The sequence below is a fragment of the Burkholderia arboris genome (assembly GCF_038723655.1).
Classification (GTDB): domain Bacteria; phylum Pseudomonadota; class Gammaproteobacteria; order Burkholderiales; family Burkholderiaceae; genus Burkholderia; species Burkholderia arboris.
On the sequence record NZ_CP109821.1, the window covers coordinates 3289416 to 3346031 of the forward strand.

Genomic DNA, 56616 nt, shown 5'->3' on the forward strand with positions numbered 1-56616 from the left:
TCGCGGCCATCATGCTCGTGCGATCGCCCGCACGCACCGGCACCGGCTGCGTCAGGTCACCCTGCGCGATGCGCGCCGCGAGCGCGGCCGCTTCGTCGGGCTCGCCGCCGAGGCTGCCGCGCACGTTGCGGATGATCACCAGCATCGCCGCGCTAATCACGAAGCCGATCACGAACACCACCGCGAGGTGGCCGAGCAGCGTCCGGTAGTAGATGGTGTCGATGTCCTTCAGGAACACGCCGCTCGAGATGTTCCAGTCCCACGGCGCGAACCGCGTGACGTAGCCGATCTTCGGCACGGCCGTCTCACTGTGCGGCAGCCGCCCGCGATATTCGGCGAAGCCGCTGCCGGTCGCCTTCGCCGCGTTCAGGATCGTCACGAACAGCGGCTTGCCGTCCGGATCGAGATAGTCGCCGACCTGCGTGTTGACGAGCTTCGGCAGCGTCGGGTGCATCAGCACGACCGGCTTCGAGTCCATCACGAACACGTAGCCCGAATCGCCGTAGCGCATCGCGGCGAGACTCGCGAGCGCGTCGCGCTTCGCGTCGGCCTCGGGCAGCGTGCCGCTCTGCGCGAGCGCGTGATACGCCTTCACGATGCCGGCCGCCGAGTCGACGAGATTGGCGATGCCCGCCTTGCGTTCGTCCAGCATCGTCGCGCGCGTCTCGTACGCGCTCCATGCGCCGACGCCCAGGAGACCGATCCATACCAGCGCAAGCGCGAGCCACAGCTTGCGGTTCAAACTCATTCTGCTCATCTGCGTGCCTCTGTCGATGTCGTTGCGCCGATGCGCGCGAACGGCCTGTCCCGCGCAAACGGTTGCCCTTTTATTTACGGCATCGAGGCTTACAACTTGAATACGCGACGGTGCGACGAACGGGCGGCCGGCGGGCCGTGCCGGCGCGACAGCCCCGATCCGCTGTGCTACAAAGACCGGCTGACCGGCGCGCCACGCGCCGGCGTCATTCCAGGGCCATCCATGTACGTCATCGACATCCACTACACCGCGTCGCTCGAGCGCATCGACGACGCGCTCGAACGCCACCGCGCGTATCTGCAGCCGCAGTTCGACAAGGGCATCTTCATCGCCGCGGGGCCGAAAGTGCCGCGCGAAGGCGGCGTGATCCTCGCGGCCCGCATCGATCGCGACGCACTCGACGCGATCCTCGAGACCGACCCGTTCGTCACCGAAGGGCTCGCCACGTACCGCGTGACCGAATTCCGGATCACGCGCGCCGCGTCCGGCTTCAACGTGCCGGCGCTGCCGTAACGCGACAGCTGCGCATCACGCGCGCAGGCAGACGCGCCGCCCGGCGGGCCGCGCATGCAGACAACGGTAAGGGGGAAAGCGTGACGGCGCAGATTGGCCGTCACGTGAAACGCCGGGCCGGGCGCCCGGCGGCGGCCGGTCAGTCGACCAGCAGCTTCAGGTCGTGGACCCACGGGGCGGGGCCCTGGCCGTCGCGCACGAACAGGCGCAGCTTGCCGTCGCGGTCGAACACGTAGCTCGCGGCCGTGTGGTCCATCGTGTAGCTGCCGGGCGTCTTGCCGGGCACCTTCGCGTAGTACACGCGGAAATCCTTCGTGACCTTCTTCAGCGCCGCTTCGTCGGCCGGCCGCAGGCCGATGAACGACGGGTCGAACGCGGGCACGTACTGGCCGAGCAGCGCCGGCGTGTCACGCTCCGGATCGACGGTGACGAACAGCACCTGCACGCGCTTCGCCGCGTCGGGCCCAAGCTGCTTCAGCGCTTCGGACAGCTCGGCCATCGTGGTCGGGCACACGTCCGGGCAGTGCGTATAGCCGAAGAACATCACGACGGCCTTGCCCTTGAAGTCGCCGAGCGTACGGACCTTGCCGGTCGTGTCGGGCAGCGAGAAGTCGCTGCCGAACTGCGTGTTGCCGGTGATGTCGAGATTCTGGAATTTCGGCGCGTTGTCGCATCCGGCGAGCAGCAGCGCTGCCGTGAATGCGCACGCGAGCATCCAGCCTTGGCGCGCGCGGCGCCCGAACCTTGATTGGAGCATTGCGTTCAAACCGTGCGGTTATACGCCGAGCAGCGGGCGTGCATAGTGATCGACGAGCAGCGCGGCGAACAGCAGCGACAGGTAGACGATCGAGTAGCGGAAGGCCTTGCGGGCGAGTTCATCCGAATAGTCGCGGTAGATCTTCCACGCATACGCGAAGAACACCGCGCCGAGCAGCACCGCACTCGTCAGGTAGACGGCCCCGCTCATCCCGGAGATGAACGGCATCATCGTGACCGCGAACAGGATCACCGTATACAGCAGGATGTGCAGCCGCGTGAATTTCTCGCCGTGCGTGACGGGCAGCATCGGCAGCCCCGCGTTCTCGTAATCCTTGCGGCGATACAGCGCGAGCACCCAGAAATGCGGCGGCGTCCACACGAAGATGATCAGCACGAGGATCCACGCATCGCCCGGCACCGCGCCGGTGACCGCGGCCCAGCCGAGCGCCGGCGGCATCGCGCCCGACGCGCCGCCGATCACGATGTTCTGCGGCGTCATCGGCTTCAGCAGCAGCGTATAGATCACCGCGTAGCCGACGAACGTCGCGATCGTCAGCCACATCGTCAGCGGGTTCGTGAACGTATAGAGCGTCCATGCGCCGACACTGCCGAGCACGGCCGAGAACAGCAGGATCTGCGGCGTCGTGATCTCGCCGCGCGCGGACGGACGCCACGCGGTGCGGCGCATCATCGCGTCGATCTTCTGTTCGACGAGGCAGTTGATCGCGAACGCGGCGCCGGCCAGCAGCCAGATGCCGACCGTGCCGCCGATCAGCACATGCCACGGCACCATGCCCGGCGTCGCGAGGAACATGCCGATCACCGCGCAGAACACGGCGAGCTGCGTGACACGCGGCTTCGTCAGCGCCATGTACTGGGAGAAGCGGCTACCGGGCGATTGGGAGAGGGTGCTTTGCATGGGGACGGTCACGCCGGGGCGGCGTCGCGCGCAGGCTGCGCGACACGGCCGGGGCGGCTTGAAAGGATGCGAAAGTTTAACATGACGACGAGCAGCAGCAGGATCGCGGCCCCGCCGTTGTGCGCGACGGCGACCGGCAGCGGCCACTGCAGCACGATGTTGGTCAGGCCCGTCACGAACTGCAGCAGCACGACCAGCAGCACGCCGTTCGCGGGCCGCCGCAGCGACTCGAAGCGGCGCATCTTGAGCGCGAACGCGACCAGGTACGCGACCACGACGAACGCGAACGTGCGGTGCGTCCAGTGGATCGCGACCAGCGCATCCTGCGTGATCGCGTCGCCGTCCTTCGTCATCCCGAGCGCGCGCCACAGGTGGAAGCCGTGCTGGAAGTCCATCGGCGGGATCCACTGGCCGTTGCAGGTCGGGAAGTCGGTACACGCGAGCACCGCGTAGTTGGTGCTCACCCAGCCGCCGAGCGCGATCTGCACGACCAGCAGCACGAGCGCCGCGAGCGCGGCCGCCCGGAAGCGCCCCGCCTCCGGGTCATACGACGGCAGCGGCGTCTGCCGCGCCGCGAGCCAGCCGAGCGTACCGAGCAGCGTGAGGCCGAGCAGCAGGTGGATCGTGACGATCACCGGCTGCAGCTTCATCGTGACCGTCCATGCGCCGAATGCGCCCTGCACGAGGATCAGCAGCAGCAAACTCGTCGGCCACCACGGCGACACGTGCAGCGGGCGGCGGCGCAGCCGCGCGGCCCATGCGATCACGACCTGCGCGATGATCAGCACGCCGATCGCCATCGCGAAATAGCGGTGGATCATTTCGATCCACGCCTTCGTCATGCTGACGGGCCCTGTCGGCATCGCCTGGTGCGCGGCCGAGATCGCGGCATGCGCGATGAACGGCGACGACGTGCCGTAGCAGCCGGGCCAGTCCGGGCAGCCGAGCCCCGAATCGGTCAGCCGCGTGAAACCGCCGAACATCACGAGGTCGAGCGTCAGGAACGTGGTGATCCACACGAGCTTGCGGAACTTGTCGTCGTCGGCCTTCACCCACACGTACGACAGCGGCAGCAGCGCGATGCAGAAGCCGATCAGGCCGAGTTGCAGTAGATACGACATCGGAATGGTGCCTCGTTCTCTCGCCTTAACCGATGCTCGACCACTTCAGCAGCTTCGTCACGTCCGACTTGATCTTGCTGGGATTCGGGTCTTTCGGAAAACGCATCATCAGGTTGCCGTTCGGGTCGACCATGTAGATGTGGTCGCTGTCCTTCGTGCCGGCGTCGGCCGGCAGCCATGCGGCCACGGCGGCCGGATCGGCGACGAGCCGACGCGTGTCCGGATACGCGTCGAGCACCTTCTGAGGCGTCGCGCCCGCATCGCTGCGCAGCCACACCATCGTGATCCGGTGCCGCTCGCCGGCCTGCGTGACGCGGATCTGGCGCATGAAATAGAGCTTCTGCGCGCATGCGTCGTCGCACGCGCTGCGATCGGTCATCACGAACAGCCATACGCCGCGCAGCGACGACAGCGGCACGGTCTTGCCGGTCTCGTCGGTCACCTGCAGACCGGCCGGGATCGGGCGCTGCGGCTCGATCAGCGTGCCGTAGTTGGTCGACCCGCCCTTCGGCTTGATCACGTAATAGGTGAAGTACGACGCGATCATCGGCGCGGCGCACACGAGACCCAGCAGCACGAGCATCCAGCGGCCGCGCTTGCGGGCCGCCGGCGAGATCGGCGCAGCGGCCGGACCCTGACGGGAAGATTGCATGGACAAATCAGACCTCTCGAAACGAACCCGCGGCGCCGGCGCCGCGTCCTGGCATGGCACTCACGCGCCGGCCGACTTCTTCGCCGCACGCCGCGCGGCGTACAGGCCGAAGCCGAGCGCGGCCGCGGCCATCGCCCACCACTGAAACATGTAACCGTAATTGCGCTCGACGCCGGTCGTTGCCGCCGGCCAGTCGCGCACGAGCTTGTCGCCGTCGTCGCTGGTCTGCTGGATCACGAACGGCTGCAGCGGCAGCCCCGTTTCCTTCGCATACTCGGCGACGTCCAGGTTCTGCCGGATCTTCTGATGCGCGGCCGACCCGCCCTCGCCCAGCTCGAACGCACGCGATGCATCGGCGCGCGCGATGCCGACGATCTCGACGTCACCCGCCGGCGTCGCGAACGGCTCGATCGCCGTGCGATCGGAAATATTGCGCGGCAGCCAGCCTCGATTCACGAGCACGACGCCGCCGCCCGTGAGTTTAAACGGCATCACGACGTAAAAACCCGGCTGGTCGTTATACGGCCGATTGTCGAGGAACACCGCCTGCTCGGGCAGGAATCGGCCCTTGGCCCGCACGCGATGAAACTCGATCGACGCGAGCGGCATCGGCTGCGCGCCGACGTCGACAGGCACCGCCTGCTCGTAGCGCGCGATGCTCGCCTGCAGCGCTTCCTTCTGGTGCGCGCGGTCGCGCTGCCAGAACCCGAGCCTGATCGTAACGGCGACGACGACGAGGATCAGGAGCGCGGGCAGCCAGCGGATCTTCATCATGCGGCCCGCCCGGCACATGCGCGAAAGCGAAGTGCGATAATTATCCTCTTCCTTCCGAATTGCCGTCGTCCGGTTCGTGTCATGCACATACTCGTTCCCATCGCCTTCGTCCTCATCATTGCCAGCATGGGCTCGGCGCTCTACTTCATGATGCACGACCGCGGCCACACGAAACGCATGGTCTGGTCGCTCGCCACCCGCGTCGGGCTGTCGGTGTCGCTGTTCCTGCTCATCCTGATCGCGAACTGGATGGGCTGGATCCATTCGACCGGCCTGCCGATCGGGCGTTGATGCCTCTCCCGCATCCGCCGCTGTGACATTTCGCCGCACGGCCGCGCCACCAAGCAAAAGCGCCGCCTGACTGAGTCGCGGCGGCGCCAGGGTGGTGTCGCTCGCAGCCTCGCTGCCGCGCCCACGACACCAATGAAAACGGCCCGCGCATTGCTGCGCGGGCCGTTTTTCCATTTACAGCCAGTAGACGACGACGTACAGGCCGAGCCAGACGACGTCGACGAAGTGCCAGTACCACGCGGCGCCTTCGAATGCGAAGTGATGATCGGGCTTGAAGTGGCCGCGGATCATCCGCACCAGCACCACCGCGAGCATCGTGCCGCCGAGGAACACGTGGAAACCGTGGAAGCCCGTCAGCAGGAAGAACGTCGAACCGTACACGCCCGAGTTCAGCGTCAGGTTCAGTTCGTTGTACGCGTGGTAGTACTCGAAGCCCTGCAGGAACAGGAAGCAGATACCGAACGCGAGCGTCGCGGCCAGCCAGGCGATCGCCTTCTTGCGATGATCGTCGCGCAGCGCATGGTGCGAGATCGTCAGCGTCACGCCCGACGACAGCAGGAACGCGGTGTTCAGCGTCGGGATCGGCCACGGACCCATCGTCTTGAAGTGACCGGCGAGCGCAGCGGGACCTTCGTTCGGCCACACGGCGGAGAAGTCCGGCCAGATCAGCTTGTAGTCGAGGCTGCCGAGCTGGTGCAGCGCGATTTCACGCGCATAGAACAGCGCGCCGAAGAACGCGCCGAAGAACATCACTTCCGAGAAGATGAACCAGCTCATGCTCCAGCGGTACGACTTGTCGACGTTCTTGCCGTAATGACCGCCTTCCGATTCGGCGATCGCGTCGCCGAACCAGTGATACAGCGTGAAGAGCAACCACAGCAGGCCGAGCAGCGCCGTAAACGGCGCCCAGTCGTGACCGTTGATCCACAGCGCCGCCGATCCGAGCATGACCAGCAGGCCGATGGCTGCACTGATCGGATGGTGCGACGGATGCGGCACGAAATAGTACGGGGTCTGGTTTTGACCGCTCATGCTTGATTCTCCACTTCTGTCCAATTTGTGTACCGGAAACCGCTCCGGCTTTATTTCTTGCGCGGCACGACTGCACCCGCTCTTTCCTGCACGCAGCGCCGTGGCGCTGCGCACTGCATTCTTTCGTGGCCGCGGGCCTCAACCCACGACGGCACGCACGATCAGGATCAGCACGCCGATGAACACGCCGGCCGCGAGCAACGCGACGATCAGCACGTGCAGCGGATTCAGCTGCGTCGCGTCGGCCTCCAGGTCGCGCCGCTTGCGCACCCCGAAGAACGACCACAGCACGGCTTTCAGCGCCTGGCCGAACGATCCGCCCCGCTTGACCTCCGTCATCGCCCCGCCTCCGTCGTCATGCGTCCGGCTTCGCCGCGCCCTGCGCCGCGGTACTCCGCTGCGCCGGCGCCGGTGTGGCCGGCGCATTCAGCTCGAAGAACGTGTACGACAGCGTGATCGTCTTCACATCCTTCGGCAGTTTCGGATCGATCACGAACACCACCGGCATCTTGCGCGACTCGTTCGCGGCCAGCGTCTGCTGCGTGAAGCAAAAACACTCGATCTTCTTGAAAAACTCCGTCGCCTGCTTCGGCGCGTAGCTCGGAATCGCCTGCGCCACGACCGGCCGGCCCTGCCCGTTCGTCACGTCGTACACGATCGTCGTCAGTTCGCCCGGATGCACGTCGAGGCTGTTGTGCTCCGGCTTGAAGCCGAGCGGCCCGCGCGCGTTCGCATCGAACTCGACCGACACCGTTCGGCTGGTGTCGACCTGCGAGTTCTTCACCTCGCGCTCGCTGACGTCGCGCTGCACCAGGTTGTTGATGCCGGTGATCTGGCAGATCGCCCGATACATCGGGATCAGCGCGAAGCCGAAACCGAACATCAGCCCGGCCACGACGAAGAGCTTCACCAGCATCGAACGATTGAATGCGCGATCGACGGCGCCCTCTTCCGGCTTCGACATACGACTACTTCCTCGCTACTGCGTCAGTTACTGCATCAGTGAGTGGACAGCCACCACTGCTTGATCACGACACCCACAAAGAAAACGGCGGCGATGACGAGCAGGATGAGGCCGAGCCGCTTGTTGCCCGCGCGAATCTGCTCGGGCGTTCGTCTTTCTTGTGGATTCCGGTTCATCTGAAACTTCGCTGAAATCTCGATTCCGCGCCCGCCGCTGCCTGCCTGCACGGCAGGCAGCGGCGGAACGCTGGGTGAAACTTACTCGACGTGCGGCGGTTGCTCGAACGTGTGGAAGGGAGCCGGGCTCGGCACCGTCCACTCGAGACCCGTCGCGCCATCCCACGGCTTGTCCGACGCCTTTTCCAGCTCGCCGCCGCCACGGTAGGCCGGCAGCGCAACTGCGAACAGGAAGTACACCTGTGCGAGGCCGAAGCCGAATGCACCGATCGTCGCGACCTGGTTGAAGTCCGTGAACTGCGCCGGGTAGTCCGCATAGCGGCGCGGCATGCCCGCGAGACCGACGAAGTGCATCGGGAAGAACGTCAGGTTGAAGAAGATCATCGACGCCCAGAAGTGGATCTTGCCGCGCGTCTCGTTGTACATCCAGCCCGTCCATTTCGGTGCCCAGTAGTACCAGCCCGAGAACAGCGCAAACAATGACCCGGCCACCAGCACGTAGTGGAAGTGCGCCACCACGAAGTAGGTACCGTGATACTGGATGTCGAGCGGCGCCATCGCGAGCATCAGGCCCGTCAGGCCGCCGAACGTGAACACGAACAGGAAGCCGATCGCGAACAGCATCGGGGTTTCGAACGTCATCGAGCCGCGCCACATCGTCGCGAGCCAGTTGAACACCTTCACGCCCGTCGGCACCGCGATCAGCATCGTCGCGTACATGAAGAACAGCTGGCCGGTGACCGGCATGCCCGTTGCGAACATGTGGTGCGCCCAGACCATGAACGACAGGATCGCGATCGATGCCGTTGCGTACACCATCGAGCTATAGCCGAACAGCGTCTTGCGTGCGAACGCCGGGATCACCTGCGACACGATCCCGAACGCCGGCAGAATCATGATGTACACCTCGGGGTGGCCGAAGAACCAGAAGATGTGCTGGTACATCACCGGGTCGCCGCCGCCTGCCGCGTTGAAGAACGACGTGCCGAAGTGGCGGTCGAACAGCACCATCGTGATCGCGCCTGCCAGAACCGGCATCACCGCGATCAGCAGGTACGCCGTGATCAGCCACGTCCATGCGAACATCGGCATCTTCATCAGCGTCATGCCCGGTGCGCGCATGTTCAGGATCGTCACGACGATGTTGATCCCGCCCATGATCGACGAGGCGCCCATGATGTGGACCGCGAAGATCGCGAAGTCCATGCCCGGGCCCATCTGCGTCGACAGCGGTGCGTACAGCGTCCAGCCGGCAGCCGTCGCGCCGCCCGGCGCGAAGAACGAGCCGACCAGCAGCACGGCCGCGACCGGCAGCAGCCAGAAGCTGAAGTTGTTCATCCGCGCGAACGCCATGTCGGATGCGCCGATCTGCAGCGGAATCATCCAGTTCGCGAAGCCGACGAACGCCGGCATGATCGCGCCGAACACCATGATCAGACCGTGCATCGTCGTGAGTTCGTTGAAGAACTCCGGACGCATGATCTGCAGGCCCGGCTCGAACAGCTCGGCACGGATGCCGAGCGCCATCACGCCGCCCGACAGGAACATGATGAACGAGAACAACAGGTACAGCGTACCGATGTCCTTGTGGTTGGTGGCGAACAGCCAGCGACGCCAGCCGTGCGGCATTTCGTGCGCGTGGTCGTCGTGCGCGTGGTCCGCGGCTACGTCGTGCCCGATGCTAGACATGAGAATCTCCTAATGCGAATACGTCGACTAACTCAGCGACACGTCAAGCCGCCGGACCGATCTCGACACGCCGGGCTTCCTTAGCGTCAGCCCCGCCCGTGATCGTTTCCGGCTTTTTCATGATGATGTGGTCTTCCGCCACGCCTGCTGCCTTCAGCGCATCGCGCACGGCCTGTGCACGATGCTTCGCCAGTTCGGCGTTTGCGTCGGCCGAGCCCGTCTTGTCGGTGAAGCCCGACAGCGCGAGCTTCGCGTCCGGATGTGCCTTCGCATAGTCGGCCGCGGCGGCGATCGCCGCTTTCGCGTCGGCCGGCAGCACGCTCTTGCCCGTTTCGAAGTAGATCGTCGACAGCGCGGCCGCTGCGGCTGCCGGCTGCTCGGCGGCGCCCGACGCGGCCTGCGCCGGTGCCGAAGCCGCTTCCGCCGGTGCCGCTGCCGCGCCTGCCGTGTCTTCCGGCATCTTGCCGTTGCGTGCGTCAGCCACTTGCTTCGGCTGCAGCAGGTCGTTCTTGTGGTTGCCCCACGAGTTGCGTTCGTACGTGATGACCGAAGCGATGTCGAGGTCCGACAGCGACGCCCACGACGGCATCGCGCCCTTGCCATGCAGCACGCGCTCGACGTGGCCGGCGATCGGGCCGTTCACGATCGGGCTGCCGTCCATGGCCGGGAATGCGCCGAGGCCCTTGCCGCTCACCTGGTGGCAGGCCGCGCAGTTCGCCTTGTAGACTTCCTCGCCGTGCGCGACGAGTTCAGCCATCGTGTAGACCTTGTTCGGATCGACCGCCGCGCTGGCCAGCTTGGCCTTCTGCGCCGTGACCCACTTCGCGTAGTCGTCTTCCGACAGCACTTCGACGACGACCGGCATGTACGCGTGTTCCTTGCCGCACAGCTCGGTACAGAAACCGCGGAACGTGCCGACCTTGTCGGCCTTGAACCACGTGTCGCGCACGAAGCCGGGGATCGCATCCTGCTTCACGCCGAACGCGGGCACGTACCACGAGTGGACGACGTCGTTCGCGGTCGTGATGATGCGGATCTTCTTGTTGACCGGCACGACGAGCGGGTTGTCGACTTCCTGCAGATAGGTGTCGGTGATCGGCTTCTTGCCCATCACTTCGTCACGCGGCGTGGTCAGCGTCGACAGGAAGCCGATGCCCTCGCCCGGGCCCTTCACGTAGTCGTAGCCCCACTTCCACTGGTAGCCGGTGACCTTGATCGTGAGATCGGCGTTCGTCGTGTCCTTCATCGCGACGACGGCCTTCGTCGCCGGCAGCGCCATCAGCACGACGATGACGAACGGCACGATCGTCCAGATGATCTCGACGGTCGTGCTTTCATGGAAATTGGCGGCCTTGTGGCCTTTGGATTTGCGGTGCGCGAAGATCGAATAGAACATCACGCCGAACACGCCGACGAAGATCACCGTACACAGGATCAGCATCATCGTGTGGAGATCGTAGAGCTCCTCGGCGATCTTCGTGACAGGCGGCTGAAAGTTGATCTCGTTGACACGGGGGCCGCCCGGGCTATCACCGACCGCCAGGGCCGCACCGGCAAAGAGCAATCCGCTGCATGCCAGCACGCCCGCGAGGGCTCGCTTGATTGTTTTCATAGCATCCTTACCCAAAATTTCCATTCAAACCCTCCCCCGTCGCAAGTCGCCGGCCTGTTTCCGGCCGGTGCCCGCGCCTCGTCAGCCGCAGCGCCTGAGCGACACGCGCAGTTCGTCGGCGAACTGCGCACGCTTGTACTGCGCGAGATGCTGCCCGATTACGACGGTCTGCCCGCGCGATACCAGTCGAATCGGATCGCGTGGCGTCGCACCCGGCTCGACCCGCACCCAGCGCGGGTTGAATTCGATCTGCGTGAGCCGCTCCGCATCCATTCGCTCGATCACGAGCCGATGCGGAAACAGCCTGATGCGCTCGTAATCGACCGCATGGCGAGCATAGACCGCAAATGCGACACCCACCGCCAGCAACTCGATTCCGGTAAAGGGCATGACGAGCCAGGCCCCTCTCCACATCAGCAACGTCGCGATCACCAGCGAGAAGCCCGCGAGCGACGCGTAAAACAGCACGAACTGGCGTGGCGACACCGAACAGTTGCGTTTCATCAGCCAGTCTTCGAGGACCGGCTCGCCGTTCGTCGTCTCCGCCAAAACCCTCGCTGCTTCCATCGCCGCCTCACGCGAATGGCATGCGATGCATGCCTGCATCGGACTCGTCGCCCCGTATTGCGGGGACCCCGGGACGACAAGCTGACGCATTATAGGCGGGTTCAATGGCATCCACAAGCAAGCGCCTATCGCCCCGCAAGCCAAGCGCGACAAGCTTTTCGGCCATTTCAGGCGCCAATTCGACCCCGCTTTGCGCCGCTAATTTCAGACATAACAAAACCCCTCTTTACCGCCTTACCGATTCTTCGGACGCCCCTTGCCGATATCCTCGATGCGCACGATCCCGTGCCCTTCGGCCGTCGTGCGCGGTACGGCCTTCCATGCGTGGCCGTAGATCACCTCGAATGTCAGCGGAATCGTGCCGTCCGCGCGCCGGCGCGCCTCCAGCGCGTCGCCGAGCGCCGTGCGAAAGCGCCGCGTCGCGTGCTGCGGCGCCGTGCGCTCGAACGGATAGGCGCCCCAGCGGCGCACGTCGGCCAGCAGGGAATCGGGGGATTTGTAGGTGACGGTCAGCACTTCCTGATCCATCACGGGAATCTCGAAGCCGCTCTCGACGAGCATGTCGCCGAGGTCGTGCATGTCGACGAAATCGATCACGCGCGCGGCCGGCGATGCCATGCCCAGCGCCGCTTCGGCGTCCGCGCAGGCCGCGCGCAGCTCGCGCAGCGTGTCGGGGCCGAGCGTGCTGAACATCAGCAGGCCGTTCACGCGCAGCACGCGCTGCCATTCGGGCAGCACCGCGTCGGGGCGCGAATGCCAGTGGAGGGCGAGATTCGACCAGATCAGGTCGAACGCGCTGCCCGGGAACGGCAGCGCGGCGAAGTCGGCCTGCGCGACGCGCGGGCCGCGCTGGCCCAGCGCGCGACCGAGCGACGCCGGCAGCCAGCGGCGCCAGTTGGTCTGCTCGACCTCGCGCTGACCGGCCCGCGCGAGCATCGCGCCGGACAGGTCGACGCCGAACACGGGGGCTTCCGGAAAGCGCGCACGCAGCGCCGGCAGGTCGTCGCCCGGGCCGCAGCCCGCGTCGAGCACGGCCGTGGGGCTCACCTTGATGTATTCGAGACGCTCGTTCATCCGCTGCGCGATCTCGCGCGGCAGGAACGCGACCGCGTCGAACGTGGCGGCACGGCGGTCGAAGATCCGCCGCAGGCGCCTGGCGTCATTGGCCGGACGGCCGGTGGAAGTCGAAGCTGGGGACATGTCGGGCACACTGGCGAAGAGCCCGAAGTATACTCGCTCGCCCCGGAAGCTTCATTGAGGCGGGGTGGCAGGAGTGTTGCGATGATCCGCAGTTCCGCCGAGCGCACGATGCGCGTCGTTTTGTCGCAGGTTCGCCTGCTCGCGGCGAAGGTCGCCGCGGTCGCGCTGCCGAATCGCTGCGCACTGTGCGGCAATTTGTCACACGCCGTGATGTGCGATGCTTGCGACGCCGCGTACTGGAATGAAGCGCGATTGCGCTGCGATGTCTGCGCGCTGCCGCTGGGCATCGGGCAGGCACGTTCGCGCGGTGGCGGCCGGACCGGCGCCCGCCAAGCAGCCGCGTACCGGTGCGACGCGTGCCGCACCGCCCCGCCGCCGTTCGATGCGACGCTCGCGCTCGCGGATTACCGCGCGCCGCTCGACGGGCTGGCACGCGGCCTGAAGTTTCATGCGCGGCTCGCGCTCGGCGCCGAATTCGCCGCCCGGCTCGCGCGGCGGGTCGACGATACGCGCGGCGCGGGCCGTTTCGACCTGGTCGCGCCGGTGCCGCTGTCGCACCGGCGGCTCGTGGCGCGCGGCTACAACCAGGCGTGGGCGATTGCACGTCCGCTCGCGCGCCGGCTCGACGTGCGCGCGGACGCGGCCCTGCTCGCGCGCGTCGCCCACACCGCGCCGCAGTCGCGGCTCGACCGGCAGGCCCGGCGCGACAACGTGATGGCGGCGTTCGCGGTTGCCGGTGACGTCGCCGGCCGCCACGTCGCGCTCGTCGACGACGTGATGACGTCCGGCGCGACGCTCGCGGCCGCTGCGCACGCGCTGAAGGCGGCGGGCGCCGCGCGCGTGACGAATCTGGTTGCGCTGCGCACCGCCAGGGATTAATTAGATGGAGAGGCCGGCCGCGCCAACGCGGCCTTGGCCGTCACGAACCGGCCGGCCGGGAACGCGCACGTTGCGCCGCCCCGGCCGGCCCAGCCAAACCGAAACATGTTCAACGTCGTCCTCGTCGCCCCCGAAATTCCGCCGAACACCGGCAACGTGATCCGCCTGTGCGCCAACACGGGCGCGCACCTGCACCTGATCGAACCGCTCGGCTTCCCGCTCGACGACGCGCGGATGCGCCGCGCCGGCCTCGACTATCACGAGTACGCGCAGATGCGCGTGCACCGCGACTGGGATGCGTTCGTCACGTCCGAATCGCCCGATCCCGCGCGGATGTTCGCGTTCACGACACGCGGCTCGGGCCGCTTCCACGATCACGCGTTCCTGCCCGGCGACTGGTTCGTGTTCGGCTCGGAGACGCGCGGCCTGCCCGCCGAGCTGCTCGAACGCTTTCCGAACGAACAGCGCGTGCGCCTGCCGATGCGGCCGGACAACCGCAGCCTGAACCTGTCGAACACGGTCGCCGTGGTCGTATTCGAGGCGTGGCGCCAGGCCGGCTTCGAAGGCGGCGCGTGACGCGCACCGCGCGCGCCATCCCCAACGCGCGATGCGTCAGGTTCGCGTGAGCCGCGCGCGATACAGGTCGTAGATGTCGGGCGAAAAGCACGCGAACACCACGCGTGCGAGGTTCGGCGCCTGCGGCAGCATTTCGGCGACGGTGCCGACCGCGATGCCGACGGCCTCTTCAACGGGATAACGGTAGATTCCGCAGCTGATTGCCGGGAACGCGATCGACGTCGCGGCGACCTCCTCGGCCAGCTCGATCGCCCGCCGGTAGCACGACGCGAGCAGGTCGGCCTCGCCGCGCCCGCCGCCGTACCACACGGGGCCGACCGCATGAATCACGTAGCGCGCCGGCAGCCCGTGGCCGCGCGTGAGCTTCGCGTCGCCCGTGTCGCAGCCGCCGAGCGTGCGGCACTCGGCGAGCAGGCCGGGGCCGGCCGCGCGATGGATTGCGCCGTCGACACCGCCCCCGCCGAGCAGCGAGCCGTTCGCGGCATTGACGATCGCGTCGACATCGAGCGTCGTGATGTCGACGACCTGCGCGTCGAGCGTGGTGGAACCGATCTGCAGCATGACACCCTCCCGGAACGCCGGAGACTGTTCAAGCGTAGTCCGCTTTGGGGCCGCGCGCCCGGGCCAACCGCACGGGAGCGCCGGTTCGCGCTACTCGGCGCGCGCGTCGCGCCGCAGCAGGCCGCTGACCGCATCGCGCGGTGCGATGCCGTCGAACAGCACGCCGCACACGGCTTCGGTGATCGGCATTTCGATCGACTGCGCGCGTGCGAGCGCCAGCACGGCCTGCGCGCAGCGCACGCCTTCGGCCACGTGGCCGAGCGCGCCGAGGATGTCGTTCAGCGTGCGGCCGGCTGCCAGTTGCAGGCCGACCGTGCGGTTGCGCGACAGGTCGCCCGTCGCGGTGAGGATCAGGTCGCCAAGGCCCGTGAGGCCCGTGAAGGTTTCCGCGCGGCCGCCGAGCGCGACGCCGAGCCGCGACATTTCGGCTAGGCCGCGCGTGATCAGCGCGGCGCGCGCGTTCAGCCCGAGGCCGAGGCCGTCGGCAATGCCGGTCGCGATCGCCAGCACGTTCTTCACCGCGCCGCCGACCTCGACGCCGACCACGTCGTCGCCCGTATAGATGCGCATTGCGCCGTGATGGAACGCGGCGAGCGTGCGCTCGCGGCAGGCGGCGGACGGGCTCGCCACCGTCAGCGCGACGGGCAGCGACTGCCCGACCTCGCGCGCGAAGCTCGGGCCCGACAGCACGCCGTTGCTCTGCTGTTCGGGCAGCTCGGCCGCGATCACCTGGTGCGGCAGCAGATGCGTGTCGGCTTCGAAGCCCTTGCAGACCCAGACGACATGCGCGGGCACGCAGCCTGCGTCGCGCATCGCGCGACACAGCGTGCGCAGCCCGGCCACCGGCGCGGCGATCACGCACAGCGCATCGTCCGCGGCGCCATGCGCGAGCGCGGCGCCGAGATCGGCGTCGTAGCGCAATGCGTCAGGCAGCGCGATGCCGTCCAGATAGCGGGAATTTTCGTGCCGGGCCTGCAGCCCGGCGATGAGCGCGGCGTCGCGCGCCCACAGAAGCGTATCGTGCCGCGCGGCCAGATGGCCCGCGAGCGCGGTGCCCCAGGCACCGGCGCCGAGAACGGCTACTTTCATACCCAGCACCGGTCCGAGAAACGTCAGTTCAGCGTCGTGCCGTTCGGCGCGCCTGCTGCGGCGCCGGCCTGCTGCTGAAGCTGCGCGAGACGCTGCTCGTACAGCGCCTGGAAGTTGATTTCCGCCAGGTGGATCGGCGGGAAGCCTGCGCGCGTGATCGCGTCGGCGATGTTCGAACGCAGGTACGGGAACAGGATCGTCGGGCAAGCGATGCCGACGAGCGGGTCGAGCTGTTCGTCCGGAATGTTGCGGATGTCGAAAATGCCGGCCTGCTTCGCTTCGATCAGGAACGCGACCTTGTCCTTCACCTTCGCGGTGACGGTACCCGACACGACGACTTCGAACACGCTTTCCGCAAGGCGGTCGGCCTTGACGTCGACTTCGACTTCAACCGACGGCATGTCCTGCTCGAGGAAGATCGCCGGCGAATTCGGCTGCTCGAGCGACATATCCTTCAGGTAGACGCGCTGGATGTTGAAGAACGGTTGGTTTTCGACGTCGGACATGGTGTTTCCCTAAAAGTGGTGACGGAGCGGCCCGGCTTCTCGCCGGCCGCCACGGATGATTCCTGCGCGCCCAAGCCGCGGCGCGGCCGGCGGCCATTCTGCCCTAATCAGGCCGCTTGCAGAAGCGTAACGAGCCCGCCTTCACGGTCGAGCTTCGACAGATCGTCGTAACCGCCGACGTGCGTGTCGCCGATATAGATCTGCGGCACCGTGCGGCGCCCCGTGCGCGTCATCATTTCCTCGCGGCGGGCCGGATCGCGATCGATCAGCACCTTTTCGATCTGCTCGACACCGCGCAGCTTCAGCAGGCGCTCGGCCTGCATGCAATACGGACACACCTGCGTGCTGTACATCAAAACCTTGTTCACTTCGCCACTCCTTGTTTGACGACCGGCATCCCGGCCTGCTGCCAGGCGGCCACGCCGCCTTCGAGCACGTGCACCTCGGCGTAACCCGCCGCCTCGACCTCGCGCGCCGCCTTCTGCGACTGCTGGCCGTTCTGGCAGACGAGCAACACCGGCGTGCTCTTGTTCTTCGCGACCTGCGCAATTTTCGCGCCGATCTCGCCCGCCGCGACCTGACGTGCCGACGGCAGGTGGCCGGCAGCGAAATCGGATGCGGCGCGCACGTCGATCACGATCGCGTTGCGGCGGTTGATGAGTTGCGTCGCCTCTGCGGCCGACAGGCCGCCACGGCCGCGGCGCAGTGCGGGCCAGGCCAGCAGACCGCCAGAAACCACCAGGATCGCGATGAGGGCCAGGTTCGTGTAATCGGTAAAGAACGTCACGGAATTCCGCCGGAAAAAGAGAAATCGGATGAGGACAATCCCGCCATTATAAAATAACCGTCTTGCGCGATGGCGGGCCCCGGTCGGGTCCCGTGCGACGCGCCCCGCTTCCCTATCACTACCGACCGCAAGATCCATGTACAAACTCGTTCTCATCCGCCACGGCGAATCGACGTGGAACAAGGAAAACCGCTTCACCGGCTGGGTCGACGTCGACCTGACCGAACAGGGTCGCAACGAGGCCTATCAGGCCGGCGAATTGCTCAAGGAGGCCGGCTACACGTTCGACATCGCGTACACGTCGGTGCTCAAGCGCGCGATCCGCACGCTGTGGCACGTGCAGGACCGGATGGACCTGATGTACCTGCCGGTCGTCCATTCGTGGCGCCTGAACGAGCGCCACTACGGCGCGCTGTCGGGCCTGAACAAGGCGGAAACGGCCGCGAAGTTCGGCGACGACCAGGTGCTCGTGTGGCGCCGCAGCTACGACACGCCGCCGCCCGCACTGGAGCCGACCGACGAGCGCGCGCCGTTCAACGACCCGCGCTATGCGAAGGTGCCGCGCGAGCAGCTGCCGCTCACCGAGTGCCTGAAGGACACGGTCGCGCGCGTGCTGCCGCTGTGGAACGAGTCGATCGCGCCGGCCGTGCGCGCCGGCAAGCAGGTGCTGATCGCCGCGCACGGCAACTCGCTGCGCGCGCTGATCAAGTACCTCGACGGCATCTCGGACAGCGACATCGTCGGCCTGAACATCCCGAACGGCGTGCCGCTCGTGTATGAACTCGACGAAAACCTGAAGCCGATCAAGCACTATTACCTCGGCGACCAGGACGCGATCGCGCAGGCGCAGGCCGCCGTCGCGAAGCAGGGCAAGGCAGGCTGACGCCCGTCGCGCCGGGCGCGCCGCGTCCGGCGCGGGGTGCCCGGCCGCGGCCCGCACCCCGCGCGAACCTTCGCGGCCCCGCTGCTGTCGAATCCGCTTTCGAACCCGCAGTGCGGCCGGCGGTGCCTTGCCGGGCCGGCTCCGGGCCCTGTTCGACGCTTTTCGCGCCGTTCCACTGAGTGATCGGACGAACAGTTATACTTGTCCGCTACATCCCCGCTACCGCCACGCGCTTCCCGACCGCACCAGATCTCTATGCGAATGAAATTGAAGAACATCGGCCTGATTGCCGCGGGCCTCGCCACGGGCGTATTCGCCACGCTGCAGGTTTCCGCATCGGCCGAGCAGACCGCCACGGCGCCGCTTCCCCTCGACCAGCTCCGCCTGTTCGCGGAAGTCTTCGGCCAGATCAAGCGCGAGTACGTCGAACCGGTCGACGACAAGAAGCTGCTGACGGCGGCGATCAAGGGCATGGTGTCGAGCCTCGACCCGCACTCGTCGTTCCTCGACAAGACCGACTATGACGAGCTGCAGGAGCAGACGAAGGGCCGCTTCGCGGGTCTCGGCATCGAGATCTCGCAGGAAGACGGCCTCGTCAAGGTGATCTCGCCGATCGAAGATACCCCCGCGTTCCGCGCCGGCATCCGTCCGGGCGACCTGATCACCCGCATCAACGACAAGCCGGTGCGCGGCATGACGCTCGACAAGGCCGTCAAGCAGATGCGCGGCGAGCCGGGCACCAAAGTCACGCTGACGATCTTCCGCAAGAGCGACGACCGCACGTTCCCGGTCACGGTCACGCGCGCGATCATCAAGGTCCAGAGCGTGAAGATGAAGATCCTCGATCCGGGCTACGCGTATGTCCGCATCACGAGCTTCCAGGAGCGCACGACGCCTGACCTCGCGGCGAAGCTGCAGGACATCGCGCGCCAGCAGCCGAACCTGAAGGGCCTCGTCCTCGACCTGCGCAACAACGGCGGCGGCCTGCTGCAGAGCGCGGTCGGCGTGGCCGGCGCGTTCCTGCCGCCCGACTCGGTCGTCGTGTCGACCAACGGCCAGATCCCCGATTCGAAGCAGGTCTACCGCGATACGTACGACAACTATCGCCTGCCTTCTTTCGACGGCGATCCGCTGAAGAACCTGCCGCCGGTGTTCAAGACCGTGCCGATGATCGTGCTGACGAACGCCTATTCGGCGTCCGCGTCCGAAATCGTCGCCGGCGCGCTGCAGGATTCGAAGCGCGCGCAGATCATGGGCAAGACGACGTTCGGCAAGGGGTCGGTGCAGACAGTCCGCCCGATGACGGCCGACACCGCGCTGCGCCTGACCACCGCGTACTACTACACGCCGAGCGGCCGTTCGATCCAGAACAAGGGCATCACGCCGGACGTGCCGGTCGATCAGTACGCAGACGGCGATCCGGACGACGTGCTCGTGACGCGTGAGGTCGACTACACGAACCACCTCGCGAACACGCAGGACCCGAACGAGAAGAAGGAACAGGAAGAGCGCGAGCAGCGCCGGATGGATCAGCTGCGCGTCCTCGAAGAGCAGAACGACAAGAAGACGCCGGAGCAGCGCCAGAAGGATCGCGATCGCAAGCCGATCGAGTTCGGCAGCACCGACGACTTCATGATGCAGCAGGCGCTCAACAAGCTCGAAGGCAAGCCGGTCCAGGAATCGAAGTCGCTGCTCGCCGAGAGCACGACGAAGAGCCCGGCCGGCAAGGCCGCTGCGGCCTCGAAGGCATCGGCCGCAAGCGCAAAGCCGGCGTCCGCACCGAAGCCCGCGTCGGCGCCGAAGTAAGCGCCGGCCGGCATCCGACGGGCCATCGCGGGAAGACCGCGATGGCCCGTTTTTCATGCGCGCCTAAAATAACGACACGTCCGCCCGCCTCGCCCACGACTCCCCATGAACGACGATCAACTCCTGCGCTACTCCCGACACATCCTCGTCGACGAAATCGGCATCGAGGCGCAGCAGCGCTTTCTCGATGCGCATGCGATCGTCGTCGGCGCGGGCGGCCTCGGCTCGCCCGCCGCGATGTACCTCGCGGCCTCGGGCGTCGGCACGATCACGCTCGTCGATGCCGACACGGTCGACCTCACGAACCTGCAGCGGCAAATCCTGCACGTGACGGCATCGGTCGGCCGCAGCAAGGTCGAATCGGGGCGCGACGCGCTCGCGCAACTGAATCCCGGCGTGACGGTGCATGCGGTCGCGGAGCGCGTCGACGATGCCTGGCTCGATGCGCACGTGCCGCGCGCGACCGTCGTGCTCGACTGCACCGACAACTTCGCGACGCGCCACGCGATCAACCGCGCGTGCGTCGCGCACGGCGTGCCGCTCGTGTCGGGCGCCGCGCTGCGTTTCGACGGCCAGATCAGCACGTTCGACTTCCGCGATCCGGCCGCGCCCTGCTATGCGTGCGTGTTCCCGGAAGACCAGCCGTTCGAGGAAGTCGCATGCGCGACGATGGGCGTGTTCGCCCCGACGGTCGGCATCATCGGCGCGATGCAGGCGGCCGAAGCGCTGCGCGTGATCGGTGGCATCGGCAAGACGCTCAACGGGCGGCTGATGATGCTCGATTCGCTGCGGATGGAATGGACCACGATGAAAATCGCGCGCCAGGCCGACTGCCCCGTGTGCGGGGGCCGGCACTGACGCGCGGCGGGCATGCGCCGGGCGGCGCACGCGTGACACTTCACTACAGTTAGCGGCGGCTTGAACGCCTACGCAGCCGCATCCGCACGCGGCTCGGCGACCGACAACCGCTGCAGCGCCGCCTGCACCTCTTCGGGCTCGAACGCGGCCAGCACGTCGGCCGTCGGCTTCTCGAGCGCCTTCAGATGCGCGCGCAGGATCTCCTGTTTCACGACGAGCAGCTGGCTCGGGTGCATCGAGAACTCGGTGAGCCCCATCCCGAGCAACAGACGCGTGAGCGCCGGATCGCCGGCCATCTCCCCGCACACCGACACCGACACGCCCGCGCGTTTCGCTTCGCGCAACGTATAGGCAATCAGGTGCAGCACGGCCGGATGCAGCGGGTCGTACAGGTGCGCGACCGCGTTGTCGGCGCGGTCGATCGCGAGCGTGTACTGGATCAGGTCGTTCGTGCCGATCGACAGGAAATCGAACCGCTTCAGGAACAGCGGCAGCGCGATCGCCGCGGCCGGAATCTCGATCATCGCGCCGATGCGCACGTTCGGATCGTAGGCGAGCCCCGCGTCGTCGAGCTGGCGCTTCGCCTCGCGGATCAGGTCGAGCGTCTGGTCGATCTCCTGCGCGTGCGCGAGCATCGGGATCAGGATCTTCACCTGGCCGAACGCGGACGCGCGCAGGATCGCGCGCAGCTGCGTGAGGAACATCTGCGGCTCGGACAGGCTCCAACGGATCGCACGCAGGCCGAGCGCCGGGTTCGGCGCCGTTTCATAGCCTTCGTCGAGCGCCTCGAGCGGCTTGTCCGCGCCGACGTCGATCGTGCGGATCGTCACCGGCATGCCCTTCATCCACTCGACGGCACGCTTGTACGCGGCGAACTGCTCCTCCTCTTCCGGCATCTCCTTCTGATGCATGAACAGGAACTCGGAGCGGAACAGGCCGACGCCGACCGCGCCGGCCTCGACGGCCGCCTTCGCGTCGTCGGGCAGCTCGATGTTCGCGTACAGCTCGATCTTGGTGCCGCACAACGTTTGCGTCGGCGAGAACTTGAGACGCTGCAGCTTGCGTTGCTCCAGTTGCTTCTCGGACTGGCGGTACGAATATTCCTCGAGGACGATCGGTGCGGGATCGACGATCACGATGCCCTGGTCGCCGTCGACGATGATCAGATCGTCCTGGCGGATCAGCGCGCTCGCGTGCTGCACGCCGACCGCGGCCGGAATGCCGAGGCTGCGCGCGACGATCGCCGTGTGCGACGTGCGCCCGCCGAGATCGGTGACGAACGCCTGGAACGACTGCGTCTTGAACTGCATCATGTCGGCCGGCGCGATGTCGTGCGCGACGACGATCATCTCGTTCGTGCCGTTCTTGGCCGCGCGGTCGAGTGCCTGCGACGCGGATGGCGCGCCGGCGAGCGCCTTCAGCACGCGCTCGACCACCTGCTCGATGTCGGCCTTGCGCTCGCGCAGGTATTCGTCCTCGATGTCGTCGAAGTGGCGCGTGAGCAGTTCGAGCTGCTCGGTCAGCGCCCATTCGACGTTGTAGCGGCGCGCGCGGATCAGGTCGATGGTTTCCTGGACGAGCATTTCGTCGCTCAGGATCATCGCGTGAACGTCGATGAATGCGCCGACTTCGCTCGGGGTGTCGTCGGTCAGGTCGGCGCGCAGCGCTTCGAGTTCGTGATGCACGACGTCGAGCGCCGTGCGGAATCGCTCGACCTCGGCGTCGATCTGGTTGGCCTCGACCAGGTAATGGGCGACGTCGAGCGCCGCCGGCGCGATCAGATACGCTCGCCCGATCGCGATACCACGTGAGACGGGAATGCCATGCAGCGTGAAGGACACGCGCACCTCCTCTGTACAAGTAAAGCCGCGGCACACTGCTGCGATGCGCTTATGACCCCGGTTAGCGATTATAAATTCCGCGACTCCCCGCTGACTGCATGCACCGCAGCATTGCGCATTCCGCATCAATGCTTCCGACGAAAAAAATGCCGCGAAATCCGCGGCATTCTGACTGGAAACGGCAACGATCCCGCGTGGCGATCACTGTCCTTCGCCGAACTTGTCGGCGATCAGCTTCAGCAGCGCGTCCATCGCCTCCTGCTCGTCGGCCCCTTCGGTCTCGATCGTCACGGTGCTGCCGATGCCGGCCGCCAGCATCATCACGCCCATGATGCTCTTCGCATTGATCTTGCGCCCGTTGCGCGTCATCCAGACTTCCGACTGGAAGTTGCCGGCCAGTTGCGTAAGCTTGGCCGATGCGCGCGCATGGAGCCCCAATTTATTGACGATGGTGGTTTCTTGTTGAAGCATGATTCTCGGTCGGGTCGGTCGGGGCCGCCGGCGGCGCGCGTCGGCGGTGCTGTCTAAAACGGAAAACGGGCAATCAGTGCGATTCGGTGCGCGGCTGCGGTTCGGGCGGAATCGGCGCGCACTGGCCGCAGCCGGTTTCCGTCGGCGGCGGCGGCGTGCCGGACGACACCTCGTGGACGCCCTTCGCGCCGCCGGACAGCGCCTTGTCGACCAGCTTGTCGAGCGGCACGGTGCGGTAGCAGACGGCCCGTACGAGCATCGGCAGGTTCACGCCCGCCAGCACGCGCACGTTGTCGATTTTCGCGAGCTGGCCGGCGATGTTCGCGGGCGTCGCGCCGTACATGTCGGTCAGCACGATCACGCCGTTCTCTTCCTTGAGCCGCGCGAGTTCCGCGTGCGCGAACGCCATCACCTGGGCCGGATCGTTGTCCGCCATCACGTCGATACAGCCGATGCGGGCGGGCACGCCGCCGTAGATGTGCGCGATGCAGTCCCGCAGCGCGGTGGCGAGCGGAGCGTGCGCGATGATCAGGATCCCGGCCATGTCAGATCGCTCCCGGCCGCCCCTGGCGGGCCGATACCCCGCGGCGGGGCAATGAGCGTAGCGAGTGTGGGAAACGTTTCATGTTCAGCCTTGCAACAGTATCGGCCCGACCGCCGGGCCTTCGGTGCGCCGATCACGGCACCGGGCAGCGGGCATTGTAGCAGGCCGGTCAAGCTGCTCCGGCGACGGGGGACCTGCGCGGCCGCCGCCGGGGTTGCGCGGGATGCGGCCTATGCGGCCGCACGCTCCAGCGCGTCGATGAACATCGCGGCGACGTCGAAACCCGTTTGCTCCATGATCTCGCGGAAGCACGTCGGACTCGTGACGTTCACCTCGGTCAGCCAGTCGCCGATCGCATCGAGGCCGACCAGCAGCAGCCCGCGCGACGCGAGCACCGGGCCGAGCGTGTCGGCGATCTCGCGATCGCGGGCCGTCAGCGGCTGCGCGACACCCAGGCCGCCGGCCGCCAGATTGCCGCGCACCTCGCTGCCCTGCGGAATCCGCGCGAGCGAATACGGCACCGGCTCGCCGCCGATCAGCAGGATGCGCTTGTCGCCGGCCTTGATCTCGGGGATGAACTTCTGCGCCATCACGGAGCGCGTGCCGTCGTGGCTCAGCATCTCGACGATCGAACCGAGGTTCATGCCGTCCGGCTTCACGCGGAACACGCCCATCCCGCCCATCCCGTCGAGCGGCTTCAGGATCACGTCGCCATGCTCGGCGTGGAACGCGCGCAGCCGTTTCGCGTCGCGCGTGACCAGTGTCGGCGCGACGAACTGCGGAAACTCGCCGATCGCGAGCTTCTCCGAATGGTCGCGGATCGACTGCGCCTTGTTGAACACGCGGGCGCCCGCGCGCTCGGCCAGCTCGAGCAGCCAGGTCGACGTCACGTACTCCATGTCGAACGGCGGATCCTTGCGCATCAGCACCGCGCCGAACGATTCGAGGCGGCGCGCGTCGACCGGGCCCGCTTCGAACCACGTCTCGCGATGCAGGTCGTCCAGCTCGCCGACGAACGTGATGCGCCGCACGTCGGCCTCGACCGAGGTGCCCGTCCACGCGAGGTGGTTCGGCTCGCACGCGTACACCGCATGCCCGCGGCGCGCGGCCTCGGCCATCATCGCGTAGGTCGAATCCTTGTAGATCTTGAAGCGCTCGAGCGGGTCGGCGATAAAGAGAATGTCCATGCGGGTCCTGTACGTAGCGAAGGTCCGTTACACCTGGATGGCTTCGGGATCGGTCTTTTCCAGTTCGATCGACGACGCGATCAGCGACAGCCGCGCGACAACGCCGTACATGTAGAAACGGTTCGGCGGCGCGGCACCCGGCTTCGCGCCGGCATCCGGCAGCGCGGTGTGCTCGAAGCCGAGCGGCACGTAGTGCATGCCGGGCGCGTTCAGGTTCTGGTCGCGCTCGCGGCCGCCGTGCGTGCGGTAGAAACCGCCGACCACGTAGCGGTCGATCATGTACACGACCGGCTCCGCGACTTCGTCGCCGACGCGCTCGAACGTGTAGACGCCCTCCTGCACGATCACGTCGCGCACCGCGAGGCCGGCCTTCGACTCGGCCATCTGCGCGCGCTCGGCCTTCGTCATGCGGCCGATCTCGGCCGCATCGTGCACGGTCATCACGCCGCGCCCTGCCGTGCCCGCGTCGGCCTTCACGACGACGTACGGCTTCTCGCTGATCCCGTATTCGCGATACTTGCGCGCGATCTTCTTCAGCACGCCGTCGATTGCGTCGGCGAGCGCCTGCTCGCCTTCATGCGCCTGCCAGTCGACGCCTTCCACGTGCGCGAAATACGGATTCACCATCCACGGATCGACGCCGACCATCTTCGCGAACTTCTTCGCGACGTCGTCGTAGCACGAGAAGTGCGTCGACTTGCGGCGCACGGCCCAGCCCGCGTGCAGCGGCGGCAGCAGGTACTGCTCGTGCAGGTTTTCCAGCACGGCCGGAATGCCGGCCGACAGGTCGTTGTTCAGCAGGATCGAGCACGGATCGAAATTCTTCAGGCCGAGGCGGCGCTGCGAACGCTCGAGCGGTTCGAGCACGATCTTCTGGCCGTCGGCCAGCGTGATCGGCGTCATGTCGGTGATGCTCGGGTCGAGCGAGCCGAAGCGCACGTTCAGGCCGGCCTGGCGCATGATCGTCGCGAGGCGCGCGACGTTTTCGAGGTAGAACGCGTTGCGGGTCGGCAGCTCGGGAATCACGAGCAGGTTCTTCGCGTCCGGGCAGATCTTCTCGATCGCGGCCATCGCGGCCTGCACGGCAAGCGGCAGCACTTCGGACGGCAGATTGTTGAATGCGCCGGGAAACAGGTTCGCGTCGACGGGGGCCAGCTTGAAGCCGGCGTTGCGCAGGTCCACCGAACAATAGAACGGCGGGGTGTGTTCCTGCCATTCGAGCCTGAACCAGCGTTCGATCGCAGGCGTCGCGTCGAGGATCTTCTGCTCGAGTTCGAGCAGCGGACCGTTCAACGCGGTAACGAGGTGGGGAACCATGAATCACTCGCGAGCGGGAGAATGAAGATTGTAGAGCAATTGCCCTGCCCATTTGGGGATTGTTCCCGGCTTCGCAAGGGTTTCGAGGAAGATTTCGGCTATTGACCCGATAGCGCGCAGGGTTATGCGCTCCGGCAGTGGATGGCAGGAGAAAAAAAGCCCGCCGGGTGGGGCGGGCCGAAGTCGCTGCGCTCATTCGTGACGGGCGCCGTCTGCGCAGCGGCCCGCCGTTCATCCTTATGACTTATTCGACGTGCTCGCCGTGCAGGACCACGTCGAGGCCTTCGCGCTCTTCCTCTTCGGACACGCGCAGGCCGATCGTCAGGTCGATCAGTTTCAGCAGCACGAAGCTCAGCACGCCGCTGTAGACCAGCGTGATCAGCACGCCCTTCGCCTGCAGCAGCAGGCTGCCGTCGGCGCCGCCGATGTCCTTGACCGCGAATACGCCTGTCAGCAGCGCACCGAGAATCCCGCCCACGCCGTGCACGCCGAACGCATCGAGCGAATCGTCGTAGCCGAGCTTCGACTTGAGCCACGTCGCCGACCAGAAGCACACGACGCCGGCAGCGATGCCGATCACGAGTGCGCCCGTCACGCCGACGAAGCCGGCGGCCGGCGTGATCGCGACGAGACCCGCGACCGCGCCCGACACGATGCCGAGCACCGACGGCTTGCCGTGCGTGAGCCATTCGGCAAACATCCAGCCGAGCGCCGCGCAGGCCGTCGCGACTTGCGTCGTCAGCATCGCGAAACCGGCGCGGCCGTCGGCCGCGACCGCGGAACCCGCGTTGAAGCCGAACCAGCCGACCCACAGCATCGAGCCGCCGATCATCGTCAGCACGAGGTTGTGCGGCGCCATCGATTCACGGCCGAAGCCGACGCGCTTGCCGAGCATCAGGCACGACACGAGGCCAGCGATACCGGCGTTGATGTGCACGACGGTGCCGCCCGCGAAATCGAGCACGCCGTCCGACGACAGCCAGCCGGTCGGCTCCCACACCATGTGCGCGATCGGCACATAGACGATCAGCGACCAGAGCGTCATGAACACGAGCATCGCCGAGAACTTCATCCGGTCGGCGAACGCGCCGCAGATCAGGGCCGGCGTGATGATCGCGAACGTCATCTGGTAGACGAAGTAGACCGATTCCGGAATCGTCGTCGCGAGATGGCTGACCGTCAGCGTCGTCGCCTTGTCACCCTTCACGTACGTCATCCCGTGCAGGAACGCGCGCGACAGGCCGCCGATGAAGCCGTTGCCGGGCGTGAACGCGAGGCTGTAGCCGACCACCGTCCACAGCACCGTGATCACCGCGGTGATCGCGAAGCTCTGCATCACCGTCGCGAGCACGTTCTTCTTGCGGACCATGCCCGCGTAGAACAGCGCGAGGCCGGGGATCGTCATGAACAGCACGAGCGCGGTCGACGTCAGCATCCACGCGGTGTCGCCCGCGCTGATCTTCGACGAATCGACCGAGAACGGCTCGGTCGGCGCAGCCGGTGCGGCCGGCGCGGAGGCGGCGGCGGCCGAAGCGTCGGCGGCGCCCGAAGCCGGTGCGGCGGCAGCGGCGGATGCGGTGGCGGCCGGCGCCGATGCAGCCGGAGCGGCGGCAGCCGAGGCGTCGGAAGCGGTGGCGGCGGGCGCGGACGCAGCCGCGGCGGACGCCGCGTCGTCGGCGAGCGCGGGGCCGACGCCGGCCGCGATCAGCGAGCCGGCCATCAGCAGGGACATCAGAAGTTTGCGCATCTTGGGTTTCCTCTTGTCGCTTGTCTTGTCTGTTCTGTTACAGCGCGTCAGCGCCGGTCTCCCCGGTGCGAATCCGGATCACCTGCTCAATCTGCGTCACGAAGATCTTGCCGTCGCCGATCTTGCCGGTGCGCGCGGCCCGCTCGATCGCTTCCACCGCCTGGTCGACGAGATCGTCGGACACGGCCGCCTCGATCTTCATCTTCGGCAGGAAATCGACCACGTATTCGGCGCCGCGGTACAGCTCGGTGTGCCCTTTCTGGCGCCCGAACCCTTTCACCTCCGTCACCGTGATGCCCGAGACGCCAAGCGCCGACAGCGCCTCGCGCGTCTCATCGAGCTTGAACGGCTTGATGATTGCGGTAATGAGTTTCATGAAGTCCTCTCGCTGGGTTGTCCCGTCGAATTGGTTGGAATGTTGTAACGGACTCTTCTCAGCAACTCGCATGCCATGTTGGCCCGAGACCCGTGTCGAATGGCTCCGGAACGGGGTCGCATCCCGTGATGTAAGGTGCAGAAGCCCGGCCGAATGGCCAACGTGGCCCGGTTTGCTGGCGCGGCGAAAGGAACGTTGCTAGAGTGCACGCACGTCCCGGATTGCCGGGCCATTCACCCATGCGGGCGCCATGCCCGGAATTCGCGCCCCCGGCGCACCATTTCCGGTCATGCGTGCATCATGGGCACGTACGCAACTGAAGATGCACATTTTTTGTGCAAGGAAGGGGAATCACATGAAGCAACCCAGCGACGTTTTCAACGATCTGCAGTCGCGCGTCAGCGACCTGCTGAAAAACTCGCCGGCCAAGGACGTCGAGCGCAACGTGAAGGCCATGCTGTCGCAAGGCTTCTCGAAGCTCGATCTCGTCACGCGCGAGGAATTCGACACGCAGGCCCAGGTGCTCGCCCGCACCCGCGTGCGCCTCGAGGAACTCGAAAAGCGCGTCGCGGAACTCGAGCAGAAGCTCGCCGCGCCGCAAGCCTGACGCGCCGCCCGGCCCAAGGTCCGGGCGCGGGCCGCCTCGTGCAGCCCGCGCCCGCCGCCCCGAAGGTGTTCCGCCGCTCCCCGTAGTCCGTCGTTCTTCGCAGCCCCCCGCTCTTCGCCGTCCATCGCTCTTCGCAGTTCGTCGCTCTTCGCAATTCGTCGTTCCGCAGTCCTTCGTTCTTTCCCCGCGCCACGCCGGCACGCGCGCACCGATTTCTCCGATTCCCGCGGCATGCGGCCCCGAACGGCCGTCGTCCGTCTGTCATGCAGGAGCCTCGCCATGTCGCTTGCCGTGGTGCGCAGTCGCGCCCCCGCCTCCGGCCGCGCGCCGGACGTTACCGTCGAAGTCCATCTCGCCAACGGGCTGCCCTCGTTCTCGATCGTCGGCCTGCCCGATCTCGAAGTCCGCGAAAGCCGCGAGCGCGTGCGCGCCGCGCTGCAGAACTGCGGATTCGAATTCCCGGTGCGCCGGATCACCGTCAACCTCGCGCCGGCCGACCTGCCGAAGGAATCGGGCCGGTTCGATTTGCCGATCGCGCTCGGCATCCTTGCCGCGAACGGCCAGATTCCGGCCGACGCGCTGGCCGGCCGCGAATTCGCGGGCGAGCTGTCGCTGACGGGCGCGCTGCGGCCGATGCGCGGCGCGTTCGCAATGGCGTGCGGCGCCGCGCGGGACTGGCGTGCAGGGGAAACCGGATCGGAATTCGGCTCGGGCCCGGAGGCCGTCGCGATGCCGGGTTCCGCGGCGGCATCACGCGCGCCCGAGCTATACCTGCCGTTCGACAGTGCTGCCGAGGCCGCGCTCGTACCGGGCGTGACCGTGTTCGGGGCGCGCGACCTGCCCGCGCTGTGCGCGCACCTCGCCGATGCGCCGGACGGGCGGCTCACGCCGGTCGCGGCGCCGTGCCTCGACGGCCTGCCGGCGCCGGCGGCACCCGACCTCGCCGAGGTGGTCGGCCAGCGCGGCGCCCGGCGCGCGCTCGAAGTCGCCGCCGCGGGCGGTCATCACATGCTGATGGTCGGGCCGCCGGGAGCCGGCAAGTCGATGCTGGCCGCGCGGCTGGCTGGCCTCCTGCCGCCACTGACCGACGACGAGGCGTTGACTTCGGCGGCGCTCCTGTCCGCGAGCCGCCTCGGCTTCTCGCCCGCGCAGTGGCGCCGGCGGCCGTTCCGTTCGCCGCATCACTCGTCGAGCGCCGCCGCGCTGGTCGGCGGCCGCAACCCGCCGCAGCCGGGGGAAATCACGCTCGCGCACCTCGGCGTCCTGTTTCTCGACGAGCTGCCGGAATTCGACCGGCACGTGCTGGAAATGCTGCGCGAGCCGCTGGAAGCCGGCCGCATCACGATCTCGCGCGCGGCCCAGCAGGCCGATTTCCCGGCCGCGTGCCAGCTGATCGCCGCGATGAATCCGTGCCCGTGCGGCTGGCACGGCGATCCGTCCGGGCGCTGCCGCTGCTCGCCGGACGTCGCCGCACGCTATCTGCGCAAGCTGTCGGGGCCGCTGCTCGATCGCATCGACATCCAGATCGACCTGCCCGCGCTGTCGCCGGCCGAACTCGCGTCGCGCACGACGGCGCCCGGCGAGCCGAGCGCGGCGGTGGCCGCACGCGTCGCGCAGGCGCGCGCGCTGCAGCTCGGCCGGCAGGGCAAGACGAATCACATGCTGAGCGGCCGCGAGACCGACGACCTGTGCCGGCCGACCGACGAAGGCGAGCGGTTGTTGCGCGAGGCCGGCGAGCGTTTCGGCTGGTCGGCGCGTGCGTATTTCCGCGTGCTGAAAGTGGCGCGGACGATCGCCGACCTGGCCGGCGACCCGCTGCCGACGGCCGCGCAGATCGCCGAAGCGATCCGCTACCGGCGCGCGCTCACGGCGCTCTGAGCGCCCTCGGAGGACAAAATCCGGCTGTCAAGACTTGACTTATGCACAATTTCGCGAATCCGGCCCCGGATCGCGACTCGCCGGGGCCTTTGCGCGACGGAATCCGCATCTCGTTGTTTTCATTGATTTTTCTCAAACGGCGAGCGAGCGGCCAAACGGGCCGGAAGGCCGTCCGGCATGGCTCAGCGGGAAATCCGGACAACTTTTCAACAAAGTTATCCACATGCGCTGTGGATAGCCGAAAAAACCTCGCAAAATCCGGTCACTAGCGTCGAAAGCTGCGAATGAACTTTCAATTGTCACAGTATGTCCGAGCGCCGTCGCCGGCCGTAATCAATCGAGTTTGAACGAGCCGAAAAACTGGTCGAGCTGCTCCTGCGCGAGCGGCCCGTCGGCGATCACGACGGCCTGGTACGCGTGCCGGCCGCGCGCGGCGAGCCGCGCGACGATCGTCTTGCGGGCGCGATCGCCGCCGGCGGCCGCCCCGGCGATGCGCAGCTCGAGCCCGTTCACCGCGCCGCCGGCCGCGAGCGGCACCGGCACCGACGCCGTCTGCGGCGCGCCTTCGAGGTTGCGCGACAGCCCGGCGCGCAGGAATTCGAGCGCGGCGCGGCGTGTGTCGTCGCGGTCGTCGGGCAGCGTCAGCGTGCCGACCGCGAACACCGCGCCGTCGACGTGCGCGGCCTGCATCCGCATCGGCATCGTCGTGCCGCCGATCGCCACCGGCTGCTCCTCGACGGTCGGCTTCGCCGGCAGGTCGATCGTGTAGCCGGCGTCGTTGTGCAGCGTGCGCCAGTCGAACGACGGCGAGCACGCCACCAGCGTGGCGCTCACGCAAGCGAGCGCGGCGAAGTGTCGCAGCGGGCGAAAAAGGGGGCGCAACGAATCGATGACTTCCTTCGGCATGGCGTGAGTCGGGCAGGCAAAAACGGGCATTATCCGCCGAACCTGAAAACCGGGATGTGTGGCGGCCGCCGGTGCGCGCGCCGCATTCGCGTTAAAATGAGCGCCGAATTTCGACGTCCTTTGCATCGACCCGCGTCATCGACCGACTCCGAGAGCACCAGATGAACACCACGCCTCCCGCCCGCCGCAGTGCCGGCCCCGTCCGCTACATCGTCGCGGCTGCCGTCGTCGCGGCCATCGCCGTCGCCGGCTTCTTCGCGTTCAACGGCAAGTCCAGCGTGCCGGACGCGACGTTCACGCTGCTGTCGGGCCAGAAGGTCTCGACCGCCGGCGACCTGAAGGGCAAGGTCTATCTCGTGAACTTCTGGGCGACGAGCTGCGCGACCTGCATGCAGGAAATGCCGCAGATGGTCGATACCTACAATCGCTTCAAGGGTCAGGGTCTGGAATTCGTCGCAGTCGCGATGAACTACGATCCGCCGATGTACGTCGCGAACTACGCGCAGACGCGCCAGCTGCCGTTCAAGGTCGCGCTCGACGACGGCAGCGTCGCGAAGCAGTTCGGCAACGTGCAGCTCACGCCGACGACCTTCGTCGTCGACAAGGACGGCAAGATCCTGAAGCGCTATGTCGGCGCGCCGCAGTTCGCGGAACTCGACGCACTGCTCAAGAAGGCGCTCGACGGCAACGCGGCCTGAGCGCCGCCAGATCCGGCTCGAAGGGCCGCACGCCGTGCCCTTCCCGCACCAACGGACCGTACGACCGGACAACCCGGTTCTACGGTCCGTTTGCTTTTCAGCGCTCGGTTTCGCCTTTCGCCGACAGCCCGTAGCGTTTCATCTTCTCGTACAGCGTCGCCTTGCCGACGTGCAGCCGGTCGGCCGTCGCGGCAACCGCCCCGCCCGTCTGGTTCAGCGCCTCGGCGATCACCGCGCGTTCGAACTGCTCGATGCGCTCCTTCAGCGTCTGGTCGTTGTCCGCGTCGTCGCCGCCCGCGCCCGTTTCCTGCGGCATGTCGGCCACGCCGAGCACGAAGCGGTCGGCCGCGTTGTGCAGCTCGCGCACGTTGCCGGGCCAGTCGCGCTGCATCAGGCTCGCACGCTGCCGGTCGGTCAGCACCGGCGCGGGCCGCCCGTAGCGCACGGCCGCATCGAGCATGAAGTGCTCGAACAGCGGCACGATGTCCTCGCGGCGTTCGGCGAGCGGCGGCAGCGCGATCGTCACGACGTTGAGCCGGTACAGCAGGTCGCGCCGGAACGTGCCGGCCGCGACGAGCTCGCTCATGTCGCCCTTCGCGGCCGCGACGACGCGGCAGTTCACGCGGATCGGCTGATTCGAGCCGAGCCGCTCCAGCACGCCGTCCTGCAGCACGCGCAGCAGCTTCACCTGCAGCGCGAGCGGCATGCTTTCGATTTCATCGAGGAACAGCGTGCCGCCGGACGCGTATTCGAGCTTGCCGACGCGCCGCTTCGCGGCGCCCGTGAATGCGCCGGGCTCGTAGCCGAACATTTCCGATTCGAACATCGGCTCGGGCAGCGCGCCGCAATTCACCGCGATAAACGGCTTGTCGCGGCGCGGCGACAGCTCGTGCAGGCTGCGCGCGATCAGTTCCTTGCCGGCGCCCGTGTCGCCGTTGATCAGCACCGACGCATCGGTCGGCGCGACGTTCGCGATCAGCTTGCGCACCTGCTCGATCGCGGGGCTGCGGCCGATGATGCGCGGTGCGACGACGTTCTGCCCGGCCAGCTCGCGCCGCAGCGCGTGGTTCTCGAGCACCAGCTCGCGGCGCTCGAGCGCGCGGCGCACCGTCTCGATCAGGCGCTCGGCCGCGAACGGTTTTTCGATGAAATCGTACGCGCCGTCGCGCATCGCCTGCACGGCCATCGAGATGTCGCCGTGACCGGTGACGAGAATCACCGGCACGTCGGGCACGCGCTCGCGGCACTGCGCGAGCACGTCGAGCCCGCTCGCGCCGGGCAGCCGGATGTCGCTGACGATCGCGCCGGCGGTGTCCGCGACGATCGCCTTCTCGGCCGCCTCGGCCGACTCGAAGCCGGCGACGTCGAAGCCCGCCAGTTGAAGGCTCTGCACGCTCGCCCGGCGAACGAGCGCATCGTCTTCGATATAGATCACTTGCAGCCGGTTGGCCATCGTACTCACTTGCTCCTGACAAGCCGCGCGGCGGTCTCGCGCGCGGCTGCGTTGATGCCGGTCGTGCACCGGCCGGGCCTGCGACGGGTCTGGGGCCGGTTCACGCCAATAACGGGCTTGCGCTGTCCACCGGAAGGGCCGAGCGCAAGGAATACGACGAAGCGAACACTCGACGTATTCGCGAGGAGTATGACGCAGCGATCGGCCCTTCTGGCGGACAGCCCCACGAACGACGCTTTCCAAACAGCGGAACGAGCCTTTCCGCCCGCATTGCGGCGTCGTTCGTCGCTTGTCCCCCAAGGGGACTTCCTTCGGGGCGTTTGGCTCGGCCAAACAACGCCCCTCACTCCTTGCACTGCGAGCGGAAAGGCTCGTTCGCAAGCCCGCCATCCGCGTGAACAGGCCCTGGCGAACCCGCCGGCTCGGATACGGAGCCCGGATGATGCGTGCGTGCGCGCCGCAGCGTCAAGACGAACAGCGCACCGCCCGACGGCGCATTGCGCGCGGTCAGCGCGCCGCCCGCGTCGCTCGCGATCGACGACGAGATGGCGAGGCCGAGCCCGAGCCCGCGCCCCATTTCCTTCGTCGTGAAGAACGGTTCGAACAGGCGCGGCAACAGGTCGGGCGCAATGCCGGAGCCGTTGTCGCGCACTTCGACCGCGAGCGTCGCGGCCGACACCGCGATCGTCACTTCGATCGCCGGCGCCGCGACGCCGGCCACCGCGTCGAGCGCGTTGCCGAGCAGGTTGATCAGCACCTGTTCGAGGCGCAAATCCTCGCAGCGCGCAACGAGCGCCGGATAGTCGCGCGCGAGGTCGAGCGGCTCATCGTGCGCGGGCGACACGGTTGCATCCTGCAGCGTCAGCGTGAGCGCGACGCCGCCCAGGCGCTCGCCGAGCAGCGACAGCACGCTGCGCAGCGCGCGCACGACGAGCGCCCGCTCGTTGCGCGGCTTCGCGCGGCCGACGAACAGCTTCAGCTGGTTCGTGATCTTGCCCATCCGCTCGGTGAGCGCCGCGATCGCCTCGAGGTTCTCGCGCGCGGCCGCCTGCTCGCCCCGGTCGAGCAACACGCGCGTGTTGTCCGAGAAGCTGCGCAGCGCCGCGAGCGGCTGGTTCAGTTCATGCGTGATGCCGGCCGCCATCTGGCCGAGCGCGGCGAGTTTGCTCGCCTGGATCAGTTCGTCGTGCGCGGCGCGCAGCTCCTGCTCCGCGTGGATCCGGTCGCCGACTTCCTTCTGCAACTGCTCGTTCGCTTCCGACAGGTCGGCCGTACGCTCCTCGACGCGCCGGTTCAACTCCGCGTACGCCTGCTGCAGCAGTGCGCGGCCGCGGATCATTTCGCGCACGCGCGCGCGGCGCATCCGCCAGTAGAACGCGAGCAGCGCGACCGACACGAAGCCGAAGCCCGTGACGATCGTCGCGTTGCGCGCATCGGTGTCGACGGGCGCGATCGGCGCGAGCGTGACAAGCAGCCAGTCGGGCTCGCCGATCCGGCGCTTGCTGGCGAGGAAGCGCGGCGCGCGCCGGCCCGGGCCGAGGCGCACGATCTCCGCATCGGCGCCGAGCGTCTGCTCGATGCGCAGCGGCAGCGGCGTGACCGGTTGCTGCGCGTACTGGCGCGTCTCGTAGATCGACGCGGCAACGGGGCCCGTGAGCGGACGCAGCGTGTGGTACTTCCATGCGGGCACCGACGACAGGAACACGACGCCGTGATCGTCCGCGACGACGAGCGGCTCGGACGCATCGGCGCCCTGGAACCATTCGAGGTTGAGCTTCACGACGACGACACCCGCGATCTTGCCGTCGCGCCACACGGGCTGCGAGATGTAGTAGCCGGGGTCGCGCGAGATCGTGCCGATCCCGAAGAAGCGGCCGACCTGGCCGTTCATCGCATCGACGAAATACGGGCGGAAGCGGTATTCGATCCCGACGAAGCTGTCGGGCGCGCGCCAGTTGCTGGCGGCGACGCACAGGCCGTCCGCGCCGATCACATAGGTGACGGTCGCGTGCGCGTGTTCGTTGAGATCTTCGAGATAGCGGTTGACGCGCGCGGTGTAATCGCCGCGCTTCGGCTCGGCGAGCAGGTCCTGCACGTACGGATGGCTGCCGAGCAGATAAGGCAGCGATTCGTAGCGATCGAGCGTGCTCTTGAGCGCGTTGGTGGTGCGGTCGACGCGCACCGCGGCATTGCGCTGCAGCTCGGCGACGCCGCGCCGCCAGGTGATCGTCCACGTCAGCGCGCACGCCGCGACGAGCGCGGCGGCAAGCACGACGAGGATGAACAGGCGGCGCGTCACGGTCGTGGCTTCCTGGCGATGCGGATCGCCTATTGTGTCATAGGCCTCCGCATCCCCGCGCCGATCGCCGCGTGCCGCGCTGCCGGCGGACGGCGCCGCCGCCTGCTCCTTCATGACGTCAGACGCCGGCCGTCTCGGTCGGCGTGACTTCGCCGCCGCCCTTCAGTGCCTGGCGCAGCTTGTTGCGGTCGAGCTCCTTCTCCCATGCCGACACGACGACCGTCGCGACGCCGTTGCCGACGATGTTGGTCAGCGCACGGCATTCGCTCATGAAGCGGTCGATGCCGAGGATCAGCACCATGCCCGACAGCGGGATCGTCGGCACGACGGCCAGCGTCGCGGCGAGCGTGATGAAGCCCGCGCCCGTCACGCCGCTCGCGCCCTTCGACGTCAGCATCGCGACGGCCAGCAGCGTGAGCTGCTGCATCCACGTCAGTTCGATGTTGGTCGCCTGGGCGATGAACAGCACGGCCATCGTCATGTAGATGTTGGTGCCGTCGAGGTTGAACGAATAGCCGGTCGGCACGACGAGGCCGACGACCGAACGCGAGCAGCCAGCCTTCTCGAGCTTTTCCATCAGTTGCGGCAGCGCGGCTTCCGACGAGCTCGTGCCGAGCACGATCAGCAGCTCTTCCTTGATGTAGGACACGAAGCGGATGATCGAGAAACCCGTGAAGCGCGCGATCGCGCCGAGCACGACGAGCACGAACACGACCGACGTCAGGTAGAACGTGCCGATCAGCTTGAGCAGCGGCACCAGCGAGCCGACGCCGTACTTGCCGATCGTGAACGCCATCGCGCCGAACGCACCGATCGGGGCCAGCTTCGTGACGATGTGCACGATGCCGAACAGCACGCGCGTGAGCCCGTCGATGAAGTCGGTGACGACCTTGCCGCGCTCGCCGAGGTGTGCGAGCACGCTGCCGAACAGCAATGCGATCAGCAGGATCTGCAGGATTTCGCCCTGCGCGAACGCATCGACCATCGTGTTCGGGATGATGTGCATCAGGAAGTCGACCGTCGACTGCCCGTGCGCCTTCGCCGCGTACGACGCGACGGCCTTGCCGTCGAGCGTCGCCGGATCGATGTTGAAGCCGACGCCCGGACGCAGGATGTGCGTGGCCGCGAGGCCCAGCAGCAGCGCGAAGGTCGACACGATCTCGAAGTACAGCAGCGCCTTGCCGCCGACGCGGCCCACCTTCTTCATGTCCTCCATGCCGGCGATGCCGGTGACGACCGTACAGAAGATGATCGGACCGATCACCATCTTGATCAGCTTGATGAAGCCGTCGCCGAGCGGCTTCATGTCGGTGGCGAGCGCCGGGTAGTAGTGGCCGAGGATCACGCCGACGATGATGGCGAAGATCACTTGCACATAGAGCACTTTGTAGAAGGGTTTCTTCTTCACGATGGTTCCTGCTGAAGTAGATGAGCCGGTGGAAACGGCGTCACGCGCGCAGGCAAATGTCAGGGGAGCCATTCGCCTGCGCGGCTGCCGTGCCGCAACAAGCGATGCCTCAGGACATCCGACAGGGGAGGAAGGCATTGGTCATCGATTGTCTCCTTGGTTTAATAGTCGGGCCGGGGGACGGCCGTGCGCTTTATATTGCAAGGTCGATGCCAGGTTTCCGGAACCCCTCAAGCCGTTGTTTTCATTGTATTTCTCATAATGCGGCAGGCAAGGAAATCCGGGATTCCGGATTTCCGGAAAATATTCGTCCGGGGATTCGGACGGATTGGCGGATTCTTCCGATGAATTGGTGCTGCACGGCGTGACCGGTCAGCAGGCCCGTCTGCGCGTAGAAGTCCTGCTGCTCGAATGCGTCGCGCTCGCGGCTCGATTCTGCTTGCGAGAAACTTGCTTATCCACGGCGGAGCTGCCTCCGGCATCCGAGGCCGGCCTGGCCTTCAGGATGGGCTGGCGGCCGTGATTGGCTTGGGTTCGATCAACCTGAACTCAAGAACTAGGTCAGGTTAGTTTCCTGGGCCTCGTTCTTGGTCGCAATCCTCTGTCCCATTCATGTACCTCTGCGCTTTCTCCGGGGAGACATCTTTTAGTCTGTCAACCTCATCACAACGGGAGTCAGGTGTGCAGGTCATTAAAGATATTTCATATACGTCATCGACAGGAATGAAGCCCATAGCACTAACGAGGATCAATCTATCGCTTTTTACCTGATAGCCATAACGCACCGATTGCACGTCCCCACTGCCACTTTCGATTGAAAATATTTCACCGCATTTTGCCTTAGAACGATAAAGCCTTGGCGCCTCACCAATGTATTGGTACAACTTTTTCTTCTGGTCGAAAACCCAATACCACATACCATCCCCCGCCCTTCCACCACCATTTGCCACTCCGAGGCCACGCTTACCATCGTCTTTTAATTCAATATCAGAATCCACGCTTACAGAATAAGCCCGATTTTCAACGATAAATTTATATTCCCGCCTACTTTTCCCTGTAAGCAGGCTAACAGAGACGTGACCTCCATCACCGCCACCACAATACTCAACCTCCACCGTAGATACAACACCCTCCGATGTTTCTATACGAACCTCCTTCAGATCGCTACAAACACACCTCTCAGAGGCTGATGATGGGGCAAAAAGTATAAATGACAGAACAATAATAATGAACGATATTTTTATAGCAGTCTATTTGGTCTTCATAGACACATCTCGATTCGTAGCAAATTCCCCGCATCACTGAAGCGCATTGCAAACAATCTTCATTACTGCCTCAATCTGTCGCAACCCAAGAAACACATCAGCTCGATACTTCGAGAATGTTGGAATTGATTTATGGGCACGGGAAGCCAAAAACGTAAAAATTCTGAGCCCCAAGAAATCCGATAGATAAGGCACTCGCAAGATACGCCTCCTATCAATCAATAAAAGCATCTAGCGCACCCCGACTCACAGACTCACAGACTCACAGACTCACAGACTCACAGACTCACAGACTCACATCCAGATCATATTTTCCGGCAAGCTCTTCACGAACGAACGTGGTGAATTTTGCGTTCAAATCCAAGAACGAAGCCAGGCTCACATCCTCATCGACTGCCCGTCGAGGTGAATCCGGTTTCGCTCTCACCGCTCCACATTTCCAGTATGAATCTTGAGTTTTTTAATAAACTCACGAATGGATTCGATATGAAATTTTGCCATAGCACTAATTTCATTCACGGGGCCAAGATGCTTCTCTATGATGGCGTCGACATAAATGGATAGCGGTAAGTTTCTGATGACATGTGACGACAAGGCTGCCGTATAGCATGTGGCAGGTTGCCCTAAGCCCGGCGAATCGTCGCGACACAACACATTGTCGACCTCATACACATCGAACTCACCCAACCTCCTATGCTTCGTTGGATAGAGCCAACCATAAGAACCGCCCGTTACAAAAACATACGCTTCGGATGGTAGCGGTTGTACCCGGCCCATATCTTCAGACGAAATATCGGAGTATTTTTTAAACCCATTGTCCCTGGCAGATTCGCTCAACCTTCTACCTGAGAAGCACACCACAAAGAAAAAGTCTTTCTTCCCAACATCAACACATGTTGATCCATCGAATGACGTTCGGCGATGGGCGTAGTTCGGCAATTCAATAGTAATACCACCACTCAGCTCAAGCTCGCTGGCGGTGGAGTCGCACGCCCACATAGGGAGGCACGCAAGCAACAGCGACAGCCTCGGCCTCATATTTGATCCATGACCATTTTAGCGATTCGCTTCGTATGTGCAATTCGCTGGTTCAGCCCAATTATTCTACTCATCCTTCAATCCACCCAATTAATAGCTCTCTACACATTAAACACATCCTGATCAGAAATCGAGCCATTAACAACAACCATGTTTATCGCTTGAAAGCTGTTGCTGACAGCACCCGCGGTCCAATAAAACCTACCCGCATCAATGCAGTTGAATGGCACGACGCTGATATGCTATGGATCAGCGACCATGAGGCGACGTAAAGATGCCTTAATCCACCATGATGCATCAAATAAACCAAGTGCGAGCCAATTACGATAGACCCAGTAATCTGCATAACTTGGCGGGGTCGATAACTATGTCGGCGCCTTGTGCCACTTTTTAGAAGCCATCATGGCAGCAGCGAACCGCCCCTTGCTCTGGTCTCATTCTTCAAGCAGTTTTATAGACTTGAGGATTTCCATAAAAATTTCGTCGCTCAGCCCTTCATCCAAGTCGAAGTCTCCACCTCGACGCACCAGACAATATCGACTCATTGTCACTGTTTCTTTCGCGTTTCCAATGATCAACCTGATACATCGGTGTCGATTGTCAAATCGCTCGCAGTGGTCACGACTCGATGCGATGTCTCGGCCATTTTTGTAAAAATCCTCCGCGATCCAGCCACTCCAATTCGCCCCCACAACCTCAGATATATGCGCCACCCCAGATAATCCACACTCCCCCCCCTCCAATTCGCTTGTTGAGATGACAGATCCATTTGCAACTCGACGCAAGCCACTTCCATTCGATGAAGCCAGAACATGATCGAGATCACGCCTGTAGATGTGTAATGCCGGCAGCTTTTCGAGTAGACCTGGATTTTTCTGGCCACCGACTAAAGACCCGATCAGCATTGTTGCTCCACTTTGCTCTCGATACGAGTTCGCACAAGGACTGGCCTCAGAATCAGCAATGGGAGCAAGGATCGTCGGAAGGCTAAGTGACAGACCACAGTTCTGATAAAAACCATAATGCTGTGTCGACTCACTACCCTCCGAGACAGGGAGCCCAAAAAGGAACACAAAAATGATTACCGACAAACGCGAGAAACCTCGCCCCAGATCAATAAAATTCAATTCATTTTTGCACATTACCCCCCCATGAAACCCATTAATAAGCGACGCACAACTCAGCCTTCAACCTGCCTTTTTAACACCGAATTCGACGGCATACTCTCCCCATCATCAAAAATGAAGTGTATGTATTTAAAAAACTCCTGCCGTTCCGACAATCCTGTACTTCCGCCGTTCACCGGAGTTGTAATTGCTGACACATTGATGTCGGCCGCACCTAGATCGGCTCGACGATGGATGTTCATCCCACTACGGAGAGCACCTGCATTTGGCGACACCATCACCTTGCTTGTCCAAAAATATCCAGCCGAGTCTGCCGCGATAGACGGATCTATTGACAACCGAGATGGGCGGGGATCTGTCATGAAATCGACATTACGGAACTCGCCATAGATTTTATAGCCATTCCGACCAGTAAGATGAATCAGCCCACGTCCCCGAAAACGCGGGCCATCACCAAGGTGGACATTCCCCAAACTTTGAGCTTTTTCGCGAATTTCCCCTGGTCGCTGCAAGATATAAGTTGGACGATCCCTGCCCCTCAGAAATCCCATAGCCTGCAACCAAGCACGCTTATTGTCGTAATCCTCACCAGCCTCTATTGGTGTTAAATCTTCGTACATGGTCCGAAAGTAGCGCTCATCGCCTTTCTCCGCGGTCGATTTAAAAGCACCGCTCTCCTTGTATATTTGCGCCAGGAAATGAGCTTGCCTCAGTGGCGTAATAAACCCATATTTCAACCACATGCGATTTATAGCAATGTGCATGTTTTGTGGCATAAAGCCATCTCCGCGATTACCACGCGTCCAGCGCGCCCAAGCAACGGACCACGGGATCGCGCCCCCTGCATTCAGAGAGGAGCGCCGAGGTAAAGTTTGTGCCAACTCACGTGTACTGCGCCAACTGCAACGCTTCAATGCGTCGATAACCCTCATCGGATGAAAATGATAGTGCTCTTTATCCAGTGTCAGCCCGTTCTCCACTGCATCCTCCCAAAACGACAAGGCTTGATGATGGCGTTTGAGCTTTTCATAGGCTGCATCGCCTAGACAAATCGGGAACAGGATATTGGCGTCCGGGCTTTGTCCTTCGACACCTTTCAGCCAGTCCCAGCGCTTGTCGAAATCGTCCCGTGCCCATTCGCTGGGCATCTTGACCACGCAGTAGCTCAAGCGCTCGCGCATTTCGCCCATCTGCGCTTTAGCGTAGGCGCGAATCAGCCGACCACGATGCTGGGTAACGGCGTCGATGACCGTGGCGACACCTTGCGACGCTTCGCCGGAGCCGGGCGAGTCCGGGACGGGATGCTGCGTTGGGGAGCGGGGCTCGATCAGGTCGAGCAATTGCATCGAGTCGCAGCGGCTGTTGCCGTCAGTGTCGTCGTCGATAAAGGTCCAGCCCTGCCAGTGGGGAAAGTCGGCGTCGCTGTAGATCTTCGTGCCAGCACAATTGAGGTCGACGAAGGCCGTCGTGTTCGCGTCGATGGCGATCTTGCGAAAATGTGGCAAGCGACCTTCGTGCAGGTCCGAGGCAGCAGGCGCGTCGGGCCCAAGGATGCGTCCGAAGCGCAGCATCTCGTAGCCGGCGCTGGGGCATCCCGGGTACGTGTCCACCGCAGTTTTGTAAAGGTTGTAGCCCCCTTGGGCCTCAGATTCACTCCCCCTGCGCTCGCCGCCGATGCCACGCGTGGTCACGGTAATATCGCCGCGCGCCTCGCTCAGGGTGACGATCAGCACTTCCTTTGTTCGGCTGATCGGCTGCACGGTCCACTGCGCCCACACCTCGGCGGTCAGGTCATCGGGTGGCGTCGCCGCCGCCGCCCCATAGACCGCGGGTACGCGAATGGTGCGCTGCGCATTCGTGGGCAGGGCAAGCGGCTTCTTGCCTGAGTGGGGGGCCGATGCCATGGCCGCTTGGTAAGCGCCGGTGACCCTCGGCCACCAATCGCCAGCATGCGCCTCGGCCTTGCCGTTGAGCGCGAGAATGCGCGCCGGCGTTGTGCGGAAGCGCCGCGCGACGCTTTCGAGCGTATCGTTGGCCGCGCCCACTGTGGAGTTGAAGGCCCGCACCACATATTTTCGGGTTTCGGTACGAGGATTGACCGCGTACAGGGGCGCGCCAGCGGGAACCACGATGTGCATATCGCCCCAGACACAGCTGCGCCGCCCTTCGGCGACCTCCAGTTTGCCTTCGCTACGCCCCATCAACCGCTCCACGTTCGCTTTGTCTGCGACGATTTCGAAGTGGATGCGATTGGGCTTGCCATAGATATCGCCCGCCTTGCCGATAGGATCCTTGCGATACACCTTGTCGCCGCTCTTCCAGTCCGCCTTCGCCACTGTGCTCAGGTGCTGGTAGATCGAGTAGAAGACGACCTCGACGCCCTCGCCAATTTCGGTCCGGTGCTGGAGGATGACAACACCGTTGCTGGTCCAGCCGGCGTAGTAGTACAGCGGGTTGGTGTCGCGTTCTTCCCCGGTGGGCGTGGTCTTAGGCTTGGGTGCGCTGGGGCGAGCGAACACGATCTCGCCGTCGGCGATGGCACGCACCGGCTCTGGATTCGCGTCGCCGCCCGGCGCCACCAGATGCACGCCACCGTGCCAGCCAAACTGATGACTGACGGGAAATGCGCCTTTTCCGCTCTTTTCCCCCAGGCCAAAGGTACCCTCATCCAGAGCCTCGTCGGTCTGCGGTTTTGGCGCGCGCAAGAAAGGAAAGCTGATGAGCATAGGTAGGTTCCTGGCGGTTACTCGGAGAGCGGCAAGTCAGTCGGATCGGTGGGTACGCCAGTCAGCGGGTTGCCGTCGATGCCTAAGCGGTTGCCACGACCGACGCTGTCGCCTATCAGTGGGCCCTTGAACCGAATCACCACGGCGTCGAGCGTGATACCGCCGTCGTCAAGCGTGATCGTGCCGCCGGGGCCACGCAGGCGGATTACCTCGCCGGCTTGCAACTCGACGACCTTGGTGCGATGCCGAATTGCTTGCCCCGCCTCCAGCTCGGCATACCCCTGCACGCGCTGCGTCAGGTGCCCGCCGATATCTACCGTGTGATCGGCCACGGTCTTGTCGCGGCGATGGTTGCCGACTTCCTCGGTTCGGTCCTTGCCCGTGTGGATCGTGTGGTTTCGGCCGATGCTCAGGAAGTCGTCCTGCCCGATATCGTGGCGTCGGTCCTGGCCGATGGTGACCTGCTCGTCCCGACCCACGGTTTCTTTGCGATCGTTACCGATGACGATCGTTTCGTCGTGTCCCACCTGCTCGCTGCGGTCATTGCCCACGAAGGTGGTTTCGTCATGGTTGACGTGGATGTTCTGATCCCTCTGTGCGTGGACGTAGATTTCCTCCTGATCCCTCTCGTCCTCGAAGCGCAGTTCGTTGAAGCCTTCGCCCTTGTGCGTCTGGCTTTTGATCGTCATCCGCGTCTTGTGTCGCGGCAGTTCGTACGGCGGCAACCGCAGGCGGTTGTACGCCCGCCCGATGATGAGCGGCTGGTCCGGATCGCCATCCAGGTTGACCACGATCACTTCTTGTCCGATGCGCGGGATCGCCATGTGGCCCCACGTCGCGCCGGCCCAGTTCTGCGCGACCTGGATCCAGCACGAGCTGTGCTCGTCGTGCTTGCCTTCGCGATCCCACGGGAACTGCACCTTCACCCGGCCGAATTCGTCGGTGTAGATCTCTTCGCCTTCCGGACCCACCACGGTCGCCGGCTGCGGGCCGTCGATGCGCGGGCGCGGCAGTGGCTCGGCACGCCACTCGGTATCGTCCGGCACCAGTACGGCGTCATAGCGGTAATACGAGCCCTGCTGCGCGTCGGCGCTCTCTTCTGCCTGGCTGGTGTATTGCTTGCCGTGATGGACGATGCTCACCGGACGCCAGCCGCGATTCATGTCCTCACGCGGGTGGCCGGTGAGATCGAACGCGATACCGGGCTGCAGGCGCGCATCGTCGCCGCTCACACTGGCCATTCGCGCATCGCGGCGGTGACCACGCAGGCGGTCCTGCGTGAAAGCCTTGCCGCTGCCCTCGTGCTTGTAGCGGCCCGGGTAGTCGTAGCGCGCGTAGCCGCGGCCCTGGTGATCCAGGTCCGCACCCTCGCGCGGGTACTCGTGCGGGTAGCGTGGACTCTTGAACGTGTAATCGCGCTGCACCTGGCGCGCAGTGCGCACGTTCTCGGTGTACGCGAAGGTGCGCAGGCAAGGATCAGACTGGTCGCCGCCGGGCGTGGGGTTGTAGATCACCGGCTCGCCTTGCTGGCGCCCGAAGATAAACAGGCGATCGCAGTGGATCAGGCGGTGGCCTTCGGCCTTGTGCTGGAAGGCGTAGAAAAAACCTTCCTCGCGCAGGATGCGCTCGATGAAGTCGTGGTCGGTGTCGCCCGCCTGCACGCAATACTCGCGCGCCAAATGCTCGTTGGTGACACGCTGTTCATAGTCCAGCGTCTGGCTATGCGCTTTGAGCACGGCCGTAGCGATCTCGGGCACGCTCAGAGTCTGGAAGATGCGCCAGTCGGAGGACAGCTTCAGTCGCGCCAGGCGCGGCTCGATCACCGCGGAATAGCGGGTGCGTCGAAAGCCCGTGTCTCCTTGCACGAAACTTGACACCGCGCCGTGCACGTAACGCATGGGCACACCGCCCTGCCAGATCGTTAGCAAACCGTTGTGGTCAAGCACCTGGCTGAAGTCGATCGCGGCGTTGGTACTGGTCAGCTCCACCTGCAACAGAAAGGTCTCGGACAACCCCTCATGCAGCGTGAACTCCACCACATCGAACGACTCGTCACCGGCAGTGAAGGTAAAGCGCAAGTCGAATTGGATAGCCATAGTTAAGCTGCTCGCTGAACGCCCTGCGGCAACGATTAACTATTGCGAGATCCACGTCTATTGGACGAATTCGAAAGTGGAGTTTCCCGCGACTTGGCGTCCGCCATATCGGTGAGTTGCCCTGGTTCTATCCGTGATCGAACCAGACTGCCCCGGTCAACCTTTGTCGCAAGTACCGTCTGTCCCGACGATGCCCCCGCGCCCCGCCCCCAAAACGAGAACCCCCGAAAGATCTCAATCCTCCGGGGGGTTTCACCGCCATCAATCACGAATCAGTGCTGCACGGCCTCACCCGCCAGCACACCCGTCTGCGCATAAAACTCCTGCTGCTCGAACGCGTCACGCTCGCGCCGTGCGCGCTCGCCGCGATCCGCGAGCGAGCCGACGACGATCCCGATGAACGCGAGCGGCACCGACACGAGCGCCGGGTTGTCGAGGAACACCGGCGCATGCGCGTGGTGCAGCACGTCGACCCACACCGACTTCGACAGCACCGTGAGCACTACCGCCGACGCGAGACCGAGGCCGCCGCCGAGCACCGCGCCGCGCGTCGTCATCCCGCGCCAGAAGATCGACATCGCAAGCACCGGGAAATTCGCGCTCGCGGCCACCGCCGCGACGAGCCCGACCATGAACGCGACGTTCACGTGCTCGAACAGGATCGACAGCGCGATCGCAATGGCCGACAGCACGATCGTCGCCGCGCGCGAGATGCGCATCTCAAGGCGCTCGTCGGGCTTGCCGCGCGCCCACATCTGCGCATACAGGTCGTGCGAGATCGTCGTCGCGCCGGCGAGCGTCAGGCCCGCGACCACCGCGAGGATCGTCGCGAACGTGACGGCCGCGATGAACCCGTAGAACCAGTTCCCGCCGACCGCCTGCGCGAGCTTCACCGCGACCATGTTCGAGCCGCCGAGCAGGTCGTGGGTCAGGTTGAACGTGCCGTTCGCGCCGAGCCGGAAGAATTCCGGATGCTGCGCGAGCAACACGATCGCCGAGAAGCCGATCACGAAGGTCAGCAGGTAGAAGTAGCCGATGAAGCCGGTCGCGTAGAGCACCGACTTGCGCGCCTCCTTCGCGTTCGGCACCGTGAAGAAACGCATCAGGATGTGCGGGAAGCCGGCCGTGCCGAACATCAGCGCGATGCCGAGCGACAGCGCGTTGGCCGGATCGCGGATCAGCTTGCCGGGGCCCATGATCGACAGCGCGCCCGGATGCACGGCCACCGCGCGACGAAACATCTCGTCGACGCTGAAGCCGAATTCGGCAAGCGCGAGCACGACGAGCAGCGTCGCACCGCACAGCAGCAGCACGGCCTTGATCACCTGCACCCAGGTCGTCGCGGTCATCCCGCCGAAGAACACGTAGACGACCATCAGCACGCCGACGATCAGCTCGGCCGTGCCGTACGACAGCCCGAACAGCAACTGGATCAGCTTGCCCGCGCCGACCATCTGCACGACGAGGTACAGCACGACGATCGTCAGCGAATTCGCGGACGTCAGCAGCCGGATCGGCCGTTGCGCGAAGCGGTATGCAACGACGTCGACGAACGTGAACTTGCCGAGGTTGCGCAGCGGTTCGGCGATCAGGAACATCACGAACGGCCAGCCGACGAGAAAGCCGATCGAATAGATCAGCCCGTCGAAGCCGAACATGAACACCATCCCGGACAGCCCGAGGAACGACGCGGCCGACATGTAGTCGCCCGCGATCGCGAGCCCGTTCTGCAGCCCGGTGATGCCGCCGCCGGCCGTGTAGAAGTCGCGCGTCGAGCGCGTGCGCCGCGCGGCCCAGCGCGTGAGCGCGAGTGTCGCGAACACGAACGCGAAAAACATCCCGATCGCGACCGGGTTCAGTTCGACCTTGTCGGGCATCGGGCCCGCGACGGATACCGCATGGGCGGCGGAGGAAACGAGAGCGAGGGAAGCAGCAAGCGCGCCGGGCGCGATCGAGGTACGTCGCATGTCGGCCTCCATCACGAACGCTGCAGGATCGCGTCGACGCGGCGGTCGAACGCACGGTTCGCACGCAGCACGTAGCAGGCGGTCAGCCCGATCGCGACCAGGATGATCGCGACGCCCACGGCGATCCCGACCGTCGTCGTCGCGCCGCGGTACAGCGGCGCCGCAAGCACGTGCGGCGCGAGCGCGACGAGCAGGATGAAGCCGTAGTACGTGGCGATCATCAGCGCCGTGAGCGTGAAGCTGAAGCGGCGCCGTGCGCGCACGAGCTGCTGGTAGTCACGGCGCGCCGTGACCGATTCGATGACGGAAAGCTCCATGGTGTCTCCATTTCTTCCTCGTCGTCGCGAGGAGATTTCTGTGGATGGCCGGCGCGTGATCCGAACCCGCCCGCGCCGTGGCGTAAAGACATCCGTTACACGACGCGATCCGCACGCAGCCGTGCGACTTCGTCGGCCGACATCCCGAGCCAGCCGCCGAGCACCGCATCCGTATCGGCACCGAGCACCGGCGGCGCACCGCGCACCGGCAGCCGTGCGCCGTCGAAGCGATACGGCGGCGCCAGCACGTCGACGCCGCCCGCGACCGGATGCGGCTGCCGCGTGACGAGCCCGGCGCTCGTTGCTCGTTCGGACGTCAGCGCCTCGTGCAATCCAAGCACTTCGCCGCATGGAATGCCCGCGTCGGCGAGCGCGGTGAGCAGCGTCGCACGCGACCGGCGTGCGAGTTCGCGACGAATCTCGGGCAGCAGGTCGGCGCGATTCTCCGAGCGGCCGAGGTTGGTCTTGTAGCGCGCATCGGCCGCGAGGTCGGGCCGCTCGATCGCATCGCAAAAGCGTGCGAACTGCGTGTTGTTGCCGACCGTGATCACGAGCGGGCCGTCGGCCGCGTCGAACACGCCGTACGGCACGATCGACGGATGCGCGTTGCCGTAGCGCGGCGGATCCTCGCCCATCAGCAGCGCGTCGAGCCCGTAGTACGCGGTGATCATCAGCCCGCAGTCGAACAGCGCCATCTCGATGCGCCGCCCGCGCCCGGTTGCGTGGCGTTCGTACAGCGCGGCGAGGATCGCCTGCGCCGAATACATGCCGGTGAACAGGTCGACCGCCGCGACGCCGAACTTCAGCGGCGGCTGGCCGGCCTCGCCGTTCAGCGCCATCAGCCCGGCCTCGCCCTGCACGACAAGGTCGTAGCCGGGCCGCGCGGCCTCGGCGCCCGACCGGTCGTAGCCGGAGATCGCGCAGTGCACGAGGCGCGGATTCAGTTCGGCCAGTGCGTCGTAGCCAAGCCCGAGTTTTTCCGCGCCGCCGAACTTGAAGTTGTGAAGCACCACGTCGGCCTGCGTGGCCAGCTCGCGCGCGAGCCGCCGCCCTTCGTCGGTCTGCAGGTCGAGACAGATCGAGCGCTTGCTGCGGTTCACGCTGTTGAAATAGGTGGTTTCGGTGTCACCGATTCGCAGGCCCCAGTCGCGCGTATCGTCGCCGCGCACCGGATGCTCGACCTTGATCACTTCCGCGCCGAAATCGGCGAGCACCATCGCGCACCACGGGCCCGCCAGCACGCGCGAGAAATCGAGCACCTTCACGCCGGCCAGCGGCAACGCGCGCGGTTCGTTCGTCATCCTTGTCTCCTCCATTCGCGTCTTGCGCCTTTACTGTTTCGACAGCGCGATGTAACGCGCGAGATGGTGATCTTCATCACCGAGCTGGTGATCGATCATCACGAGGCGCTTCGCGTAGTGCGACAGCGGCAGCTCCCACGTCATCCCGATCCCGCCATGCAGCTGGATGCTCTCCTCGGCGACGAGCGTGCCGATCCGGCCGATGGTGGTTTTCGCGGCCGCGAGCGCGCGTTCGCGCACCACGCGCGGCGCGTCGAGCTGCGCGGCCGCGTTGATCACGGCCGAGCGCGCCTGCTCGACTTCGAGCAGCAGGTCGGCCATCCGGTGCTGCAGCGCCTGGAAGCTGCCGATCGGCAGCCCGAACTGCTTGCGCGTGCGCAGGTACTCGAGCGTGTGCTCCTTCGCGACGTCCATCGCGCCAAGCGCTTCCGCCGACAGCGCGAGCAGCCCGTAGCCGAGCACGCGTTCGAGCAGCGCGACGCCCGCTTCGCCGTCGGGCGCGCCGAGCGCCGCATCGGCCGGCAGCGCGACGCGCTCGAAGCGCACTTCGGCCGCGCGGCCGCCGTCGATCTTCCGGTAGTCGCGCAGCGTCACGCCCGGCGCATCGGCCGGCACGACGAACAGGCCCATGCCGGCCGCGTCGTCGTCCTGCCCGGACACGCGCGCACTGACGACGAAGAACGCCGCCTGCGCGGCCTGGTCGACGACGCCCTTCGCGCCCGTCAGCACCCAGCCGTCGCCCGAGCGTTCGGCCCGCGTGCGCACGGTCGTCAGTTCATAGTGCGAGCCCGGTTCGTCGTGCGCGAACGCGGCGCTCGCGCTGCCGTCGATCAACGCGGCGAGCCGGTCGCGATGCGCGGCGCCGCCGGCGAGCGACAGCGCGCGGCCCGCGAGCAGCGCGCCAAGGAACGGCTCGACGACGAGCCCGCGCCCGAGGCATTCGAACACCACGGCGATGTCGAAACCCGCGCCGCCGAAACCGCCATCGGCTTCGGCAAACAGCGCACCGACCGTGCCCAGTTCAGCAAAGCGCTGCCACATCGCGCGATCGAAGCCTGCGGCCGACTGCGCGATGCGATCGCGCACCGGGAACGCGTACTGTTCGGCGATGAATCGGTTCAACGTATCCGCCAGCATCCGGCGGTCTTCTGTGTGCTGGAAATCCATCGTCGCGTCCCTCGTTACAGCCCGAGCATCATCTTCGCGATGATGTTCTTCTGGATCTCGTTCGAGCCGCCGAAGATCGACAGCTTCCGGTTGTTGAAGTACTGCTGCGCGGCGCTCGCGGCTTCGTCCGGGCCGACCGGTTCGCCGTCGTAACCGGCATCGAGCGCGTCGTCGACGAACGGCTGCGCGTACGGCCCCATCGCGCGCCGCATCAGCGCGGTGATCTCCTGACGGATCTGCGTGCCGCGGATCTTCAGCATCGAGCTTTCCGCGCCCGGCGCGCCGCCGCCCGCGACCGCCGCCAGCACGCGCAGGTTGGTCGTGCGCATGTTCTCGAGTTCGATCTCGACACGCGCGACGCGTGCCGCGAAGAACGGATCGTCCGCGAGCGGCTTGCCGTTCTTCGTGACCTTCGCGGCCACCGCGCGCAGCCGGTCGAGCGCAGCCGTCGAGAAGCCGATCCCCGCGATGTTGGTGCGCTCGTACGTGAGCAGGTACTTCGCGTAGGTCCAGCCGCGGTTCTCTTCGCCGACGAGGTTCTCCACCGGCACGCGCACGTCGGTGAAGAACACCTCGTTCACCTCGTGCTCGCCGTCGAGCGTGATGATCGGGCGAACCTCGACGCCCGGCGTGTCCATGTCGATCAGCAGGAAGCTGATGCCCTCCTGCTTGCGCACGTCGGTCGCGGTGCGCACGAGGCAGAAGATCATGTTCGCGTAGTGGCCGAGCGTGGTCCACGTCTTCTGGCCGTTCACGACGTAGTGATGGCCGTCGCGCACCGCGCTCGTCTTCACCGCCGCGAGATCGGAGCCGGCGCCCGGCTCCGAGTAGCCCTGGCACCACCAGTCGGTGCCGTCGAGAATGCGCGGCAGCCAGTGGCGCTTCTGCGCTTCGTTGCCGTACTTGATCAGCACGGGGCCGAGCATGTTCACGCCGAACGGCACGATGCGCGGCGCACCCGCGAGCGCGCATTCGTTGTCGAACAGGAACTTCTGCGCGACGCTCCAGCCGGGGCCGCCGTATTCGCTCGGCCAGTGGCTCGCGAGCCAGCCGCGTGCGTTGAGGATCGCGTGCCATTCGCGCATGTCGTCGCGCGTGAGGTGCAGGCCGCCCTTCACCTGGCGCGCGATGCGCTCGGGCAGTCCGGCTTGCAGGAAGCGCTGCACTTCCGTGCGGAAGGCTTCCTCTTCGGGAGTGAAATTGAGGTCCATCTTCGTTCCGTTGCGAATGCGGTGGGCGTTCAGTCGACGCGGTTCAGGCTCGCGAAATCCGCGCCGCGCGCGACGAGATCGACGAGCAGCGGCGACGGTTTCCAGAACAGCGGATCTTCCTTCGCGAACGCGCGGATATCGGCGAGCACGTTCGCGAGGCCGACCGTGTCCGCGTAGTGCATCGGGCCGCCGCGATGGCGCGGGAAGCCGTAGCCGTACAGGAACACCGCGTCGACATCGAGCGGGCGCAGCGCGATCTTCTCGTGCACGACGTTCGCGCCTTCGTTGATCATCGCGGCGAGGTAGCGGCGCAGGATGTCGTCGTCGGTGAACGTGCGCGGCGCGACGCCCTTCTTCGCACGTTCTTCCGCGACGATCGCGTCGACTTCCGGGTCCGGCGTGCCGATGCGCGCGCCGTCCGGGTACAGGTAGTAGCCGCGCGACGTCTTCTGCCCGAACCAGCCGCGCTCGCACAGCCGGTCGGAAATCTCCACGTAGCGCGCATGCGGGTCGCGCGTTGCCGCGCGGCGCTTGCGGGTCGCCCAGCCGATGTCGCCGCCCGCGAGGTCGACGACCTGGAACGGGCCCATCGGGAAGCCGAATGCACGCACCGCGCGATCGATCTGGTACGGCGACGCGCCGTCTTCCATCAGGTAGTCGGCCGCCGTGCGATAGACGGCGAGGATCCGGTTGCCGATGAAGCCGTCGCACACGCCCGCGCGCACCGGCGTCTTCTTCAATTGCTTCGCCAGCGCAAACGCGGTCGCGACGACGTCCGCGCTCACGCGCGACGGCACGACGATCTCGAGCAGCTTCATCACGTTGGCCGGCGAGAAGAAATGCAGGCCGATCACGTCGGCCGGCCGGTCGGTGCTCGCGGCCAGTTCGTCGATGTCGAGGTACGACGTATTGGTCGCGAGCACCGCGCCCGGCTTGCATACGCGCGCAAGCTCGGCGAACACGGCCTTTTTGACGGCCATGTCCTCGAACACGGCTTCGATCACGACGTCGGCCTGCGCGAGCGCGTCGTACGACGTGCTGCCCTTGAAGCGCGCAAGCCGCGCCGCATGCGCGGCCGGCGTCATCCGCCCTTTCGCGACGAGGCCGTCGTACACCTTCTCGACGTGCGCCCGGCCACGCGCGAGCGATGCTTCGTCGCGCTCGATCATCGTCACCGGCAGCCCGGCGTCGAGCGCCGCGACCGCGATGCCCGCGCCCATCGTGCCGCCGCCGACCACGCCGATCCGCTCGACCGGCCGCGCGCTCGCGCGCCGCGCCTCGGGCGCCTTCGCCGCTTCGCGCTCCGCGAAGAACGCGTGCACGAGGCCCGCGCGCTGCGGGCTGTCGATGCATTGCAGGAACAGGCTGCGTTCGAACTTCATCCCCGCGTCGAACGACTGCGTGAGCGCGGCCTCGACCGCGTCGACGATCTTCGCCGGCGAGAACAGCCCGCGCGATTTCTTCGGCAGCTCCGCGCGCGCCGCGTCGATCGCAGCCTGCGCGGCCGCGCGATCGGCGAGCCCCTGCGCATCGCGCGTGCGGCGCACCGGTGCGCCGAGCGACACGAGTTCCTGCGCGTACGCGAGCCCTTCGGCGAGCGTGTCGTCGCTGTGCGCGACGCGGTCGACCAGGCCGAGCGCGAGCGCCTCCTCGGCGCTCGCATGGCGGCCCGTCAGCATCAGGTCGAGCGCGGCCTTCGCGCCGATCAGGCGCGGCGCGCGCTGCGTGCCGCCCGCGCCGGGCAGCAGGCCGAGCGTGACTTCGGGCAGCCCGAGCTTCGCGCCGGGCACCGCGAGCCGGTAATGCGCGGCCAGCGCGACTTCGAGGCCGCCGCCGAGCGTCGCGCCGTGCAGCGCGACCACGACCGGCTTCGTGCCCGATTCGATCCGCTCGCACACGTCGGGCAGCGACGGCGGCACCGGCGGCTTGCCGAATTCGCGGATGTCGGCGCCCGCGATGAAGTTGCGGCCGGCGCCGACGATCAGCACCGCACGGATCGCGTCGTCGGCCTGCGCGGCGTCGAGCGCGTCGGCCAGGCCCTGCCGCACGGCGGCGGACAGCGCGTTGACGGGCGGGTGGTCGATCGTGACGACGAGCACCTTGTCGCGGCGCTCGCGCGTGACCGTGCCGGTTTGGGGGGTGGCGGGGGAATTCATGGTTTCTCCTGTCGGCCCGAGTTAGCGCTTTAGCGCTTACTCGAGCCCCATGGCGTGGATGGTCAGAGTTGGCGCTTCAGCGCCTACTCCGACCCCACGGCGATCTGTGCACCAAGCATGACCCGATTCTCGATTGATCGAGATTCATTGACAATTCCCTCTCGCTTTTACAAGCTGTCAAGTCTGACTTGACACTGGATGCTTTCCGACCGTTAAACGGGACGGATCAGGAGACTCGGAGCATGGACCTGAATGCGCTGACGCTGCTCGTCGAGATCCTCGACGCGGGCAATCTCAGCAAGGCCGCGCAGCGGCTCAAGATGAGCCGCGCGAACGTCAGTTACCGGCTGAACCAGCTCGAACGCTCGATCGGCCAGCAGCTCGTGCGGCGCACGACGCGGCGCATCGAGCCGACCGAGATCGGACTGAAGCTGTACGAGCACGGCCGGCGCATCCGCAACGAACTGCTCGCCGCGCAGGAATCGGTGACGACGCTCGGCCAGGACCTGCAGGGCCGCGTGCGGCTGTCGGTGCCGAGCGGCTACGGGCAGATGGTGATGTCGGAATGGCTGCTCGCGTTCAAGCGGCTGCATCCGGGCATCGTGCTCGACGTCGTGTTCGAGAACCGCGTGGAAGACCTGATGCGCGACGAGATCGACATCGCGGTGCGCGTGATGCCGGAGCCGCCGCAGAACCTCGTCGCGCGCGACATGGGTGCGGTGCGCTACGTCGCGTGCGCGTCGGCCGCATTCGCGGCCGCGCACGGGATGCCGTCGAGCCTCGGCGCGCTGGCCGCCGCGCCGGTCGTCACCGCGACGGTGATGGGCCGGCAGTTGCGGATCGCCGCGTATCTCGGCGACGAGCGCCACGAGGTACTGCTCGAGCCCACGCTGATTTCGGAGAACTTCCTGTTCCTGCGCCAGGCGATCCTCGCGGGGATCGGCGTCGGCATCGTGCCCGACTACGTGATGCAGGACGACATGCGGCGCGGCACCGTCGTCACGTCGCTCGACGCGTACCGGCTCAGCATCTTCGGCACGCACATGTACATGCTGTACATGCCGAACCGGCACCACACGCGCGCGACGTCGACGTTCATAGAGTTCATCCTCGAACAGGCCGGAAAGACCGGCCGGGGCGGGCCCGGCGGGATGCGTCAGGGTTTTCTGTCGGATGACAATCCGCCGGCGGCGCGGCGACAATAGCGCGCCGGGGCCGGCAGCCGCGTTGCGCCGGCGCCATCGCCTCATTCGCATTCACTGCTGCCGAGGGTTCAATGTTCGACCGGATTCGCCCGCCTTCGCGTCCCTGGACGCTGCTTGCCGCCGTCGCGCTCGTCGCCCTCAACGCCGGCTGCACGTCCCCGTCCGCGCCGTCGGGCGCCGTCGTCCCGGTCGCCGCCGCATCGGGCGCGGCCGTCCCGCTGCCCGGCGTTCATGCGCCCGAACTGTCGTCCGGCTGGACCGACAAGCCGGGCTGGACTTCGCAGCACTTCATGATCGCTGCCGCGAACCCGCTCGCGACGCAGGCCGGCTACGACATGCTGAAGGCCGGCGGCACCGCAATCGACGCCGCGATCGCGACGCAGATGGTGCTCGCGCTGGTCGAGCCGCAATCGTCGGGGATCGGCGGCGGCGCGTTCATGCTGTACTTCGACGGCAAGGCGACGCAGGCATACGACGGCCGCGAAACCGCGCCGGCCGCCGCGACCGACCGGCTGTTCTACGGGCCGACCGGCCAGCCGATGGGCTTCTACGAAGGTGTCGTCGGCGGGCGCTCGGTCGGCACGCCGGGCGTGCTGCGCATGCTCGACGCCGCGCACCGCGCGCACGGCAAGCTGCCGTGGCGCCGGCTGTTCCAGCCGGCGATCCGGCTCGCCGAGCACGGCTTCACGATCAGCCCGCGGCTCGCGACGCTGATCGCGAACGACAAGTACCTGAAGAACGACCCGGCCGCGCGTGCGTACTTCTACAACGCCGATGGCACGCCGAAGGCGGCCGGCACGGTGCTGAAGAACCCCGCGCTCGCGACCGTGCTGCGCCAGGTCGCCGATCGCGGCGCGAACGCGTTCTACAGCGGCGCGATCGCGCGCGACATCGTCACGAAGGTGCGCAAGCACCCGACCAACCCGGGCCTGCTGTCGCTGCAGGATCTCGCGCGCTACAAGGCGAAGGTGCGCACGCCGCTGTGCGCCGACTACCGGCGCTCGATCGTGTGCGGGATGCCGCCGCCGTCGTCGGGCGGCCTCGCGATCGCGCAGATGCTCGGCATCCTCGAAGCGATGCCCGACTGGCAGCAGATCGGCGCGCAGAAGCCGGTGCGCAACGATGCCGGCTACGAGCCGACGCCGTTCGCCGCGCACCTGTTCAGCGAAGCCGGGCGTCTCGCATACGCGGACCGTGCACGCTACGTGGCCGATCCCGACTTCGTGCCGCTGCCGGGCGGCACCTGGGCGAGCCTCACCGACAAGACCTATCTCGCGCAGCGCGCGCGGCTGATCGGCGACAACAGCATGGGGGTCGCGCAGGCCGGCGCGCCGCAG

The 56616-nt window shown here is 65.8% G+C and carries 53 protein-coding genes (2 of these 53 running past the window's edge); 12 read left to right on the top strand and 41 right to left on the bottom strand.

What is annotated here, in order from left to right; all coding sequences use genetic code 11:
* Positions 1 to 757 carry the 5' portion of a methyl-accepting chemotaxis protein gene (locus OHZ10_RS15415; RefSeq protein WP_059233133.1) on the bottom strand. 881 nt of this gene lie to the left of the window's left edge, so 757 of the gene's 1638 nt are visible here — the first part of the coding sequence; the start codon lies at positions 755 to 757; its stop codon lies off the left edge, out of view.
* 222 nt (positions 758 to 979) lie between these two features.
* Between OHZ10_RS15415 and OHZ10_RS15420 the strand changes: the two genes are divergently transcribed.
* Complete coding sequence (locus OHZ10_RS15420) at positions 980 to 1270, top strand: YciI family protein (protein WP_012329263.1); 291 nt, start codon at positions 980 to 982, stop codon at positions 1268 to 1270.
* Between the two features lie 139 nt (positions 1271 to 1409).
* Here OHZ10_RS15420 and OHZ10_RS15425 read toward each other — a convergent pair whose 3' ends face one another.
* The 5 genes from OHZ10_RS15425 to OHZ10_RS15445 are packed head-to-tail and all read right to left on the bottom strand — an operon-like array spanning position 1410 to position 5492.
* A complete protein-coding gene (locus OHZ10_RS15425; RefSeq protein WP_059233132.1) occupies positions 1410 to 2027 on the bottom strand; it encodes an SCO family protein in 618 nt (205 codons plus the stop codon).
* An 18-nt stretch (positions 2028 to 2045) separates the two neighbouring features.
* Positions 2046 to 2948, bottom strand: coding sequence for a heme o synthase (gene cyoE / locus OHZ10_RS15430; protein WP_059233131.1), 903 nt, complete (start codon positions 2946 to 2948; stop codon positions 2046 to 2048).
* 8 nt (positions 2949 to 2956) lie between these two features.
* Positions 2957 to 4069, bottom strand: coding sequence for a COX15/CtaA family protein (locus OHZ10_RS15435; RefSeq protein WP_174994088.1), 1113 nt, complete (start codon positions 4067 to 4069; stop codon positions 2957 to 2959).
* A gap of 25 nt (positions 4070 to 4094) precedes the next feature.
* Positions 4095 to 4721, bottom strand: a complete 627-nt coding sequence (locus OHZ10_RS15440) for an SCO family protein (RefSeq protein WP_059233129.1) — start codon at positions 4719 to 4721, stop codon at positions 4095 to 4097.
* 60 nt (positions 4722 to 4781) lie between these two features.
* Entirely contained in the window at positions 4782 to 5492 is a 711-nt protein-coding gene (locus OHZ10_RS15445; RefSeq protein WP_059236599.1) for an SURF1 family protein, read from the bottom strand.
* Positions 5493 to 5576: 84 nt separating this feature from the next.
* Here OHZ10_RS15445 and OHZ10_RS15450 point away from each other — a divergent pair, with 84 nt between their 5' ends.
* Complete coding sequence (locus tag OHZ10_RS15450; protein WP_011353273.1) at positions 5577 to 5786, top strand: twin transmembrane helix small protein; 210 nt, start codon at positions 5577 to 5579, stop codon at positions 5784 to 5786.
* Positions 5787 to 5960: 174 nt separating this feature from the next.
* On the opposite strand, the gene OHZ10_RS15455 is transcribed toward OHZ10_RS15450, so the two are convergent.
* The 8 genes from OHZ10_RS15455 to OHZ10_RS15490 all read right to left on the bottom strand — a co-directional run bounded on the left by OHZ10_RS15455 (position 5961) and on the right by OHZ10_RS15490 (position 13026).
* A complete protein-coding gene (locus OHZ10_RS15455; RefSeq protein ID WP_059233128.1) occupies positions 5961 to 6818 on the bottom strand; it encodes a cytochrome c oxidase subunit 3 in 858 nt (285 codons plus the stop codon).
* 138 nt (positions 6819 to 6956) lie between these two features.
* The gene (locus tag OHZ10_RS15460; RefSeq protein ID WP_021163748.1) at positions 6957 to 7157 is read right to left on the bottom strand and encodes a DUF2970 domain-containing protein; all 201 of its coding nucleotides are present in this window, start codon (positions 7155 to 7157) and stop codon (positions 6957 to 6959) included.
* A 16-nt stretch (positions 7158 to 7173) separates the two neighbouring features.
* Entirely contained in the window at positions 7174 to 7782 is a 609-nt protein-coding gene (locus tag OHZ10_RS15465) for a cytochrome c oxidase assembly protein (protein ID WP_342702953.1), read from the bottom strand.
* A gap of 35 nt (positions 7783 to 7817) precedes the next feature.
* On the bottom strand, positions 7818 to 7958 hold the full coding sequence (locus tag OHZ10_RS15470; protein ID WP_006760728.1) for a cytochrome oxidase small assembly protein: 141 nt from the start codon (positions 7956 to 7958) through the stop codon (positions 7818 to 7820).
* 81 nt (positions 7959 to 8039) lie between these two features.
* Positions 8040 to 9647, bottom strand: coding sequence for a cytochrome c oxidase subunit I (gene ctaD, locus OHZ10_RS15475; protein ID WP_021163746.1), 1608 nt, complete (start codon positions 9645 to 9647; stop codon positions 8040 to 8042).
* Between the two features lie 43 nt (positions 9648 to 9690).
* Positions 9691 to 11283: a cytochrome c oxidase subunit II gene (coxB, locus tag OHZ10_RS15480; protein ID WP_174994087.1), complete on the bottom strand. Its 1593-nt coding sequence runs from the start codon at positions 11281 to 11283 to the stop codon at positions 9691 to 9693.
* 57 nt (positions 11284 to 11340) lie between these two features.
* Positions 11341 to 11865 (bottom strand): DUF2244 domain-containing protein, encoded by a 525-nt coding sequence (locus OHZ10_RS15485; protein ID WP_059233125.1) that lies wholly within the window; start codon positions 11863 to 11865, stop codon positions 11341 to 11343.
* 195 nt (positions 11866 to 12060) lie between these two features.
* Positions 12061 to 13026 (bottom strand): methyltransferase domain-containing protein, encoded by a 966-nt coding sequence (locus OHZ10_RS15490; RefSeq protein WP_059233124.1) that lies wholly within the window; start codon positions 13024 to 13026, stop codon positions 12061 to 12063.
* Between the two features lie 81 nt (positions 13027 to 13107).
* On the opposite strand from OHZ10_RS15490, the gene OHZ10_RS15495 reads away from it, so the two are divergent.
* Positions 13108 to 13905 carry a ComF family protein gene (locus OHZ10_RS15495; protein WP_059233123.1) on the top strand — a complete coding sequence of 266 codons (798 nt, stop codon included), beginning with the start codon at positions 13108 to 13110 and terminating at the stop codon, positions 13903 to 13905.
* A gap of 105 nt (positions 13906 to 14010) precedes the next feature.
* Positions 14011 to 14481 carry a tRNA (uridine(34)/cytosine(34)/5-carboxymethylaminomethyluridine(34)-2'-O)-methyltransferase TrmL gene (trmL, locus tag OHZ10_RS15500; protein ID WP_174994085.1) on the top strand — a complete coding sequence of 157 codons (471 nt, stop codon included), beginning with the start codon at positions 14011 to 14013 and terminating at the stop codon, positions 14479 to 14481.
* Between the two features lie 36 nt (positions 14482 to 14517).
* On the opposite strand, the gene OHZ10_RS15505 is transcribed toward trmL, so the two are convergent.
* The 5 genes from OHZ10_RS15505 to OHZ10_RS15525 form a co-directional block, all read right to left on the bottom strand.
* A complete protein-coding gene (locus OHZ10_RS15505; protein ID WP_059233121.1) occupies positions 14518 to 15042 on the bottom strand; it encodes an O-acetyl-ADP-ribose deacetylase in 525 nt (174 codons plus the stop codon).
* A 90-nt stretch (positions 15043 to 15132) separates the two neighbouring features.
* A complete protein-coding gene (locus OHZ10_RS15510) occupies positions 15133 to 16131 on the bottom strand; it encodes an NAD(P)H-dependent glycerol-3-phosphate dehydrogenase (RefSeq protein WP_059233120.1) in 999 nt (332 codons plus the stop codon).
* Between the two features lie 23 nt (positions 16132 to 16154).
* Complete coding sequence (gene secB / locus OHZ10_RS15515) at positions 16155 to 16637, bottom strand: protein-export chaperone SecB (protein WP_011353285.1); 483 nt, start codon at positions 16635 to 16637, stop codon at positions 16155 to 16157.
* Positions 16638 to 16744: 107 nt separating this feature from the next.
* Positions 16745 to 17005: a glutaredoxin 3 gene (gene grxC, locus OHZ10_RS15520; RefSeq protein ID WP_059233119.1), complete on the bottom strand. Its 261-nt coding sequence runs from the start codon at positions 17003 to 17005 to the stop codon at positions 16745 to 16747.
* The gene (locus OHZ10_RS15525) at positions 17002 to 17424 is read right to left on the bottom strand and encodes a rhodanese-like domain-containing protein (protein ID WP_059233118.1); all 423 of its coding nucleotides are present in this window, start codon (positions 17422 to 17424) and stop codon (positions 17002 to 17004) included. The genes grxC and OHZ10_RS15525 overlap by 4 nt, the downstream gene beginning before the upstream one ends.
* Before the next feature lie 136 nt (positions 17425 to 17560).
* Between OHZ10_RS15525 and gpmA the strand changes: the two genes are divergently transcribed.
* The 3 genes from gpmA to OHZ10_RS15540 all read left to right on the top strand — a co-directional run bounded on the left by gpmA (position 17561) and on the right by OHZ10_RS15540 (position 20971).
* Positions 17561 to 18307 carry a 2,3-diphosphoglycerate-dependent phosphoglycerate mutase gene (gene gpmA / locus OHZ10_RS15530; protein WP_021164239.1) on the top strand — a complete coding sequence of 249 codons (747 nt, stop codon included), beginning with the start codon at positions 17561 to 17563 and terminating at the stop codon, positions 18305 to 18307.
* Positions 18308 to 18562: 255 nt separating this feature from the next.
* Positions 18563 to 20113, top strand: a complete 1551-nt coding sequence (locus OHZ10_RS15535) for a S41 family peptidase (RefSeq protein WP_059233117.1) — start codon at positions 18563 to 18565, stop codon at positions 20111 to 20113.
* 105 nt (positions 20114 to 20218) lie between these two features.
* On the top strand, positions 20219 to 20971 hold the full coding sequence (locus OHZ10_RS15540; protein ID WP_059233116.1) for a HesA/MoeB/ThiF family protein: 753 nt from the start codon (positions 20219 to 20221) through the stop codon (positions 20969 to 20971).
* Between the two features lie 68 nt (positions 20972 to 21039).
* On the opposite strand, the gene ptsP is transcribed toward OHZ10_RS15540, so the two are convergent.
* The 7 genes from ptsP to OHZ10_RS15575 form a co-directional block, all read right to left on the bottom strand.
* Positions 21040 to 22812 carry a phosphoenolpyruvate--protein phosphotransferase gene (gene ptsP, locus OHZ10_RS15545; RefSeq protein ID WP_059236597.1) on the bottom strand — a complete coding sequence of 591 codons (1773 nt, stop codon included), beginning with the start codon at positions 22810 to 22812 and terminating at the stop codon, positions 21040 to 21042.
* 201 nt (positions 22813 to 23013) lie between these two features.
* Positions 23014 to 23283, bottom strand: a complete 270-nt coding sequence (locus OHZ10_RS15550) for an HPr family phosphocarrier protein (RefSeq protein WP_059233115.1) — start codon at positions 23281 to 23283, stop codon at positions 23014 to 23016.
* Positions 23284 to 23356: 73 nt separating this feature from the next.
* Positions 23357 to 23827, bottom strand: a complete 471-nt coding sequence (locus OHZ10_RS15555; protein WP_059233114.1) for a PTS sugar transporter subunit IIA — start codon at positions 23825 to 23827, stop codon at positions 23357 to 23359.
* Between the two features lie 230 nt (positions 23828 to 24057).
* Positions 24058 to 25014: a glutathione synthase gene (gene gshB, locus OHZ10_RS15560; protein WP_059233113.1), complete on the bottom strand. Its 957-nt coding sequence runs from the start codon at positions 25012 to 25014 to the stop codon at positions 24058 to 24060.
* 27 nt (positions 25015 to 25041) lie between these two features.
* Positions 25042 to 26331 carry a glutamate--cysteine ligase gene (gene gshA, locus OHZ10_RS15565; RefSeq protein WP_006477713.1) on the bottom strand — a complete coding sequence of 430 codons (1290 nt, stop codon included), beginning with the start codon at positions 26329 to 26331 and terminating at the stop codon, positions 25042 to 25044.
* 244 nt (positions 26332 to 26575) lie between these two features.
* Positions 26576 to 28078, bottom strand: a complete 1503-nt coding sequence (locus tag OHZ10_RS15570; protein WP_342702963.1) for an ammonium transporter — start codon at positions 28076 to 28078, stop codon at positions 26576 to 26578.
* A 37-nt stretch (positions 28079 to 28115) separates the two neighbouring features.
* The gene (locus OHZ10_RS15575) at positions 28116 to 28454 is read right to left on the bottom strand and encodes a P-II family nitrogen regulator (protein ID WP_038711752.1); all 339 of its coding nucleotides are present in this window, start codon (positions 28452 to 28454) and stop codon (positions 28116 to 28118) included.
* A gap of 355 nt (positions 28455 to 28809) precedes the next feature.
* Between OHZ10_RS15575 and OHZ10_RS15580 the strand changes: the two genes are divergently transcribed.
* On the top strand, positions 28810 to 29061 hold the full coding sequence (locus OHZ10_RS15580; protein WP_006489451.1) for an accessory factor UbiK family protein: 252 nt from the start codon (positions 28810 to 28812) through the stop codon (positions 29059 to 29061).
* A 279-nt stretch (positions 29062 to 29340) separates the two neighbouring features.
* A complete protein-coding gene (locus OHZ10_RS15585) occupies positions 29341 to 30939 on the top strand; it encodes a YifB family Mg chelatase-like AAA ATPase (RefSeq protein ID WP_174994450.1) in 1599 nt (532 codons plus the stop codon).
* Positions 30940 to 31272: 333 nt separating this feature from the next.
* Here the strand turns inward: OHZ10_RS15585 and OHZ10_RS15590 are convergent, their stop codons facing one another.
* On the bottom strand, positions 31273 to 31845 hold the full coding sequence (locus tag OHZ10_RS15590; protein WP_059233110.1) for a hypothetical protein: 573 nt from the start codon (positions 31843 to 31845) through the stop codon (positions 31273 to 31275).
* A 161-nt stretch (positions 31846 to 32006) separates the two neighbouring features.
* Between OHZ10_RS15590 and OHZ10_RS15595 the strand changes: the two genes are divergently transcribed.
* On the top strand, positions 32007 to 32543 hold the full coding sequence (locus OHZ10_RS15595) for a peroxiredoxin family protein (RefSeq protein ID WP_174994451.1): 537 nt from the start codon (positions 32007 to 32009) through the stop codon (positions 32541 to 32543).
* A gap of 97 nt (positions 32544 to 32640) precedes the next feature.
* Here OHZ10_RS15595 and OHZ10_RS15600 read toward each other — a convergent pair whose 3' ends face one another.
* The 14 genes from OHZ10_RS15600 to OHZ10_RS15665 all read right to left on the bottom strand — a co-directional run bounded on the left by OHZ10_RS15600 (position 32641) and on the right by OHZ10_RS15665 (position 54074).
* Entirely contained in the window at positions 32641 to 33996 is a 1356-nt protein-coding gene (locus tag OHZ10_RS15600; RefSeq protein WP_059233108.1) for a sigma-54-dependent transcriptional regulator, read from the bottom strand.
* A gap of 343 nt (positions 33997 to 34339) precedes the next feature.
* Positions 34340 to 36409: a sensor histidine kinase gene (locus OHZ10_RS15605; protein WP_342702970.1), complete on the bottom strand. Its 2070-nt coding sequence runs from the start codon at positions 36407 to 36409 to the stop codon at positions 34340 to 34342.
* Positions 36410 to 36413: 4 nt separating this feature from the next.
* The gene (locus OHZ10_RS15610; protein ID WP_059233107.1) at positions 36414 to 37703 is read right to left on the bottom strand and encodes a dicarboxylate/amino acid:cation symporter; all 1290 of its coding nucleotides are present in this window, start codon (positions 37701 to 37703) and stop codon (positions 36414 to 36416) included.
* A gap of 566 nt (positions 37704 to 38269) precedes the next feature.
* Positions 38270 to 38818, bottom strand: a complete 549-nt coding sequence (locus OHZ10_RS15615) for a hypothetical protein (protein ID WP_342702971.1) — start codon at positions 38816 to 38818, stop codon at positions 38270 to 38272.
* Positions 38819 to 39391: 573 nt separating this feature from the next.
* The gene (locus OHZ10_RS15620) at positions 39392 to 40006 is read right to left on the bottom strand and encodes a hypothetical protein (RefSeq protein ID WP_342702973.1); all 615 of its coding nucleotides are present in this window, start codon (positions 40004 to 40006) and stop codon (positions 39392 to 39394) included.
* A gap of 434 nt (positions 40007 to 40440) precedes the next feature.
* Positions 40441 to 40911, bottom strand: coding sequence for a hypothetical protein (locus tag OHZ10_RS15625; RefSeq protein ID WP_174994454.1), 471 nt, complete (start codon positions 40909 to 40911; stop codon positions 40441 to 40443).
* Between the two features lie 275 nt (positions 40912 to 41186).
* On the bottom strand, positions 41187 to 43859 hold the full coding sequence (locus OHZ10_RS15630; RefSeq protein WP_342702975.1) for a peptidase M23: 2673 nt from the start codon (positions 43857 to 43859) through the stop codon (positions 41187 to 41189).
* A 17-nt stretch (positions 43860 to 43876) separates the two neighbouring features.
* Positions 43877 to 45955 carry a type VI secretion system Vgr family protein gene (locus OHZ10_RS15635; RefSeq protein WP_342702976.1) on the bottom strand — a complete coding sequence of 693 codons (2079 nt, stop codon included), beginning with the start codon at positions 45953 to 45955 and terminating at the stop codon, positions 43877 to 43879.
* Positions 45956 to 46227: 272 nt separating this feature from the next.
* A complete protein-coding gene (locus tag OHZ10_RS15640; protein WP_174994456.1) occupies positions 46228 to 47922 on the bottom strand; it encodes a cation acetate symporter in 1695 nt (564 codons plus the stop codon).
* An 11-nt stretch (positions 47923 to 47933) separates the two neighbouring features.
* Positions 47934 to 48239 (bottom strand): DUF485 domain-containing protein, encoded by a 306-nt coding sequence (locus OHZ10_RS15645; protein WP_059233105.1) that lies wholly within the window; start codon positions 48237 to 48239, stop codon positions 47934 to 47936.
* A gap of 95 nt (positions 48240 to 48334) precedes the next feature.
* Entirely contained in the window at positions 48335 to 49540 is a 1206-nt protein-coding gene (locus OHZ10_RS15650; protein WP_340624502.1) for a CaiB/BaiF CoA-transferase family protein, read from the bottom strand.
* A 30-nt stretch (positions 49541 to 49570) separates the two neighbouring features.
* The gene (locus OHZ10_RS15655; protein WP_342702978.1) at positions 49571 to 50707 is read right to left on the bottom strand and encodes an acyl-CoA dehydrogenase family protein; all 1137 of its coding nucleotides are present in this window, start codon (positions 50705 to 50707) and stop codon (positions 49571 to 49573) included.
* A gap of 14 nt (positions 50708 to 50721) precedes the next feature.
* Positions 50722 to 51918, bottom strand: a complete 1197-nt coding sequence (locus OHZ10_RS15660; RefSeq protein ID WP_342702980.1) for an acyl-CoA dehydrogenase family protein — start codon at positions 51916 to 51918, stop codon at positions 50722 to 50724.
* 29 nt (positions 51919 to 51947) lie between these two features.
* Complete coding sequence (locus OHZ10_RS15665; protein ID WP_256085301.1) at positions 51948 to 54074, bottom strand: 3-hydroxyacyl-CoA dehydrogenase NAD-binding domain-containing protein; 2127 nt, start codon at positions 54072 to 54074, stop codon at positions 51948 to 51950.
* A gap of 242 nt (positions 54075 to 54316) precedes the next feature.
* On the opposite strand from OHZ10_RS15665, the gene OHZ10_RS15670 reads away from it, so the two are divergent.
* On the top strand, positions 54317 to 55279 hold the full coding sequence (locus OHZ10_RS15670) for a LysR family transcriptional regulator (protein ID WP_059233100.1): 963 nt from the start codon (positions 54317 to 54319) through the stop codon (positions 55277 to 55279).
* Between the two features lie 71 nt (positions 55280 to 55350).
* Positions 55351 to 56616: the 5' portion of a gamma-glutamyltransferase gene (gene ggt, locus OHZ10_RS15675; RefSeq protein ID WP_342702982.1), read on the top strand. The gene runs 609 nt beyond the window's last position; 1266 of the gene's 1875 nt are visible here — the first part of the coding sequence; the start codon lies at positions 55351 to 55353; the stop codon falls past the right edge of the window.

What these genes read in the sequence shown, in the direction of transcription:
- OHZ10_RS15420 (WP_012329263.1), top strand. Translation starts at nt 980, where the DNA reads ATGTACGTCATCGACATCCACTACACCGCGTCGCTCGAGCGCATCGAC.
- OHZ10_RS15425 (WP_059233132.1), bottom strand. Translation starts at nt 2,027, where the DNA reads ATGCTCCAATCAAGGTTCGGGCGCCGCGCGCGCCAAGGCTGGATGCTC.
- cyoE (WP_059233131.1), bottom strand. Translation starts at nt 2,948, where the DNA reads ATGCAAAGCACCCTCTCCCAATCGCCCGGTAGCCGCTTCTCCCAGTAC.
- OHZ10_RS15435 (WP_174994088.1), bottom strand. Translation starts at nt 4,069, where the DNA reads ATGTCGTATCTACTGCAACTCGGCCTGATCGGCTTCTGCATCGCGCTG.
- OHZ10_RS15440 (WP_059233129.1), bottom strand. Translation starts at nt 4,721, where the DNA reads ATGCAATCTTCCCGTCAGGGTCCGGCCGCTGCGCCGATCTCGCCGGCG.
- OHZ10_RS15445 (WP_059236599.1), bottom strand. Translation starts at nt 5,492, where the DNA reads ATGAAGATCCGCTGGCTGCCCGCGCTCCTGATCCTCGTCGTCGTCGCC.
- OHZ10_RS15450 (WP_011353273.1), top strand. Translation starts at nt 5,577, where the DNA reads ATGCACATACTCGTTCCCATCGCCTTCGTCCTCATCATTGCCAGCATG.
- OHZ10_RS15455 (WP_059233128.1), bottom strand. Translation starts at nt 6,818, where the DNA reads ATGAGCGGTCAAAACCAGACCCCGTACTATTTCGTGCCGCATCCGTCG.
- OHZ10_RS15460 (WP_021163748.1), bottom strand. Translation starts at nt 7,157, where the DNA reads ATGACGGAGGTCAAGCGGGGCGGATCGTTCGGCCAGGCGCTGAAAGCC.
- OHZ10_RS15465 (WP_342702953.1), bottom strand. Translation starts at nt 7,782, where the DNA reads ATGTCGAAGCCGGAAGAGGGCGCCGTCGATCGCGCATTCAATCGTTCG.
- OHZ10_RS15470 (WP_006760728.1), bottom strand. Translation starts at nt 7,958, where the DNA reads ATGAACCGGAATCCACAAGAAAGACGAACGCCCGAGCAGATTCGCGCG.
- ctaD (WP_021163746.1), bottom strand. Translation starts at nt 9,647, where the DNA reads ATGTCTAGCATCGGGCACGACGTAGCCGCGGACCACGCGCACGACGAC.
- coxB (WP_174994087.1), bottom strand. Translation starts at nt 11,283, where the DNA reads ATGGAAATTTTGGGTAAGGATGCTATGAAAACAATCAAGCGAGCCCTC.
- OHZ10_RS15485 (WP_059233125.1), bottom strand. Translation starts at nt 11,865, where the DNA reads ATGCAGGCATGCATCGCATGCCATTCGCGTGAGGCGGCGATGGAAGCA.
- OHZ10_RS15490 (WP_059233124.1), bottom strand. Translation starts at nt 13,026, where the DNA reads ATGTCCCCAGCTTCGACTTCCACCGGCCGTCCGGCCAATGACGCCAGG.
- OHZ10_RS15495 (WP_059233123.1), top strand. Translation starts at nt 13,108, where the DNA reads ATGATCCGCAGTTCCGCCGAGCGCACGATGCGCGTCGTTTTGTCGCAG.
- trmL (WP_174994085.1), top strand. Translation starts at nt 14,011, where the DNA reads ATGTTCAACGTCGTCCTCGTCGCCCCCGAAATTCCGCCGAACACCGGC.
- OHZ10_RS15505 (WP_059233121.1), bottom strand. Translation starts at nt 15,042, where the DNA reads ATGCTGCAGATCGGTTCCACCACGCTCGACGCGCAGGTCGTCGACATC.
- OHZ10_RS15510 (WP_059233120.1), bottom strand. Translation starts at nt 16,131, where the DNA reads ATGAAAGTAGCCGTTCTCGGCGCCGGTGCCTGGGGCACCGCGCTCGCG.
- secB (WP_011353285.1), bottom strand. Translation starts at nt 16,637, where the DNA reads ATGTCCGACGTCGAAAACCAACCGTTCTTCAACATCCAGCGCGTCTAC.
- gpmA (WP_021164239.1), top strand. Translation starts at nt 17,561, where the DNA reads ATGTACAAACTCGTTCTCATCCGCCACGGCGAATCGACGTGGAACAAG.
- OHZ10_RS15535 (WP_059233117.1), top strand. Translation starts at nt 18,563, where the DNA reads ATGCGAATGAAATTGAAGAACATCGGCCTGATTGCCGCGGGCCTCGCC.
- OHZ10_RS15540 (WP_059233116.1), top strand. Translation starts at nt 20,219, where the DNA reads ATGAACGACGATCAACTCCTGCGCTACTCCCGACACATCCTCGTCGAC.
- OHZ10_RS15550 (WP_059233115.1), bottom strand. Translation starts at nt 23,283, where the DNA reads ATGCTTCAACAAGAAACCACCATCGTCAATAAATTGGGGCTCCATGCG.
- OHZ10_RS15555 (WP_059233114.1), bottom strand. Translation starts at nt 23,827, where the DNA reads ATGGCCGGGATCCTGATCATCGCGCACGCTCCGCTCGCCACCGCGCTG.
- gshB (WP_059233113.1), bottom strand. Translation starts at nt 25,014, where the DNA reads ATGGACATTCTCTTTATCGCCGACCCGCTCGAGCGCTTCAAGATCTAC.
- gshA (WP_006477713.1), bottom strand. Translation starts at nt 26,331, where the DNA reads ATGGTTCCCCACCTCGTTACCGCGTTGAACGGTCCGCTGCTCGAACTC.
- OHZ10_RS15570 (WP_342702963.1), bottom strand. Translation starts at nt 28,078, where the DNA reads ATGCGCAAACTTCTGATGTCCCTGCTGATGGCCGGCTCGCTGATCGCG.
- OHZ10_RS15575 (WP_038711752.1), bottom strand. Translation starts at nt 28,454, where the DNA reads ATGAAACTCATTACCGCAATCATCAAGCCGTTCAAGCTCGATGAGACG.
- OHZ10_RS15580 (WP_006489451.1), top strand. Translation starts at nt 28,810, where the DNA reads ATGAAGCAACCCAGCGACGTTTTCAACGATCTGCAGTCGCGCGTCAGC.
- OHZ10_RS15585 (WP_174994450.1), top strand. Translation starts at nt 29,341, where the DNA reads ATGTCGCTTGCCGTGGTGCGCAGTCGCGCCCCCGCCTCCGGCCGCGCG.
- OHZ10_RS15590 (WP_059233110.1), bottom strand. Translation starts at nt 31,845, where the DNA reads ATGCCGAAGGAAGTCATCGATTCGTTGCGCCCCCTTTTTCGCCCGCTG.
- OHZ10_RS15595 (WP_174994451.1), top strand. Translation starts at nt 32,007, where the DNA reads ATGAACACCACGCCTCCCGCCCGCCGCAGTGCCGGCCCCGTCCGCTAC.
- OHZ10_RS15600 (WP_059233108.1), bottom strand. Translation starts at nt 33,996, where the DNA reads ATGGCCAACCGGCTGCAAGTGATCTATATCGAAGACGATGCGCTCGTT.
- OHZ10_RS15605 (WP_342702970.1), bottom strand. Translation starts at nt 36,409, where the DNA reads ATGAAGGAGCAGGCGGCGGCGCCGTCCGCCGGCAGCGCGGCACGCGGC.
- OHZ10_RS15620 (WP_342702973.1), bottom strand. Translation starts at nt 40,006, where the DNA reads ATGAGGCCGAGGCTGTCGCTGTTGCTTGCGTGCCTCCCTATGTGGGCG.
- OHZ10_RS15625 (WP_174994454.1), bottom strand. Translation starts at nt 40,911, where the DNA reads ATGCTGATCGGGTCTTTAGTCGGTGGCCAGAAAAATCCAGGTCTACTC.
- OHZ10_RS15630 (WP_342702975.1), bottom strand. Translation starts at nt 43,859, where the DNA reads ATGCTCATCAGCTTTCCTTTCTTGCGCGCGCCAAAACCGCAGACCGAC.
- OHZ10_RS15635 (WP_342702976.1), bottom strand. Translation starts at nt 45,955, where the DNA reads ATGGCTATCCAATTCGACTTGCGCTTTACCTTCACTGCCGGTGACGAG.
- OHZ10_RS15640 (WP_174994456.1), bottom strand. Translation starts at nt 47,922, where the DNA reads ATGCGACGTACCTCGATCGCGCCCGGCGCGCTTGCTGCTTCCCTCGCT.
- OHZ10_RS15645 (WP_059233105.1), bottom strand. Translation starts at nt 48,239, where the DNA reads ATGGAGCTTTCCGTCATCGAATCGGTCACGGCGCGCCGTGACTACCAG.
- OHZ10_RS15650 (WP_340624502.1), bottom strand. Translation starts at nt 49,540, where the DNA reads ATGACGAACGAACCGCGCGCGTTGCCGCTGGCCGGCGTGAAGGTGCTC.
- OHZ10_RS15655 (WP_342702978.1), bottom strand. Translation starts at nt 50,707, where the DNA reads ATGGATTTCCAGCACACAGAAGACCGCCGGATGCTGGCGGATACGTTG.
- OHZ10_RS15660 (WP_342702980.1), bottom strand. Translation starts at nt 51,918, where the DNA reads ATGGACCTCAATTTCACTCCCGAAGAGGAAGCCTTCCGCACGGAAGTG.
- OHZ10_RS15665 (WP_256085301.1), bottom strand. Translation starts at nt 54,074, where the DNA reads ATGAATTCCCCCGCCACCCCCCAAACCGGCACGGTCACGCGCGAGCGC.
- OHZ10_RS15670 (WP_059233100.1), top strand. Translation starts at nt 54,317, where the DNA reads ATGGACCTGAATGCGCTGACGCTGCTCGTCGAGATCCTCGACGCGGGC.